Origin of the sequence: Citrobacter sp. Cu231 (assembly GCF_030332265.1) — a bacterium.
GTDB classification, from domain to species: Bacteria; Pseudomonadota; Gammaproteobacteria; order Enterobacterales; family Enterobacteriaceae; genus Citrobacter; species Citrobacter meridianamericanus.
Genome location: NZ_JAOWIE010000029.1, coordinates 346,028 through 403,698 on the forward strand (window position 1 = coordinate 346,028; position 57,671 = coordinate 403,698).

49 protein-coding genes, 1 tRNA gene, 3 pseudogenes and 1 riboswitch (2 of these 54 running past the window's edge) are annotated in these 57,671 nt (G+C 50.8%); of the genes and pseudogenes, 31 read left to right on the plus strand and 22 right to left on the minus strand.

Annotated features, from left to right (window positions below; all coding sequences use genetic code 11):
* The 3 genes in view from cpdA to nudF are tightly spaced (at most 24 nt apart) and all read right to left on the minus strand, a layout consistent with a single transcriptional unit that may run on beyond the window.
* Positions 1-742 carry the 5' portion of a 3',5'-cyclic-AMP phosphodiesterase gene (gene cpdA / locus OGY15_RS04695; RefSeq protein ID WP_187253262.1) on the minus strand. Its footprint begins 86 nt before the window's first position, so 742 of the gene's 828 nt are visible here — the first part of the coding sequence; the start codon lies at positions 740-742; its stop codon lies beyond the left edge, outside the window.
* A 24-nt stretch (positions 743-766) separates the two neighbouring features.
* Positions 767-1,189, minus strand: coding sequence for a DUF1249 family protein (locus tag OGY15_RS04700; RefSeq protein WP_151217734.1), 423 nt, complete (start codon positions 1,187-1,189; stop codon positions 767-769).
* On the minus strand, positions 1,186-1,818 hold the full coding sequence (gene nudF, locus OGY15_RS04705; protein ID WP_151217735.1) for an ADP-ribose diphosphatase: 633 nt from the start codon (positions 1,816-1,818) through the stop codon (positions 1,186-1,188). The genes OGY15_RS04700 and nudF overlap by 4 nt, the downstream gene beginning before the upstream one ends.
* Positions 1,819-2,023: 205 nt before the next feature.
* On the opposite strand from nudF, the gene tolC reads away from it, so the two are divergent.
* The 3 genes from tolC (at position 2,024) to OGY15_RS04720 (ending at position 5,506) form a co-directional block, all read left to right on the plus strand.
* A complete protein-coding gene (gene tolC / locus OGY15_RS04710) occupies positions 2,024-3,505 on the plus strand; it encodes an outer membrane channel protein TolC (protein ID WP_151217736.1) in 1,482 nt (493 codons plus the stop codon).
* Between the two features lie 157 nt (positions 3,506-3,662).
* Entirely contained in the window at positions 3,663-4,340 is a 678-nt protein-coding gene (locus OGY15_RS04715; RefSeq protein WP_003024591.1) for a DUF1190 family protein, read from the plus strand.
* Between the two features lie 5 nt (positions 4,341-4,345).
* Positions 4,346-5,506, plus strand: a complete 1,161-nt coding sequence (locus OGY15_RS04720) for a glutathionylspermidine synthase family protein (RefSeq protein WP_151217737.1) — start codon at positions 4,346-4,348, stop codon at positions 5,504-5,506.
* A gap of 43 nt (positions 5,507-5,549) precedes the next feature.
* Here the strand turns inward: OGY15_RS04720 and ygiD are convergent, their stop codons facing one another.
* Complete coding sequence (ygiD, locus tag OGY15_RS04725; RefSeq protein WP_151217738.1) at positions 5,550-6,338, minus strand: 4,5-DOPA-extradiol-dioxygenase; 789 nt, start codon at positions 6,336-6,338, stop codon at positions 5,550-5,552.
* A gap of 147 nt (positions 6,339-6,485) precedes the next feature.
* Here ygiD and zupT point away from each other — a divergent pair, with 147 nt between their 5' ends.
* The 7 genes and pseudogenes from zupT (at position 6,486) to OGY15_RS04765 (ending at position 15,017) form a co-directional block, all read left to right on the plus strand.
* Positions 6,486-7,259 (plus strand): zinc transporter ZupT, encoded by a 774-nt coding sequence (gene zupT, locus OGY15_RS04730; protein WP_151217739.1) that lies wholly within the window; start codon positions 6,486-6,488, stop codon positions 7,257-7,259.
* A gap of 639 nt (positions 7,260-7,898) precedes the next feature.
* A pseudogene (assT, locus tag OGY15_RS04740) lies at positions 7,899-9,514 on the plus strand (arylsulfate sulfotransferase AssT); the annotation flags it as partial.
* 14 nt (positions 9,515-9,528) lie between these two features.
* Positions 9,529-9,687, plus strand: a pseudogene (locus OGY15_RS04745) (protein-disulfide oxidoreductase DsbI); the annotation flags it as partial.
* A gap of 436 nt (positions 9,688-10,123) precedes the next feature.
* Positions 10,124-10,687, plus strand: coding sequence for a fimbrial protein (locus OGY15_RS04750; protein ID WP_151217740.1), 564 nt, complete (start codon positions 10,124-10,126; stop codon positions 10,685-10,687).
* A gap of 67 nt (positions 10,688-10,754) precedes the next feature.
* Entirely contained in the window at positions 10,755-13,202 is a 2,448-nt protein-coding gene (locus tag OGY15_RS04755; RefSeq protein ID WP_286538543.1) for a fimbria/pilus outer membrane usher protein, read from the plus strand.
* A gap of 13 nt (positions 13,203-13,215) precedes the next feature.
* Positions 13,216-13,947, plus strand: a complete 732-nt coding sequence (locus OGY15_RS04760) for a fimbrial biogenesis chaperone (RefSeq protein WP_278238324.1) — start codon at positions 13,216-13,218, stop codon at positions 13,945-13,947.
* Positions 13,944-15,017 carry a fimbrial protein gene (locus tag OGY15_RS04765; protein ID WP_187259018.1) on the plus strand — a complete coding sequence of 358 codons (1,074 nt, stop codon included), beginning with the start codon at positions 13,944-13,946 and terminating at the stop codon, positions 15,015-15,017. The genes OGY15_RS04760 and OGY15_RS04765 overlap by 4 nt, the downstream gene beginning before the upstream one ends.
* Before the next feature lie 60 nt (positions 15,018-15,077).
* Here OGY15_RS04765 and ribB read toward each other — a convergent pair whose 3' ends face one another.
* On the minus strand, positions 15,078-15,731 hold the full coding sequence (ribB, locus tag OGY15_RS04770) for a 3,4-dihydroxy-2-butanone-4-phosphate synthase (protein ID WP_286538548.1): 654 nt from the start codon (positions 15,729-15,731) through the stop codon (positions 15,078-15,080).
* Positions 15,732-15,836: 105 nt separating this feature from the next.
* Positions 15,837-15,986, minus strand: a riboswitch (FMN riboswitch).
* 132 nt (positions 15,987-16,118) lie between these two features.
* Here ribB and ubiK point away from each other — a divergent pair.
* On the plus strand, positions 16,119-16,415 hold the full coding sequence (gene ubiK, locus OGY15_RS04775) for a ubiquinone biosynthesis accessory factor UbiK (protein WP_151217743.1): 297 nt from the start codon (positions 16,119-16,121) through the stop codon (positions 16,413-16,415).
* Between the two features lie 32 nt (positions 16,416-16,447).
* Here ubiK and glgS read toward each other — a convergent pair whose 3' ends face one another.
* Positions 16,448-16,654 (minus strand): cell surface composition regulator GlgS, encoded by a 207-nt coding sequence (gene glgS / locus OGY15_RS04780; protein ID WP_086523459.1) that lies wholly within the window; start codon positions 16,652-16,654, stop codon positions 16,448-16,450.
* A gap of 261 nt (positions 16,655-16,915) precedes the next feature.
* On the opposite strand from glgS, the gene OGY15_RS04785 reads away from it, so the two are divergent.
* Complete coding sequence (locus OGY15_RS04785; protein ID WP_151224363.1) at positions 16,916-17,545, plus strand: OB-fold-containig protein; 630 nt, start codon at positions 16,916-16,918, stop codon at positions 17,543-17,545.
* A gap of 24 nt (positions 17,546-17,569) precedes the next feature.
* Entirely contained in the window at positions 17,570-19,231 is a 1,662-nt protein-coding gene (locus OGY15_RS04790; RefSeq protein WP_151217745.1) for a flotillin family protein, read from the plus strand.
* 48 nt (positions 19,232-19,279) lie between these two features.
* Here OGY15_RS04790 and hldE read toward each other — a convergent pair whose 3' ends face one another.
* Genes hldE through OGY15_RS04805 form a run of 3 tightly spaced genes read right to left on the minus strand, consistent with a single transcriptional unit; the run spans position 19,280 to position 24,954 of the window.
* Positions 19,280-20,713 (minus strand): bifunctional D-glycero-beta-D-manno-heptose-7-phosphate kinase/D-glycero-beta-D-manno-heptose 1-phosphate adenylyltransferase HldE, encoded by a 1,434-nt coding sequence (gene hldE, locus OGY15_RS04795; protein ID WP_286538552.1) that lies wholly within the window; start codon positions 20,711-20,713, stop codon positions 19,280-19,282.
* A 59-nt stretch (positions 20,714-20,772) separates the two neighbouring features.
* Entirely contained in the window at positions 20,773-23,613 is a 2,841-nt protein-coding gene (glnE, locus tag OGY15_RS04800; RefSeq protein WP_286538554.1) for a bifunctional [glutamate--ammonia ligase]-adenylyl-L-tyrosine phosphorylase/[glutamate--ammonia-ligase] adenylyltransferase, read from the minus strand.
* Positions 23,614-23,652: 39 nt separating this feature from the next.
* Entirely contained in the window at positions 23,653-24,954 is a 1,302-nt protein-coding gene (locus OGY15_RS04805) for a CYTH domain-containing protein (protein ID WP_151224366.1), read from the minus strand.
* Positions 24,955-25,195: 241 nt separating this feature from the next.
* On the opposite strand from OGY15_RS04805, the gene OGY15_RS04810 reads away from it, so the two are divergent.
* Together OGY15_RS04810 and OGY15_RS04815 are read left to right on the plus strand one after the other, a co-directional pair.
* A complete protein-coding gene (locus OGY15_RS04810) occupies positions 25,196-25,816 on the plus strand; it encodes a TIGR04211 family SH3 domain-containing protein (RefSeq protein WP_048232822.1) in 621 nt (206 codons plus the stop codon).
* A gap of 61 nt (positions 25,817-25,877) precedes the next feature.
* On the plus strand, positions 25,878-27,119 hold the full coding sequence (locus OGY15_RS04815; RefSeq protein WP_252838744.1) for a multifunctional CCA addition/repair protein: 1,242 nt from the start codon (positions 25,878-25,880) through the stop codon (positions 27,117-27,119).
* A 59-nt stretch (positions 27,120-27,178) separates the two neighbouring features.
* Here the strand turns inward: OGY15_RS04815 and bacA are convergent, their stop codons facing one another.
* Complete coding sequence (gene bacA / locus OGY15_RS04820; RefSeq protein WP_151224367.1) at positions 27,179-27,997, minus strand: undecaprenyl-diphosphate phosphatase; 819 nt, start codon at positions 27,995-27,997, stop codon at positions 27,179-27,181.
* A gap of 86 nt (positions 27,998-28,083) precedes the next feature.
* Positions 28,084-28,452 carry a bifunctional dihydroneopterin aldolase/7,8-dihydroneopterin epimerase gene (folB, locus tag OGY15_RS04825; RefSeq protein ID WP_286538559.1) on the minus strand — a complete coding sequence of 123 codons (369 nt, stop codon included), beginning with the start codon at positions 28,450-28,452 and terminating at the stop codon, positions 28,084-28,086.
* Between the two features lie 106 nt (positions 28,453-28,558).
* Between folB and plsY the strand changes: the two genes are divergently transcribed.
* Positions 28,559-29,176, plus strand: coding sequence for a glycerol-3-phosphate 1-O-acyltransferase PlsY (gene plsY, locus OGY15_RS04830; RefSeq protein WP_151217751.1), 618 nt, complete (start codon positions 28,559-28,561; stop codon positions 29,174-29,176).
* 31 nt (positions 29,177-29,207) lie between these two features.
* Here the strand turns inward: plsY and ttdR are convergent, their stop codons facing one another.
* Positions 29,208-30,149 (minus strand): L-tartrate utilization transcriptional activator TtdR, encoded by a 942-nt coding sequence (ttdR, locus tag OGY15_RS04835; protein ID WP_210905387.1) that lies wholly within the window; start codon positions 30,147-30,149, stop codon positions 29,208-29,210.
* 212 nt (positions 30,150-30,361) lie between these two features.
* On the opposite strand from ttdR, the gene ttdA reads away from it, so the two are divergent.
* The 10 genes from ttdA to ureG all read left to right on the plus strand — a co-directional run bounded on the left by ttdA (position 30,362) and on the right by ureG (position 38,437).
* Complete coding sequence (gene ttdA, locus OGY15_RS04840) at positions 30,362-31,270, plus strand: L(+)-tartrate dehydratase subunit alpha (protein ID WP_016150995.1); 909 nt, start codon at positions 30,362-30,364, stop codon at positions 31,268-31,270.
* A complete protein-coding gene (ttdB, locus tag OGY15_RS04845) occupies positions 31,267-31,872 on the plus strand; it encodes a L(+)-tartrate dehydratase subunit beta (RefSeq protein WP_187253270.1) in 606 nt (201 codons plus the stop codon). Before ttdA ends, ttdB begins: the two co-directional genes overlap by 4 nt.
* A gap of 48 nt (positions 31,873-31,920) precedes the next feature.
* Complete coding sequence (locus OGY15_RS04850; protein WP_151224372.1) at positions 31,921-33,384, plus strand: anion permease; 1,464 nt, start codon at positions 31,921-31,923, stop codon at positions 33,382-33,384.
* A gap of 123 nt (positions 33,385-33,507) precedes the next feature.
* Complete coding sequence (locus OGY15_RS04855; protein ID WP_210905456.1) at positions 33,508-34,332, plus strand: urease accessory protein UreD; 825 nt, start codon at positions 33,508-33,510, stop codon at positions 34,330-34,332.
* Between the two features lie 10 nt (positions 34,333-34,342).
* Positions 34,343-34,645: an urease subunit gamma gene (locus tag OGY15_RS04860; RefSeq protein ID WP_003024678.1), complete on the plus strand. Its 303-nt coding sequence runs from the start codon at positions 34,343-34,345 to the stop codon at positions 34,643-34,645.
* Between the two features lie 9 nt (positions 34,646-34,654).
* A complete protein-coding gene (locus OGY15_RS04865) occupies positions 34,655-34,975 on the plus strand; it encodes an urease subunit beta (protein ID WP_210905389.1) in 321 nt (106 codons plus the stop codon).
* Positions 34,968-36,671 carry an urease subunit alpha gene (ureC, locus tag OGY15_RS04870; RefSeq protein ID WP_286538565.1) on the plus strand — a complete coding sequence of 568 codons (1,704 nt, stop codon included), beginning with the start codon at positions 34,968-34,970 and terminating at the stop codon, positions 36,669-36,671. The genes OGY15_RS04865 and ureC overlap by 8 nt, the downstream gene beginning before the upstream one ends.
* Before the next feature lie 9 nt (positions 36,672-36,680).
* Entirely contained in the window at positions 36,681-37,139 is a 459-nt protein-coding gene (gene ureE, locus OGY15_RS04875; protein ID WP_187259029.1) for an urease accessory protein UreE, read from the plus strand.
* Positions 37,139-37,810: an urease accessory protein UreF gene (locus tag OGY15_RS04880; RefSeq protein ID WP_187253275.1), complete on the plus strand. Its 672-nt coding sequence runs from the start codon at positions 37,139-37,141 to the stop codon at positions 37,808-37,810. Before ureE ends, OGY15_RS04880 begins: the two co-directional genes overlap by 1 nt.
* A 9-nt stretch (positions 37,811-37,819) precedes the next feature.
* Entirely contained in the window at positions 37,820-38,437 is a 618-nt protein-coding gene (gene ureG / locus OGY15_RS04885; RefSeq protein ID WP_115601438.1) for an urease accessory protein UreG, read from the plus strand.
* A 71-nt stretch (positions 38,438-38,508) separates the two neighbouring features.
* Here the strand turns inward: ureG and tsaD are convergent, their stop codons facing one another.
* The gene (gene tsaD / locus OGY15_RS04890) at positions 38,509-39,522 is read right to left on the minus strand and encodes a tRNA (adenosine(37)-N6)-threonylcarbamoyltransferase complex transferase subunit TsaD (RefSeq protein ID WP_286538572.1); all 1,014 of its coding nucleotides are present in this window, start codon (positions 39,520-39,522) and stop codon (positions 38,509-38,511) included.
* 236 nt (positions 39,523-39,758) lie between these two features.
* Here tsaD and rpsU point away from each other — a divergent pair, with 236 nt between their 5' ends.
* The 3 genes from rpsU to rpoD all read left to right on the plus strand — a co-directional run bounded on the left by rpsU (position 39,759) and on the right by rpoD (position 43,945).
* A complete protein-coding gene (gene rpsU / locus OGY15_RS04895; protein WP_001144069.1) occupies positions 39,759-39,974 on the plus strand; it encodes a 30S ribosomal protein S21 in 216 nt (71 codons plus the stop codon).
* 234 nt (positions 39,975-40,208) lie between these two features.
* On the plus strand, positions 40,209-41,951 hold the full coding sequence (gene dnaG / locus OGY15_RS04900; RefSeq protein ID WP_151217759.1) for a DNA primase: 1,743 nt from the start codon (positions 40,209-40,211) through the stop codon (positions 41,949-41,951).
* Positions 41,952-42,100: 149 nt separating this feature from the next.
* Positions 42,101-43,945, plus strand: coding sequence for an RNA polymerase sigma factor RpoD (gene rpoD / locus OGY15_RS04905; RefSeq protein WP_151217760.1), 1,845 nt, complete (start codon positions 42,101-42,103; stop codon positions 43,943-43,945).
* Between the two features lie 45 nt (positions 43,946-43,990).
* Here the strand turns inward: rpoD and mug are convergent, their stop codons facing one another.
* Positions 43,991-44,497, minus strand: a complete 507-nt coding sequence (gene mug, locus OGY15_RS04910) for a G/U mismatch-specific DNA glycosylase (protein WP_187259032.1) — start codon at positions 44,495-44,497, stop codon at positions 43,991-43,993.
* Between the two features lie 125 nt (positions 44,498-44,622).
* Between mug and OGY15_RS04915 the strand changes: the two genes are divergently transcribed.
* Positions 44,623-44,698, plus strand: a tRNA-Ile gene (locus tag OGY15_RS04915).
* 115 nt (positions 44,699-44,813) lie between these two features.
* Here OGY15_RS04915 and OGY15_RS04920 read toward each other — a convergent pair.
* Positions 44,814-45,020 (minus strand): annotated as a pseudogene (locus OGY15_RS04920) (hypothetical protein); the annotation flags it as partial.
* A 758-nt stretch (positions 45,021-45,778) separates the two neighbouring features.
* On the opposite strand from OGY15_RS04920, the gene OGY15_RS04925 reads away from it, so the two are divergent.
* Positions 45,779-47,230, plus strand: a complete 1,452-nt coding sequence (locus OGY15_RS04925) for a metal-dependent hydrolase family protein (protein ID WP_151217782.1) — start codon at positions 45,779-45,781, stop codon at positions 47,228-47,230.
* Between the two features lie 334 nt (positions 47,231-47,564).
* Here OGY15_RS04925 and OGY15_RS04930 read toward each other — a convergent pair whose 3' ends face one another.
* The 7 genes from OGY15_RS04930 to OGY15_RS04960 form a co-directional block, all read right to left on the minus strand.
* Positions 47,565-49,085: an EAL domain-containing protein gene (locus OGY15_RS04930; protein WP_286538577.1), complete on the minus strand. Its 1,521-nt coding sequence runs from the start codon at positions 49,083-49,085 to the stop codon at positions 47,565-47,567.
* Positions 49,086-49,289: 204 nt separating this feature from the next.
* Entirely contained in the window at positions 49,290-50,303 is a 1,014-nt protein-coding gene (locus tag OGY15_RS04935; protein ID WP_151217784.1) for a fimbrial protein, read from the minus strand.
* Between the two features lie 17 nt (positions 50,304-50,320).
* Complete coding sequence (locus OGY15_RS04940) at positions 50,321-52,822, minus strand: fimbria/pilus outer membrane usher protein (protein ID WP_286538583.1); 2,502 nt, start codon at positions 52,820-52,822, stop codon at positions 50,321-50,323.
* 11 nt (positions 52,823-52,833) lie between these two features.
* Positions 52,834-53,511 carry a fimbrial biogenesis chaperone gene (locus OGY15_RS04945; RefSeq protein WP_151224376.1) on the minus strand — a complete coding sequence of 226 codons (678 nt, stop codon included), beginning with the start codon at positions 53,509-53,511 and terminating at the stop codon, positions 52,834-52,836.
* 45 nt (positions 53,512-53,556) lie between these two features.
* Positions 53,557-54,075 (minus strand): fimbrial protein, encoded by a 519-nt coding sequence (locus OGY15_RS04950; RefSeq protein ID WP_151217786.1) that lies wholly within the window; start codon positions 54,073-54,075, stop codon positions 53,557-53,559.
* Positions 54,076-54,179: 104 nt separating this feature from the next.
* Complete coding sequence (locus OGY15_RS04955; protein WP_151217787.1) at positions 54,180-54,698, minus strand: response regulator transcription factor; 519 nt, start codon at positions 54,696-54,698, stop codon at positions 54,180-54,182.
* A 457-nt stretch (positions 54,699-55,155) separates the two neighbouring features.
* Positions 55,156-57,671 carry the 3' portion of a response regulator gene (locus OGY15_RS04960; RefSeq protein WP_286538588.1) on the minus strand. 667 nt of this gene lie beyond the right edge of the window, so the window shows 2,516 of its 3,183 coding nt (coding positions 668-3,183); its start codon lies beyond the right edge, outside the window; it ends in the stop codon at positions 55,156-55,158.

The following is a 57,671-nucleotide window of genomic DNA, read 5'->3' on the forward strand; positions in this document are numbered from 1 at the left end:
GCTCCAACGTCCGCCAGCCGGGGCTGATGGTATCTAACGTGAAGTTGGAACAATGCGGCTTAAACTGCACGCAGGTCGACGGCGTCGCCATCAGACGGCGTCCGTTCCAGTCCAGGTCCAGTTCCTGATGAATATGCCCGCACAGCAGATATTTCACGCGCGGATAGTTCACCAGTACGTTATCCAGCTCCGCGGCATTGCGCAGGCTATGCTGATCGAGCCAGCTGCAGCCCGCGGGCAGAGGATGGTGATGCAGAAGCAGCAAGGTATTGCGCTCAGGCGCATCGGCAAGTTTACGTTCCAACCATTCGAGCTGAAATTCGCTTAATTCACCGTGGGGAACGCCGAACACCTGGCTGTCGAGCAATAATATTTGCCACTGTTCGCCGATGAAAACGCGCTTGGCCGGAGAAATGCCCGCGTCCTGAAGCGCGCTGTACATTGCCGGCTGAAAATCATGATTACCCGGTAACCAAACGCAGGGCGCACGAAAGCTTGCGATGCCCTCAGCAAAATGCTGATAAGCCGCAGCGGATTGATCCTGCGCCAAATCCCCCGTCGCGACGATCAGATCGTACTCAGGCGACTCTGCATGTATGGCATCCAGTACGGATTGATAGCTGTCCCAGGTGTTCACACCCAGCAGCGTTTCATGCTTTTCGGCAAACAGGTGAGTGTCTGTAATTTGTAAGATCCTGACTCTGGCCTCACCAGCCAAAGGAAGGGTTAACAGGCTTTCCAAATGGTGTCCTTAGGTTTCACGACGCTAATAAACCGGAATCGCCATCGCTCCATGTGCTAAACAGTACCGTAACCAGTCGGCCAGAAACTGATTAATTTGATGCTTTTCGTCGCGTTGATGCAACTTTTTATTTGGATAATCATACCGCGCTTTGAAGCGAAAGATCTGCTGACTTGAACACACTTCAGCCACCCTCGCGTCATGATACAGGCGCACGGTTAATGACGGCAGGCTCCAGTAAGTGACAGCCGGTGCCGTTTGTTCGATCGTGACAAGCGTAGTGTATCGGGTCGATTCCACGATCGTTAACCGATATTGTGCGTTTGCTACCTGATAGCTCACTGTTTCACCGGCTGCGTCATTACGCGGCAGCAGGCGGCGCAATTGCGAATAATTGGTTTCGCACAGGCGCATCATTTCAGGGAAGTCAGGTGTGTAACGCTTCATTTTTTCCACTCAGTTTTTAACTCTTGATAGTGCAGCTGTAACCATTGCAAGGCGATGACAGAAGCCGCGTTGTCGATTCTCCCCTCTTCTACCCATTGATAAGCCTGCTCCCGGCTCACCACATGAACACGAATATCTTCGTTTTCATCAGCCAGACCATGAATTCCGCTCGCGGTCGTGGCGTCCACTTCGCCAACTAAAATAGACAGGCGCTCACTGGTACCACCTGGGCTTGCCAGATAGCTCAGAACGGGTTTCGTGCGTTTAACTTCCAGCCCGGCTTCTTCCATCGCTTCACGACGGGCCACATCCTCAACGGTTTCGCCCTCTTCGATCATGCCGGCCACCATTTCCAGTAGCCACGGGCTTTCGCTGGTATCAAACGCCGCGATACGGATCTGCTCGACCAGTACAACTTCGTCCCGCTCAGGGTCAAAGGGTAGCAAGACTGCCGCGTGTCCGCGCTCAAAAATTTCGCGCTTTACTTCACCGCTCATACCGCCGTTAAACAGGCGATGACGGAACCGATAAAGATCCAGTGAAAAAAAACCGCGGTATAGCGTTTCTCGTGCAATAATTTCTACATCATTTTTAGTGAAAGTCATTGGCAAGTTGTCTGGTTTACGCATTGTTCTGTCCTGAAACCAATAGTGATTAAAATGTGAATTTCAAGGTAGTTTGACTGATGTTTGAACGCCCTTGTGTTAAATTGATGCAAATTAACGCCGTATGGCACGTAACGCCAACTTTTTGCAGTGGCAGATTCTGCTAGAATCAGCAAATATTTTTATAATTTGATCAGCGCTAAATACTGCTTCACAACAAGGAATGCAAATGAAGAAATTGCTCCCCATCCTTATCGGCCTGAGCCTGTCGGGGTTCAGTACTTTGAGCCAGGCAGAAAACCTGATGCAGGTTTATCAGCAAGCACGCCTGAGCAACCCGGAATTGCGTAAATCGGCCGCCGATCGCGATGCTGCATTCGAAAAAATTAACGAAGCGCGTAGCCCATTACTGCCGCAACTGGGTTTAGGTGCCGATTACACCTACAGCAATGGCTACCGTGATGCAAACGGCGTCAACTCCAACGCTACCAGCGCGTCATTACAATTGACTCAGACGCTGTTCGACATGTCTAAATGGCGTGCCCTGACGCTGCAAGAAAAATCAGCGGGCATCCAGGACGTGACGTACCAGACCGATCAGCAAACGCTGATCCTGAATACCGCCACCGCTTATTTTAACGTACTGAACGCGATTGACGTGCTGTCGTACACCCAGGCACAGAAAGATGCGGTTTATCGTCAGTTAGATCAGACCACTCAGCGTTTTAACGTTGGCCTGGTCGCCATCACTGACGTACAAAACGCCCGCTCACAATACGATACCGTATTAGCGAATGAAGTGACTGCACGTAACAATCTGGATAACGCGGTAGAACAGCTGCGTCAGGTGACCGGTAACTACTACCCGGAACTTGCTTCGCTGAACGTTGATGGCTTTAAAACCAACAAACCGCAGGCGGTGAATGCGCTACTGAAAGAAGCGGAAAACCGCAACCTGACCTTATTGCAGGCACGTTTGAGCCAGGATCTGGCGCGCGAACAGATTCGTCAGGCGCAGGACGGTCATTTACCAACGCTGGATTTAACCGCCTCTACCGGCGTGTCTGACACCTCTTATAGTGGATCTAAAACCCGTGGTGCAACCGGCTCCCAGTATGACGACAGCAACATGGGTCAGAACAAAATCGGCCTGAGCTTCTCGCTGCCACTGTACCAGGGCGGAATGGTTAACTCGCAGGTGAAACAAGCGCAGTACAACTTTGTTGGCGCGAGTGAACAACTGGAAAGCGCGCACCGTAGCGTGGTGCAGACCGTTCGTTCTTCATTCAACAACATTAATGCCTCCATTAGTAGCATTAACGCGTACAAACAAGCGGTTGTCTCTGCCCAAAGCTCATTGGATGCGATGGAAGCCGGTTATTCCGTAGGTACACGTACCATTGTAGATGTGTTGGATGCCACCACCACGCTGTACAACGCCAAACAACAATTGGCTAATGCGCGTTATACCTATCTTATCAACCAGCTAAACGTCAAATCTGCGCTCGGTACGCTGAACGAGCAGGATCTGGTGGCGCTGAACAATACGCTGGGTAAACCGGTTTCCACAACGCCGGATACCGTGGCACCGCAAAATCCTCAACAAGATGCCGCCGTGAATGACTATAACGGCACTGGCAATCTGCCTGCGGCTCAGCCGACGGCTGCACGTTCAACCAGCAGCAACGGTAACAACCCGTTCCGTAATTGATGCTGAAGACGGGGCTTCGGCCCCGTCTGAACGTAAGGCAACGTAAAGATCCGCCTCTTCCTGCGCATTCTCGCCTCTTCCCGCTTCAATTTCGACCAGTCATCCTCTATCCTGAGCATTATTTACTGTGTTTACCACTGGGTCCTGGAAGACAAAAATGAAACGGACAAAATCGATACATCACGCCTCGTTCCGCAAAAGCTGGAGCGCGCGCCACCTGACTCCTGTCGCCCTGGCAGTTACCGCAGTGTTTATGCTCGCGGGCTGTGAAAAGAGTGACGAAACGGTTTCGCTTTATCAAAATGCGGACGACTGCTCTGCGGCTAATCCGGGTAAAAGCGCTGAATGTACCACCGCGTTTAACAACGCGCTGAAAGAAGCCGAACGCACCGCGCCAAAATACGCCACTCGCGAAGACTGTATTGCTGAATTCGGCGAAGGCCAGTGCCAGCAGGCACCTGCGCAAGCAGGCATGGCGCCGACCGGTGAAGGCCAGGCTCAGGCGCAGAACCAAAGCAGCGGCAGCTTCTGGATGCCGCTGATGGCCGGCTACATGATGGGCCGACTGATGGGCGGCGGAATGGGCGCTCAGCAACCGCTGTTCAGCTCGAAAAACCCAGCCAGCCCTGCATACGGCAAATATACTGACGCCAGCGGCAAAAACTACGGTGCAGCAACGCCGGGTCGCACCATGACCGTACCCAAAACTGCCATGGCGCCGAAACCAGCCACCACCTCTACCGTAACCCGCGGCGGATTTGGTGAATCAGTCGCTAAACAAAGCACCATGCAGCGTAGCGCAAGCGGTACTACCACACGTTCAATGGGTGGCTGATCGTCATGGAAAGAGTCAGTATTGTCGAGCGCCCGGACTGGCGCGATAAGGCCACCGAATACGGTTTCAACTTTCACACCATGTACGGCGAGCCGTACTGGTGTGAAGACGCATACTATAAGCTGACGCTTGCTCAGGTCGAAAAGCTGGAAGAGGTCACCGCTGAGCTGCATCAGATGTGCCTCAAGGTGGTTGAAAAGGTCATTGCCAGCGACGAGCTGATGACCAAATTTCGCATTCCGAAGCATACCTGGGGCTTTGTCCGTCAGTCCTGGCTGACACAGCAACCGTCGCTCTATTCCCGCCTCGATCTGGCGTGGGATGGAACCGGTGAACCTAAGCTTTTAGAAAACAACGCCGATACGCCCACCTCGCTGTACGAAGCTGCATTTTTCCAATGGATTTGGCTGGAAGATCAGCTCAATGCAGGCAATTTGCCGGAAGGCAGCGATCAGTTCAACAGTCTGCAGGAAAAGCTGATCGAGCGCTTCACCGCACTGCGTGAGCAATATGGTTTTCAGTTGCTACATCTGACCTGTTGTCGCGATACCGTTGAAGATCGCGGAACGATCCAGTATCTGCAGGATTGCGCTGCCGAAGCAGAAATCGCCACTGAATTCCTTTATGTTGAAGATATTGGTCTTGGTGAAAAAGGTCAGTTCACGGATTTAGAGGATCAGGTGATTGCCAACCTGTTTAAGCTCTATCCGTGGGAATTTATGCTGCGCGAGATGTTCTCCACTAAGCTGGAAGATGCCGGCGTCCGCTGGCTGGAACCGGCCTGGAAGAGCATTATCTCCAACAAAGCGTTGTTACCGCTGCTGTGGGAAATGTTCCCGAACCATCCGAATCTTCTGCCGGCGTACTTCGCCGAAGACGACTATCCGCAGATGGAGAAATTCGTCGTGAAACCGATCTTCTCGCGTGAAGGCGCTAACGTGTCGATCGTTGAGAACGGTAAAACGATCGAAGCGGTGGAAGGTCCGTACGGTGAAGAGGGAATGATCGTGCAGCAGTTCCATCAGCTACCGAAGTTCGGCGACAGCTACATGCTGATCGGCAGTTGGCTAATCAACGATCAACCTGCAGGTATCGGCATTCGCGAAGACCGCGCGCTGATCACACAGGATCTTTCCCGTTTCTATCCGCATATTTTTGTCGAGTAATTCGCTGTGCCCGGTATCGCTAATGCTTACCGGGCCTACGTTTTTATCCCACCTGCACTGACAACATACTCAGGCTACCCATCTCAATCCCATCAACAGGAATAGTCACTGGCTCTTTGCCATCCCACGCGCCGAGTACATACAGCAGCGGCAGATAGTGGTCCGCCGTTGGATTCGACAGCGATCCACCTTCATGATCGAGATAGTTCACCAGCGGGTGCTGTTCAACCGGTCCCTGCCATGTCAGGTTTGCCTTAACATAATCGTTGAATGAGGTCGCCCACGGATACGGTGTATTCTCGCCGTGCCAGCGTGCTGTGCGTAGGTTATGCACCACGTTACCGCTGGCCACCAGCATAATACCTTCATCGCGCAGCGCTGCCAGCTTACGACCCATTTCGAAATGCCAGGCCGCCGGTTTTGTACTATCAATGCTTAACTGCACCATCGGGATGTCGGCATTCGGGTACATCTTGATCAGCACGCCCCATGAACCGTGGTCAAAACCCCACGCCTCTTTGTCTAACGCGACGGGCACAGGAGCAAGTAAATCAACCAGGTGCTGCGCAAGTTCTGGCGAGCCCGGTGCCGGGTAATGTGTGTCATACAGCGCCTGCGGAAAACCACCGAAATCGTGGATCGTTTTAGGTGCTTCCATCGCGGTTACACCAGTGCCGCGCGTAAACCAGTGCGCTGAGACTACCACGATGGCTTTCGGACGTGGCAACGTTTCCCCCAGTTGCTGCCAGGCACGGGTATAAACGTTATCTTCCAGAACATTCATCGGGCTGCCGTGGCCCAAAAACAATGCTGGCATACGAGTTGAAGACATGATGATATCCTTACTGAGGGAGTCATTTTGATACCATCACAATACGCTTATTCGGTTGATGAAGAACTCAGATAACCATGATGAAGATCATCAGTTATTTTGACGATCTGGCCCGAAAGGTAGATTGATAAGGAGTTTGATTTGTCGATGTCAGTACCTTTACTTCTGACTTTACTGGCAGGTGCCGCTACGTTTATTGGCGCATTTCTCGGTGTGTTAGGGCAAAAGCCCTCCAACCGCGTTCTCGCCTTTTCTTTAGGCTTCGCCGCCGGGATAATGTTACTGATCTCCCTGATGGAGATGCTACCCGCCGCTCTGGCTGCTGAAGGCATGTCGCCAGTTTTGGGCTACGGGATGTTTATCTTTGGCTTGCTGGGCTATTTTGGCCTGGATCGTCTATTGCCACACGCCCACCCTCAGGATCTGGTACAGAAAACAAAGCAACCTCTACCCAGCTCCATTAAACGTACCGCTATTTTACTTACGCTCGGCATTAGCCTGCACAATTTCCCGGAAGGGATTGCGACTTTTGTTACCGCCAGCAGCAACCTCGAACTGGGGTTTGGCATTGCGCTTGCTGTCGCATTACATAATATACCTGAAGGTTTAGCCGTTGCCGGGCCCGTTTATGCCGCCACGGGTTCAAAACGTACCGCGATATTCTGGGCCGGGATCTCGGGAATGGCGGAAATACTGGGCGGCGTGCTGGCGTGGTTAATTCTTGGTAGTCTGATTTCACCGGTGGTAATGGCGGCAATAATGGCGGCGGTCGCCGGAATCATGGTGGCGCTGTCAGTCGATGAATTGATGCCACTGGCAAAAGAGATCGACCCAAATAATAATCCCAGCTATGGGGTCCTGTGCGGAATGTCGGTGATGGGGTTAAGTCTCGTCATCCTCCAGTCCATGGGAATCGGATAATCCAGAGGGCGGATGCCACCCTGCTATTTTACAGCATCCGCTCATCCATAGCAGAACGTGAAGGACTATTCCTGTTCCTTAATCACGCTGTTATCTTCTCCAGAACGACGGAAGAGTTTGTTTCGTGCCTCAAGCAATGCGTCTCTGTCCTGTCGGAATGCCCGACAATAACGCTTCATATGGCAATAATAACCCAATGCAACGAGTGCAATTAATACGATCCAATACCAGGCAATAAACATTCTTTTACCCTTAACATTTAACATCATTAAACATTTAACGTTAAAATTTTACATAAGCTTATTCTGACATACCCCTATAGTGGCATATTTCAGAAACAAATATATGATTTCGATCATATAAACCAGCAGCTATGCCAATAGCGAAAACAGTTATAAAAAATAAAACTCTGTCGACGAGATCACACTAAGCAATAATAAACATTGTCCTTAAAATACCTCACTCATACTATCCAGAAAACAATAAAAATTAGATCTTGTAAAATAATACACTTCATCAATATTTATATACCCACAATAAAAGTGACATCAGTAGTACCTTTTTCATTTTTAGCCATACCTTAAAAACATAATATATTCATTGAGGTTATTTTTATAGGTAATATAAGGAGATATATCCATGTTTAGGCAATATCGAAAAACACTTCTCGCAGGCACTCTGGCACTGACGTTTGGATTAACAGTTGGAAATTCCTTTGCCGCGGGTTTTCAATCCGCCAACCCGCAGGGAATCTGGGCGCAATAGTCGTTGATCTTTATGGAAACGCCCCACTTACCGCACTGGTTGAATTAGACAGTCACGTTATTTCAGATGTTAAAGTCACCGTTCATGGCAAAGGCGAGAAAGGAGTTCCTGTTACTTATACTGTTGGCAAAGAATCATTAGCAACCTATGACGGCGTGCCTATTTTTGGTCTTTATCAAAAGTTTGCTAATAAGGTCACCGTTGAATATAAAGAAAATGGCAAAGCCATGAAGGATGATTATGTAGTGCAAACGTCCGCCATCGTTAATCACTACATGGATAATCGTTCTGTTTCCGATTTACAGCAAACGAAAGTTATTAAGGTAGCGCCTGGTTTTGAAGATCGTCTCTATCTGGTGAATACCCATATCTTCAAGGCACAAGGGGCGGAATTCCACTGGCATGGCGAAAAAGATAAAAATGCCGGCATTCTGGATGCGGGTCCTGCGGGCGGGCATTACCCTTTGACATTGCCCCCTTCACCTTTATCGTCGATACGGAAGGTGAATATCGTTGGTGGCTGGATCAAGATACCTTTTACAATGGCCATGACATGGATATCAATAAGCGCGGTTACTTGATGGGTATCCGGGAAACGCCGCGCGGCACCTTCACAGCCGTTCAGGGTCAGCATTGGTACGAATTCGATATGATGGGGCAGATTCTGGCCGATCATAAGCTACCGCGCGGCTTCCTCGACGCGTCGCATGAATCGCTCGAAACAATCAACGACACCATGTTGCTTCGCGCGGGCAAACGCGATTATCGCAAAGAAGATGGCATCCATGTGCAAACTATCCGCGATCAGATAATTGAAGTAGACAAGTCAGGTCGTGTGGTTGACGTATGGGATCTGACAAAAATACTCGATCCGATGCGTGATGCGCTTCTGGGCGCACTGGACGCAAGCGCGGTAGCGTCAACGTTGACCTCGCTCATGCCGGTCAACAGGCGAAACTGGAGCCAGATACTCCTTACGGTGACGCCCTCGGAGTGGGTGCGGGTCGTAACTGGCGCACGTTAACTCCATTGCCTATGATGCCAAAGATGACTCCATTATTATCTCTTCCCGCCATCAGGGCGTCGTCAAAATCGGTCGTGATAAACAGGTGAAATGGATCCTCGCTCCGTCGAAAGGCTGGAATAAGGCGCTGGCAAGCAAGCTGTTAAAACCGATTGATAGTAAAGGCAATGCGCTAAAATGTGACGAAAACGGCAAGTGTGAAAACACCGATTTCGATTTTACTTATACACAGCACACCGCATGGCTCTCGAGCAAAGGAACATTAACCATCTTTGACAACGGCGATGGTCGTGGGCTCGAACAACCGGCATTGCCGACGATGAAATACTCTCGTTTCGTCGAATATAAAGTTGACGAGAAAAAAGGTACCGTTCAGCAAATCTGGGAATACGGCAAAGAGCGCAGTTACGATTTCTATAGTCCCATCACCTCGGTTATCGAATATCAGAAAGACCGTGACACTATGGTACGCAAACGTGATTTATCGATCTATACCAACAGTCTGAAGGCTGGTATCTGCTTCCACCGTGGCATTTTATGAACATGGCACAGGCTTGCTTACTGGCCTTTGGCCTATGTTTGCTGCTGTTGGTGATAATGAGCTGTGTCTGGGCTTTAAAAATGACCAGAATCAAATAATTAGAATGCTAATACTAAAGCAGAGGTCTGCATCCAGACTTCTGCTTTTCTCACATTAGCTATACAATTCAATTGGTATTACCCCTTTCGAATTAAAAACATTCCAAATTTATCTTCTCTTAACATCAATGATAATTTTTCCATATTGATATATTCTGATTTTAAGAAAAATAGTGCATTCAGCTCACAGTTTTAAAGAAATATCTTTCTGCTTCTGGTACAAGAAAACATAATAAAACCTCACACATTCCGATTTTTAGCACTAAAGCAAATATAATATTAAATTTATATATATTTAAATTTAATTAGTGGCGGGGCAAATTCTGAATTCAGTGCAAGCACGAACATCCAGGGAATACCTGATGATATAATTTTAAAAAAGGCGGCGTGCTTTGACTTGTATATCAAGGATATTTTCACCACTAAAGGAATGTATATGAAATCAGTAAATAAGGCGTTATTGGCTCTTACTATTGCCACATTAACCTCCAGCTATGCCTTCGCCGATGTTGACGGCGGTAGCGGCAAAATCACCTTCACCGGTACCGTTATCAACGCGCCATGCGCTATTCAACCTGACGATATTGATAAGCAGGTCGAATTGGGTGAAGTGCCTGCCTCCTACATTAATACTAACGGGCATTCTGATGCGGTAGATTCAAGCCTGCATTTGATCAATTGCAATCTGCCAAACTCGAACAATGGCAGCGACGTACCCGTGAGTAAAGTCGAAGTCACCTTCAACAGCGACAGCGTTACAACGGAAGACACCAGCCTGTTGAGCAATACCTTCGCCAGCGGCGCGCAGAATGTTGGCGTACGTCTGTTGGACAAATCAAGTACAAATATTACTCTGGGAACAGCCAAAAGCATTGATTTAATCTCCACCTCCGCAACCCAAATCCTTCCCTTTATGGCCTATATGCAAAAAATTGGCTCAACGGATGTCACCGTAGGTGCTGTCGCCGCAACGGCAACCTACAGACTGACTTATAAGTAGTCACGCAATGGTGGCCGGATGGCCACCATTTAACACTTGTAACGCTTGGGTATAGGTAAGGATTGCCATGAATACCTGCAAGATTGCGGCCTGCGGATGTGGGTTGCTGTTGTCATTTTCAGCTATGGCCGTCGAATTCAACCTGAACGTGCTGGATAAATCCATGCGTAACAGTGTTGATCTCTCGCTATTAAAAGATGATTCCGCAATAGCGCCAGGGAGCTACTTTGTTACCGTCGCTGTGAATAAAAACCAAATATCATCAGGCCGCCAGTTGACCTGGAAAAAACATGGTGAGAGCGTTGCCGTCTGTATTCCTTCTGACCTCGCCAGGCAACTGGGGTTGAAAGAAAAGATTTTAAATTCACTGCCAGTACACCACGATTGCATAGATTTTGCCGAATACAACGATATTGCCTTCAACTTAGATATGGCAAATCAACGCCTGGATATCAGTGTCCCCCAGGTTTTATTGGCATGGAAGTCAGAAAGCTGGATGCCCCCCTCAAGCTGGGATCATGGTGTGAACGGTCTGCTGTTCGACTACAACCTATTCGCCAGCACCTATCGCCCCGACACAGGTGGAAGCACAGAAAATCTAAACTCCTATGGCACCGCGGGCCTGAACATGGGTGCCTGGCGCTTACGCAGCGATTATCAGGTCAGCCAAAATCGCAGCGACGAAAATATCCAAACGACGCGAAGTATTTCGCGTACCTATCTTTTTCGCCCCCTCCCTACAATAGGAGCGAAACTCACGCTGGGCGAGACAGATTTAAGCTCCAATATCTTTGATGGCTTTTCCTATAATGGCGCATCTCTGGCCAGCGACGACCGTATGCTGCCGTGGGAATTACGTGGTTATGCCCCACAAATCAGCGGCATCGCGCAAACCAATGCCACAGTCACCGTTAGCCATTCCGGTCGCGTAATTTATCAAACCAAAGTTGCCCCTGGTCCCTTTGTTATTACCGATCTCAATCAATCGGTACAGGGAACGCTGGACGTGAAAATCACCGAAGAAGACGGCCGAACCAATACATTTCAGGTTTCTGCAGCCTCCACACCTTTCCTGACCCGCGAAGGGCAAGTTCGCTACAAAATCGCCGCGGGTCGTGCACGCCCGGACATCTCGCATCACGTGATTGATGACTCCTTCGTGAGTAGCGAAGCTTCATGGGGAATGCTGTCGAACACATCTCTCTATGGCGGGATCCTCGCTGCGGGCAACGATTATCGCTCAGCGGCAGTGGGTATTGGACAAAACATGCTTTGGCTGGGCGCGCTCTCATTTGACGTTACGCACTCCCGCAGTACTTTCGAGGACGGTCATGAAGAAAGTGGTCTCAGCTATCGTCTGAACTACAGTAAACGTTTTGATGCAACGAACAGCCAGATCTCACTCGCCGCCTACCGTTTTTCCGAACGTGAATTTCATAGTTATGCCAACTTTGTCGCCCATCAGTACAATGAAGCTGATACTCAGGACGAAAAGCAGACCGTAAGCATCGCCTTCAATCAGCCAATTGATCCTCTGCGGATGAATCTCTACGTCAGCGCACTGCGTCAGCAATGGTGGGATGGCGACAGCTCCACTACCGCATCGGTTACCGCCGGGTTTAATTTCGATATTGGCGACTGGAAAGGTTTATCACTGTCAACATCCTTCAGCACAACGCACTACGAGGAGAGTGATAACGATAAGCAAGTTTACGTTTCGCTCTCCGCTCCCTTCGACTTTGGTCGACGGTTGAATTATGACATGCGTAACAGTAGCAATACGACTAACACGCTCTCATGGAATGATTCATCCGATCCGCATAATACCTGGGGCGTATCCGCAGGAACCGCAACCGACAGGCCACATAACGGCGCGCAGTTCAGAGGCAACTACCAGCATGTCACCCCCGCTGGCGAACTACAGTTCTCCGGAAGCTACGCGGCCAGCGACTATACTTCCGCCAGCGCAAGCTGGAGCGGTTCAATGACCGCAACAGGCAGCGGCATCGCGTTGCATCGTCGTAGCTTTGGCAATGAGCCCAGGGTCATGGTCGGGGCCGATGGCGTGGCCGACATTCCTGTACAGGGAGATAGCAACCGCACCAACAGTTTGGGCTATGCGGTGGTGCCAATGGTTTCCAGCTACCAGCCCTCAACCATCGCGGTCAATATGAACGATCTGCCTGACGGCGTGACCGTTGATGAAACGATCACTCGCCAAACCTGGACCGAAGGTGCCATTGGCTACAAAGGGCTGATATCCCGCGCTGGCAAAAATATTACCGTCGGCATCAGAATGGAAAATGGCGACTTCCCGCCGCTCGGCGCGATCGTGCGGCAGATTGAAAGCAATACCGAAGTGGGAATGGTCAGCGAAGATGGCCATGCGTGGCTTGGTGGTGTCGACAGTAGGCAGCAATTTACCGTGCAGTGGGGTGACAAACAGACCTGCACCATCGCATTACCGGACTCGCTGGATATCTCCATGCAAGGTCTGATTTTACCTTGTCATTAATTAAGGATGAAAAATGACATTATTCAAAGGATTAACAATAGTACTACTCGCCTTATCACTCACCTGCCAGGCGGCAATTCAGCCCGACAGAACGCGGATAATATTTAACGGCAACGAAAAAGCCAGCAGCCTGAAGCTCGAAAATCAGAGCAAGCAGTTGCCTTATCTGGCTTACTCATGGATTGAAGATGAAAAAGGAAATAAAGATGACACCTTTTTAGTTGCTCTACCACCAATCCAGCGGTTAAATCCCGGCGCAATTTCACAAGTGAGGATCGTTAAGCAGGATAAAGCGCGTTCACTGCCTCAGGATCGGGAATCGTTGTTTTATTTTAATGTCCGGGAAATTCCACCTGAGCCAGAAAATAAAGGTAGCAATGCCGTAGTACAAATGGCATTGCAATCCCGCATGAAATTGTTCTGGCGACCCGCCGCATTAAAGAAAAAACCGGGAGTCGAAGTCGAACATCAGCTTAAAATAAGTCAGCAGGGAAATACGCTGTTGGTCAATAATCCTACCGCCTACTACATTACGTTGGCTTTTTTTGGCAAAGACAGCAAAAGCCAATTGTCGGGCTTTAGCAGTAAGATGATTCCCCCTTTTTCCTCTGCCACATTAAATGCCGGCGGTTATAACGGAAATACATTCGCACTGGGATATATGGATGATTATGGCGGACTGCGCATGCTGAACGTGAAATGCTATGGTCAGTGCGATCTTATCGTGCCGGAGGCCAGAAAATGATCCGCACGCTACGGTTATTTCTGTTGTTAATATTCATCGCTATCCCTTTTCGTTCCGCGCTGGCGGTTCACTGCTATCTGGGAGCCTCCGGTGGTCCTGTTGAAGGTTATACCGCTATCGAGCCGTTTGCAGTCCCTAACAACGCTAAACCCGGGGACAAAATCTGGGAAAGCAACGATATAAAAATCCCCGTCTACTGCGATAACGCAACCTCCGAAAATGCTTATAGCAGCGAAAACGTCTACGCATGGGTCAACCCCTACACCTCAGTCAACGATACCTATTATCAACTGGGCGTCACCTATGAAGGCATTGATTATGACGCCACGCAAGGTGCGGTCAGCATTGATACGCACCAGTGCATTGATAATCAGAAGCTTAAGATCTATACCCCAGCGCAAATCAGAGCCAGTGGTTGGGAGCACTACCTTTGCTCAGGAAACGCGGACGATACGCACTACTCGAGAACGTTTGTGGCCCGTATGCGTCTGTACGTAAAAATCATATCCATGCCTCCCCACGACTACACCAGCAGTATCGGCGATTATATTCTGGTGCAGTTTGATGGCGTTGGCGGTATTAACGTTAGCCCGGATGCTGCCAATCTCAAATATCATGTTACGGGATTAGATCAAATCCGCGTACTGGACTGCAGCGTAAAATTCAACATTTTTCCGGAAAACCAAACCATCGATTTTGGCACCTTTAATAATATGGAAATTAACGCCAAAACCTTGACCAAAAGCTTTTCCATTAAGACAACCAAGAATCAGGGTGCAGAAAGCGGGTGTACCGACACGTTTAAAGTTTCGTCCTCATTTTATACGACAGAAGAATTGGCTGAGGATGATAAATCGTTAAGAATCGGTAATGGTTTGCAGTTAAAAATACGCAATATGGAAGATAATACCTTATCCACCTTTAACGCATACTCTGAATATGCCGAGTTTGACACAGAATTACTGACCAGAGAGAAAAGCTATCAGGCTGAATTAAGTCAGGTCACCGGCGACACCGTGAAGACTGGGCCATTTGAAACAGTAGTTTTATTTAAAATTAACTACAACTAAGCGTAAAAAAGCCGATGGCGTTGCATCGGCTTTTTGCTATTTCACCAGTTCGTCTTACAATTAGCTGGCTTTACGCTCGTGCGCTTGACGATAAGCCACTAAATCTTCGATAGTGACTACAGCCATATTGTGCTTGCCGGCAAACTCAATGCACTGTGGCGCACGCGCCATGGTGCCATCATCATTAGTCAATTCGCACAGCACACCTGCCGGTTTAAACCCTGCCAGCGTCATCAGGTCGATGGTCGCTTCAGTATGACCACCGCGGGTTAACACGCCACCAGCCTGAGCACGCAGCGGGAACACGTGCCCCGGACAGTTCAGGTCGGACGGTTTTGCACCCTCTTTAACTGCCGCGCGAACCGTTGTAACACGGTCTGCAGCGGAAACGCCGGTGGTCACGCCTTCAGCGGCTTCAATGGTCACGGTAAAGCCGGTACCATAAGCACTGGTGTTATTTTCAACCATCATTGGCAGATCGAGCTGTTTACGGCGGTCTTCGGTGATGCACAGGCAAACAATACCGCTTCCGTGACGGATGGTCAGCGCCATCTGTTCAACGGTCATGGTCTCTGCCGGGAAAATCATATCGCCTTCGTTTTCACGATCTTCGTCGTCAAGCACCATCACACCGCGTCCTTCACGCAGCGCAGACAGCGCATGTTCAACACGTTCGAAAGGCGTACCAAAAGAGGAAAGTAGCGTCTGATTCATGGTAAAAAAACCTCACTAAAATTATGGTTACCAGAATCAGGGCAGTCTTAGGAGTACCGTCTAAGCGGCAAAAAATAACGTGAGCGGGTCCATGCCCGACTGGATCGTTACTCTCTCCCATCCGGACTTTAACCGTCGGCCCCGGAATTACACCGGATCTGCTGACCTTTGAGTTTGCACTCAAAGCGCTCGCGGGCTTTCAACATCAGTTGATTTACCGCCGGTGGGGAATTTCGCCCCGCCCTGAGAATAAGCGCGTTAACTATAACGCTATTGATTACCTTCATCAACGCCTTTGCTCGGCTTAGCTTCACACAATTCTGGTTTATGCTTGTGCCAGTTCGCACTACAATATGCAGCAACACGTACCAGTTCAGGGAAACCACAATGATTGACCCGAAAAAAATTGAGCAGATTGCTCGTCAGGTTCATGAGTCGATGCCGAAAGGGATCCGCGAGTTTGGCGAAGACGTTGAGAAGAAAATTCGTCAAACGCTTCAGTCACAGCTGACCCGTCTGGATCTGGTAAGCCGTGAAGAGTTTGATGTACAGACTCAGGTTTTGCTGCGTACCCGTGAAAAGCTGGCGCTGCTTGAGCAACGTCTGACCGAGCTGGAATCGCGTGAAACAACGGCAGAAACTAAGCCTGCCCCCGCGATCCCGTCAGTCGATCCGCAAGAGTAAAAACGACAACGGGCCGCAAGGCCCGTTTTCTGTTAGTGTTCCAGTTCCAGCTTCCTGGCCTCCGTCGCCTGCTGGCAGTACAGCGCATAGCGTTTGCAAAACCAGCTACGGTGTTCTTCATCCATATTCCCAGTTATCGCCTGGATATCAACGGGATGGCCCTCAGCCTGCATCCTGGCAAAACTGCGGGCCAGGAAATCGAAATTGTTCATTGAATACATACTACTGTTCATGAGCATACCCTCCAGTTATTGAATATCTGCTAAGGCCATATGCTTTTTCTGATTTCAGTATTTCCCTGGATGCGAAGTTATTCTGCACATATTGTGCGCAAAAAAACCACCAGCTTCACAGTTTCCTACGAAATCTAAGAGGGGGGATGTGCCTCTTTTCGGATTCAAGACAAGGAGAACGCATGTTATTGTAACGTCATGTAAAAGTAAGAGGTAAAACCATTACTTTTGACACTATCAGGGAACGCGGTCGCAGGAGGAAGAAAGTTGGTTTTATTCACGGATTATAACGCCCCCTACCTGTTTGCTATTTCATTTGTCCTGCTGATTGGCTTACTGGAAGTCATCTCTCTTATTTTCGGGCATTTCCTTTCGGGTGCGCTTGATGCGCATCTTGAACATTACGATGCCCTGACTTCCGGCAATATCGGCCAGGCGCTGCACTATTTGAATATCGGACGTATTCCCGCACTTATCGTGCTGTGTTTACTCGCAGGGTTCTTCGGACTCTTCGGCATCCTTCTTCAACATGGTTCGATCACGCTATGGCAAGTACCGCTCAGCAACCTACTGCTTGCTCCGGTGAGTTTTATTCTTGCCGTCTTTGCCGTGCATTACAGCGGAAAAATCATTGCTCCCTGGCTGCCGCGGGATGAAACCACCGCCCTCGCAGAAGATGAGTTTATCGGCTGCATGGCGATTATTACCGGACATTCCGCAAGTGCAGGAACCCCCTGCGAAGGCAAATTTACCGATAAGTTCGGGCAGACTCACTATGTGCTGCTGGAGCCTGAAGCAGGCCAAGAATTCAAAAAAGGAGACAAGGTGCTGATTATCTGCCGACTCTCCGCAACGCGTTACCTGGCCGAGCTAAACCCCTGGCCAAATGTTTTGTAATTTTTACTTTAAGGGAATAACACAATGGATGATGTTTTTGGCATGTTACCTTCATGGATGTTTACCGCCATTGTGGCGGTGGTCGTCTTATTAATTATCGGGATTATCTTTGCCCGCCTGTATCGCCGCGCGTCTGCTGAACAGGCGTTTGTACGTACCGGACTTGGCGGGCAAAAAGTGGTGATGAGCGGCGGCGCAATTGTCATGCCCATCTTCCACGAAATTATTCCTATCAACATGAACACCCTCAAACTTGAGGTGAGCCGTTCGACTGTCGACAGCCTCATCACCAAAGACCGTATGCGCGTGGATGTTGTCGTCGCCTTTTTCGTGCGTGTAAAACCGTCTGTTGAAGGGATTGCTACCGCCGCACAGACGCTGGGACAGCGAACGCTGTCACCAGAGGATTTACGTGTGCTAATAGAAGATAAGTTTGTCGATGCCCTGCGTGCCACTGCGTCGCAGATGACCATGCATGAACTGCAGGATACGCGTGAAAACTTCGTTCAGGGCGTACAAAATACCGTCGCGGAAGACCTGTCCAAAAACGGCCTGGAACTCGAGAGCGTTTCACTCACCAACTTTAACCAGACCGAAAAAGTCCATTTCAACCCGAATAACGCCTTTGATGCCGAGGGTCTGACCAAGCTGACCCAGGAAACAGAACGCCGTCGCCGCGAACGTAACGAAGTCGAGCAGGACGTTGAAGTTGCGGTGCGCGAGAAAAACCGTGATGCGCTGGCGCGCAAGCTGGAGATCGAGCAGCAGGAAGCCTTCATGACGCTTGAGCAGGAGCAGCAGGTGAAGACCCGCACGGCCGAGCAAAACGCCAAAATTGCCGCATTCGAAGCTGAACGTCATCGTGAAGCTGAGCAGACACGCATTCTTGCCGAACGCCAGATTCAGGAAACGGAAATCGAGCGCGAACAGGCGGTGCGATCAAGAAAAGTCGAGGCCGAGCGTGAAGTTCGCATCAAAGAGATCGAACAGCAGCAGGCAACGGAGATCGCCAACCAAACCAAGTCCATCGCCATTGCCGCCAAGTCCGAACAGCAGTCTCAGGCCGAAGCGCGTGCTAACGATGCCCTGGCCGAAGCGGTTCGCGCCCAGCAGAACGTAGAAACCACCCGCCAGACCGCAGAAGCGGATCGAGCCAAACAGGTTGCGCTGATCGCCGCTGCGCAGGATGCAGAAACCCAGGCGGTTGAACTGACCGTCCGGGCAAAAGCCGAAAAAGAAGCCGCAGAATTGCAGGCGGCAGCAATTGTTGAACTGGCCGAAGCGACGCGGAAAAAAGGTCTGGCGGAAGCCGAAGCCCAGCGTGCGCTCAACGATGCCATCAACGTGCTTTCCGACGAACAGACCAGCCTGAAATTTAAGCTGGCTCTGCTGCAGTCTCTGCCAGCGGTTATTGAGAAATCCGTTGAGCCAATGAAGTCTATCGACGGAATCAAGATTATTCAGGTTGATGGCCTGAATCGTGGCGGCGCCGTCGGTGAAGTAAGCGCAGGTAACGTAAGCAGTGGAAATTTGGCTGAGCAGGCATTATCAGCAGCTCTTGCCTATCGTACACAAGCGCCGCTGATTGATTCGCTGTTAAATGAAATTGGCTTATCCGGCGGTTCACTGTCGGCACTGGCCGAGCCGCTGAAATCTGTGGAAAGCAACGCTGTGACTCAGGAATAAACCGTAATAATGCCGGATAGTGTCGCTATCCGGCTATCAGGTCAGAGCTCACTTATCGCTGTCTTTCTGGATCTTCTTGATGATATTGGTCGTTGAGCAGCCATCTTCGAAGTTCAGCACCAGCACTTCACCGCCGTTTGCCCATACCTCTTTGCTACCCGCAATATCTTCCGGCTTATAGTCGCCGCCTTTAACCAGCAGATCCGGCAGGATGCCGGCGATCAGACGCTGCGGTGTATCTTCTTCAAACGAGACCACCCAGTCGACGGATTCCAGCGCGCCCAACACGATCATGCGCTGTTCCAGCGGGTTGACTGGACGCGTTTCGCCTTTCAGACGTTTGGTCGATGCATCGCTGTTTACCGCCACGATCAGGCGATCGCCCAGCTTGCGCGCATTCGCCAGATAAGAAACGTGGCCCGCATGCAGGATGTCGAACACGCCGTTGGTCATCACCACTTTCTCACCACGCTTGCGCGCGCTGGCAACGGCCTGTTTCAGCTCAGATTCGTTCATCACGCCAAAACCAGTATCAGCCCGGCCACGCACAGCGTTTTCGAGTTCAATCGGAGAAACGGTGGAGGTTCCCAGTTTACCGACCACAACACCGGCTGCAGCGTTAGCAAAATAGCACGCCTCTTCCAGTGAATTACCCGCCGCCAGCGTCGCCGCCAGCACACCGATTACCGTATCGCCCGCACCGGTCACGTCATACACTTCCTGCGCCTGCGTCGGCATATGCAGTGGCGATTTGCCCGGTTGCAGCAACGTCATACCCTGTTCTGAACGGGTAACCAGCAGTGCGGAAAGGTCGAAATCAGCAATCAATTTCATGCCGCGCTCAACCAGTTCATCTTCGCTTTTGCATTTACCGACTACCGCTTCAAACTCAGACAGGTTGGGCGTCAGCAGCGTTGCGCCGCGGTAGCGTTCAAAATCGGTCCCTTTCGGATCGATAAGTACCGGCACGCCAGCCTTACGCGCCAGCGCAATCATCTGCTGCACGCTTGCCAGCGCGCCTTTGGCGTAATCGGAGAGCACCAGAGCGCCAATAGAGCCCAGCGCCTGATTAATACGCTCGTGCAGCGGTTGCGGATCCACGCCTTCAAAACCCTCTTCGAAATCCAGGCGAATCAACTGCTGGTTGCGGGAGAGCACGCGCAGTTTGGTGATTGTCGGATGCGTCGGCACGGAAACGAAATCGCATTTTACGTTCACATCCGCCAGTGTTTTGCTCAGCGCCTGCGCCGCGTCGTCAATACCGGTCAAACCCACCAGACGGGAATTTGCACCCAGAGAGGCAATGTTCATCGCCACGTTTGCTGCGCCACCGGGACGTTCTTCGATGGTATCGACCTTCACCACCGGAACCGGCGCTTCAGGTGAAATACGGTTGGTAGGACCGTACCAGTAGCGATCCAGCATCACATCACCGACAACCATGACTCCTGCACGTTCAAACTCTGGCAGCGTTACTTTCATTCCTGTCTCCTGAGAGATTCTCTGAGGGTCTTAAAATTTGCGCGCGATAATAGCACACTTCACTCGGCAACCAGCCACTTCTGCCAGCTGTCATGCACCAGCGTACGTTCAGCGTTGAAGTGTTCCGGCGCTACATGGCCTGGAAGTTCCTGCAACGCAAGATGGTGCAGTTCGTCGCGCAGCGTTGTATAAGCGCGGGTAAGTGCCAGCGCTTCCTGCTCATCCATAATGTCGTTTTGTGCCAGTAATTCCAGAATGCGCACGTTATCCGACCAGCGCGTCAGCTTCGGTTTTTCATGCGCATAGCGCAGCACTAAATATTGCGTAATAAACTCAATGTCGGTAATGCCACCTTCGTCAGCTTTAATATCAAAGCGATCGCGATGCTTATTGCCCAAATGGGCGCGCATTTTCTCACGCATTTCACGCACGTCGGTCTGCAAGGTTTTTCCATCACGGACGAGGGTCATGATATCGCGACGAATCGCATCAAACTGAGAGGTCAACTGCGGGTCGCCGTATACCACGCGAGCACGCACCAGCGCCTGATGCTCCCACGTCCACGCTTCGTTGCGTTGGTAATCGGCGAAAGCGTCGATTGATGTCACCAGCATTCCCGCCGCGCCGGATGGACGCAGCCGCGCATCCACTTCGTACAAAATACCAGACGAGGTGCGGGTGCTGAAAAGGTGCATAATGCGCTGCGACAAACGCAGATAGAACTGTCGCCCGTCAATCTCACGCTCACCGTCCGTCATTACGTCCATCGGACAATCATGCAGGAAGATCAAATCAAGATCCGAACTGTAGCCCAGTTCCCAGCCGCCCAGTTTGCCATAGCCAACGACGGCAAAACCGCGCCCCTCACGCTCGTCAAGATGGGTAGGTTGCCCGTAGCGGGCGACCATTTGCGTCCACGCCTGCTGGACTACCGCATCGATCATGGCTTCCGCCAGCCAGGTTAAGTGGTCGCTCACCTTCATCACTGGCAGCGTACCGGCAATATCAGCCGCGGCAATTCGCAAAAGCTGCGTTTGCTTAAACTGTCGCAGCGCTTCCAGTTGCTGTTCTTCGTCATCTTCCGGTACGCGCAGCAAATACTGGCGCAGCTCATCACGGTAAGCATCCGTCGCGGTGGGTTGATACAGGGTGTTCGGATCCAGCAGTTCATCGAGCAACAGCGGATACCGCGCCAGCTGGCTGGCAATCATCGGCGAGGCGGCACAGAGTGAAATCAGGTGCTTAAGCGCTCCCGGGAATTCGCTCAGCAGCTCCAGATAGGTGGTGCGGGTCACAATGCCGACCAGCAGCGGAGTGATGCGCGACAGCGGTATTGAGGCGTCGTCACGCGTACAGACATCGCTCAACAGATGCGGCATTAAATGATCCAGCACCTGGCGTCCACGTGGGCCAATAGTGCGTTTATCCAGCTCTTTGCGGAAATCAGCAATCAGAGACAGCACGCGCCGGCGATCGTCATCTGCCAGATGCGTCAGCACCGGCGTGGTATCATCTTCCTGTAATGCGTCCTGCCACAGTTCGCGCCACTGCTCAGAGAGCGATTCTTCCTGGGTTTCAGCTTCGTCATCGCCAATCAGCTCGTTGAATACCCGGCGCACATTGTCCATATGATTGACCAGCACATCGGTTAACTGCTGCCAGTCATCAACGTTCATCCCCCACGCCAGTCGCGCGCGATTCAGTTCATCGCCCGGCAGCGTCTGGGTCTGCTCATCATTGATACTTTGCAGCAGATTTTCCAGGCGGCGCAAATAGAGATAGGCTGCGCGCAGTTGTTCCGCGTCGGTATCAGACAGCAGATGCAATTCATTGATGGCGCTGAGCGTCGGTAACAGCGATCGGGATTGCAGAGACGGCTCGCGCCCACCGCGAATAAGCTGGAATACCTGCACGATAAATTCGATTTCACGAATACCGCCCGCCCCCAGCTTAATGTTGTCTTTCAGGCCTCGGCGGCGCACTTCACGGGCAATCATCCCTTTCATGTTTCGCAGAGACTGGATCACGCTGAAATCAATATAGCGGCGGAAGACAAATGGCCGCAGCATCGCGCGAAGTTCACTGACGTAGGTACCGTCGGAATCGCCCATAATGCGGGCTTTGACCATCGCATAACGTTCCCAGTCGCGCCCTTGTTCCTGGTAATAATCTTCAAGCGCAGAGAAACTCAGCACCAGCGGGCCGCTGTCGCCAAACGGGCGTAAACGCATGTCCACCCGATAGACAAAACCATCCATTGTGGGCTGATCCAACACCTTGATGAGCCGCTGCCCCATGCGAGTAAAGAACTGCGCGTTCTCCAGCTCGCGACGCCCGCCCTGCGTACTGCCGTGCTCCGGCCAGGCAAAAATCAGGTCAATATCAGAGGAAAAATTCAGCTCGCCGCCGCCGAGTTTTCCCATACCTAAAATCAGCAGCGGCTGCGCAACACCTTCAGGATTACAGGGCGTTCCCCACTCGCGACAGCAGGCGGCGTATAACCAGTCACGCGCGGCGACGATCAACGTTTCAGCCAGATGACTTAGCTGCTGCAAAATACTCTCTTCGGTCACCAGCGACAGTGTCTGCGCCCAGGCGATACGCACCATGATACGACGGCGAAACAAGCGCAGCTCACGCATCAGCGTGTTTTCGTCGCTGACATCGACCAATGCTTGCTGTAACCACTCGGCATAATGTTGCCATTCATCCGCCTGAGGTGGCGTACTTTCCAGCTCAGACAGCCATTCGGGATGGGCAATCATGCTGTCGCGGACAAAATCACTGAATGTAAGCACTGACTTCGCCTGCACGCTAAGCGAGGACTCAGAGATTGCTGCTGGCAGCCGCTCAACAACGGTCGGCCAGTACTGCTGTAACGGTGAAGAGAGCTGCTTCATGTATGGGACATCCTTTGCGTATTGAGGCCTCAACCCTAATTATCGTTTTCCGCTGTGCAGCCAGAACGGTTCCAGCGCGATCGCCTCGTTGCGGAAGTGTTCAATTTCAATATATTGGTTGGCCGCAATGGCGTGACGTAAGCCCTGCCAGTTGGCGATCCATTCCGATGCGACATTTTCGTCGTAGTATCCCGCCAGCATCAGCATGCTATCAATATTGCGCGTCAGGCGCGGCAGCTGATCGACGTACTTATCGCCCAACGGCTGAGCGAAAGTGGTTTTCAGTTCAGCGGCATGGCGTGAGAGATGCGTATCCGAGAAACGCTTAAAGGAGTCGGCAATTTTACCCTGCGCCTTCGCATCAAGGAACGGCTGCCACCCTTTGGTCACCAGCCATTCGGTTAACGCCAGTTTGGCCATCGCCGTTTGGGTGCTGTAAACCGCCGAAACGGCAGACACATCAGACGCGATGATCGCTTCCGACTGGGTCAACAAATCACGTAAGTGAGCGCTCGCTTTTCGTGGCACGCAGCCACCAAACAGCATCAGAATGTGGCGTACCAGCCCCATTGCAGCCAAAACCTCGGCTTTCGCCCCTTTGACGCCGCGTACCCACAGCTCTTCATGGTACTGCCACTGTGATAATGCCAGCTCCAGCGCCGCTTCCATCCCCTGCTCAATACTCGCCTTCGCCGGAACCTGCAAAATGCGCGTCGGTTTGAGTTCACGCGGCGCATTCCCCTGAGCCAGATGATAGCCGCGCGCCGCTTTGCTCAGGCTGCCCTGGCGTAGACCGGCTTGCGAAACCAGCTGGTTTGCCAGCTTCAGTACCGCCCGGGTATCGCCGCTTAGCAGCTCAAGTTCAAGCTCACAGAGAGGTTCAGCACATTCGCCCGCTTTTACTTCCCCGAGATCGAGGGCGATTTCAATACGGCTGCCGTCAACATCCAGGCACCATTTCTCACGATAAAAATCGGTGCTGAACAGTGGTTGCACCTGAGAGGCAAGTTCAGCAGGCAGTTCGCCATCTGGCCAGACTTCCGTTGGGAACAAGGCGAGATCCAGCTCAGGCACGCTCAGCGCAACGTTAAATTCCGGTCGCTGATGCAGGCCGCCCGTCACGCGTCCGGCAATTTTCATGGTCATTTCGTAATGACCGTTTTCACCGCGAATACGCAGCCCCATATCGTGATTACGCAACCACGCATCCGGCGTTTCGTAGTAAATATTCAGCAACTGGCTGGGCGCATGATGCTCTCCCCCCAGCGTATTCAGACATTCACGCAGCGCATCTACAGCGTCACTATTGACGATAAATTTTAATTCGATTTCCTGGGCCATGGTCTTGTACTTATGGGTTATGTCACAGTTGAGAAAACTGACTGCGAACTAAGTTCGTTCTTTATGGTCAGTAGATAGTATTTTGCGCCAAATTGCCATGCAACGAGCAATTTGACGGGCGTAAAAGTTTCGGGTGGTGGCAAAAAGGACACAGATGATTCCGATTGATGTCGAATGCTTTGCGTAGAGACACTGATGCCACTACTATCGTTCCACTTTCTATGACAATAACGACAGCCTGATGCCAAAATTACGCCTGATTGGATTAACTTTACTCGCACTTAGCGCCACTGCAGTCTCTCATGCCGAAGAAAAGCGCTATGTCTCTGACGAACTGAACACCTGGGTCCGCAGCGGTCCGGGAGATAATTATCGCCTCGTGGGTACGGTTAACGCCGGCGAGGAAGTCACGCTATTACAGACCGATGCCAACACCAACTACGCCCAGGTGAAAGACAGCACCGGACGTACCGCCTGGATCCCACTGAAAGAGCTGAACAGTACGCCGAGCCTGCGTACCCGCGTTCCCGACCTGGAAAACCAGGTTAAGACCTTGACCGATAAGCTCAATAATATCGATACCACATGGAATCAGCGTACCGCCGACATGCAGCAAAAGGTAGCACAAAGCGACAGCGTGATTGACGGGCTGAAACAAGAAAACCAGAAGCTGAAGAACGAACTTATCGTGGCGCAAAAGAAGGTGAGCGCAGCCAACCTTCAGCTTGATGACAAGCAGCGTACTATCATCATGCAATGGTTTATGTATGGCGGCGGCGTGCTGGGTCTTGGTCTGCTGCTCGGTCTGGTTCTGCCACACATGATCCCAAGCCGTAAACGCAAAGATCGCTGGATGAACTGAATCGCCTTCTCCGCCACACTGACATATGATTAAGGAATGTTTTTTTCAAAAGGAAAGTGGCGTGAAGATTTATCTGGTCGGTGGTGCAGTTCGGGATGCGTTATTAGGGCTACCGATTAAAGATAAAGATTGGGTCGTAGTCGGCGCCACGCCGCAAGGAATGCTCAACGCGGGTTACCAGCAGGTAGGTCGCGATTTTCCCGTGTTTCTGCACCCGCAAACCCGGGAAGAGTATGCGCTGGCACGTACTGAACGTAAATCAGGCTCAGGATATACCGGATTCACCTGCTACGCCGCGCCAGATGTGACGCTGGAGGCCGATCTTCAGCGTCGCGACCTGACCATCAACGCAATGGCCCGCGATGACGACGGGGAGATTATCGACCCGTATAATGGACTCGACGATCTGGAAAACCGCCTGCTGCGCCATGTTTCCCCTGCTTTTAGCGAAGATCCGCTACGCGTGTTGCGCGTGGCGCGCTTTGCTGCCCGTTATGCACACCTCGGCTTTCGTATTGCCGACGAAACCATGACGCTGATGCGCGAGATGAACGCCGCTGGCGAGCTGGAACACCTGACGCCAGAGCGCGTGTGGAAAGAAACGGAAGGCGCCTTAACCACCCGTAATCCACACGTTTTTTTTCAGGTCCTGCGCGACTGTGGCGCACTGCGCGTTCTGTTTCCTGAAGTGGATGCCCTGTTCGGCGTCCCTGCGCCCGCGCAATGGCACCCGGAAATTGATACCGGCATTCACACGCTGATGACGCTGTCGATGGCAGCCATGTTAAGCCCGGAGGTCGACGTGCGTTTCGCCACGCTGTGCCACGATCTTGGCAAAGCTTTAACGCCTAAAGCGCTATGGCCGCGCCATCACGGCCACGGTCCGGCGGGCGTTAAGCTGGTCGAGCAACTGTGTCAGCGCCTGCGCGTGCCGAATGACATCCGTGATTTAGCCAAACTGGTGGCCGAGTTCCACGACCTGATTCATACCTTCCCGATCCTGCAGCCGAAAACCATCGTTAAGCTGTTTGATTCCATCGATGCCTGGCGTAAACCGCAGCGCGTGGAGCAAATCGCCCTGACCAGCGAGGCCGACGTGCGTGGGCGAACCGGTTTTGAAGCGGCGGATTACCCGCAAGGCAGGTTGTTGCGCGAGGCCTGGCAGGTTGCGCAGGCGGTACCCACGAAAGATGTCGTGGAAGCGGGATTCAAAGGTCAGGCAATTCGTGAAGAACTGACCCGACGTCGCATCGCAGCGGTGGCTAACTGGAAGGAGAAGCGGTGTCCTAAACCCACCGCCTGAACGGATATCACCCCAGGCCGGATAAGGCGGAACGCCGCCATCCGGCACCAGGTTAGTCATCAGAAGAACACGACGTAAACGGCAGCGGCCACAATAAAGCGGTAAATCGCAAACGGAATGAACGAAATGCGCTTAATCAGCTGCAGGAAGGTTTTGATCGCGACCAGCGCCACAATAAATGCCGTCACGAAGCCAACTGCAAACATCGGTATATCTGATGCGCTGAGGAACGACCAGCTTTTGTAAAGATCCAGCGCCGTGGCGCCCATCATCATCGGTACCGCCAGCAGGAATGAAAACTCAGAAGCCGCGTAACGGCTCACCCCCATCAGCATACCGCCAGAAATCGTCGCACCGGAACGAGAAAAGCCCGGCCACAGCGCCAGACACTGAAAACAGCCAATCATAAACGCCTGGCGATAGGTCATATCATCCAGACCCGGCGCGCGCGGCTCTTTCGGCTTCAGGCATTCTGCGGCAATCAGCAGCACGCCCCCAACCACCAGCGCATACATCACGTTGATCGGGTTAAACAGCGACTTGATGGTGTCGTGGAACACCAGCCCCAGTACAACGGCCGGAATCATCCCCAACAGGATATGTCCCAGCGTCAGCCGACCTTTGCCTGTCCCTTCATGTGGGTCCTTGCCGAAGTGAATGCCGATCAGGCCAAACAAACGTCGCCAGAACATCACCACCACTGCCAGAATAGACCCCAACTGGATCACCACCTCGAATGTTTTTGCGGTATCACCCTCAAAACCCAACAGGTGGCCAACAATAATCATATGGCCGGTACTGGAAACGGGTAAAAATTCCGTCAATCCTTCGACCACACCCAAAATTGCCGCCACCAGCAGCGAGTGCATATCACTCATTAATAAACCCCTAGATAGAGAAACCACGGCAAAAAAGAGCCGACGAAAGGACTCTTTTATACCCGTTTGATTTAGAAATTATTAAATTAATTATTTTCTTTCAGATTATTGCCACGCTCAATGACGACCCCGACGTTTGCCGCACGGGCTACCGCACCAGGTTTACTGAGTTTGATCCGCACCCATGGTGAATTAAAGCGGCTAAGTAGCATATCCGCCACCTCTTCCGCCACACGTTCTACCAGCGCAAAACGCCCACATTCCACATGGTTAACAACCGTTTGTGCAATATCAGCATAGCTCAGGCAATCAGCCACATCATCGCTTTTAGCCGCTTTGCGGTTATCCCACGCCATTTCGATATCGAACACCAACTGCTGTTCAATCGTTTGTTCCCAGTCGTAAACACCGATAGTGGTGATTACGGAAAGTTGCTCTATAAATACAATATCCATCACGACCTGCCTGCTTTTTGGCTAACCCGGATACCACTTCCGGCGAAATATGCGTATTATCCACAGAAGTAGCGTTTTACACGACATTTTCAAAACGGAACAGCTTATGAGTGCAATCGCGCCTGGAATGATTATCTTCGCGTACCTCTGTGGCTCAATTTCCAGTGCTATTCTGGTATGCCGCCTTGCTGGATTGCCGGACCCGCGGGACAGTGGTTCTGGGAATCCGGGCGCGACGAATGTATTGCGAATCGGTGGCAAGGGAGCCGCCGTCGCGGTGCTGATTTTCGACGTCCTGAAAGGTATGTTACCCGTCTGGGGTGCCTATGCGCTAGGCATCAGCCCCTTCTGGCTGGGATTGATCGCAATCGCCGCCTGTCTGGGACACATTTGGCCGGTATTCTTCGGTTTTAAAGGTGGGAAAGGCGTTGCCACCGCCTTTGGCGCAATTGCGCCGATTGGCTGGGATTTAACCGGCGTGATGGCCGGAACCTGGCTGCTAACCGTCCTGTTAAGCGGCTATTCGTCGTTAGGCGCTATTGTCAGCGCACTGATTGCCCCTTTTTACGTCTGGTGGTTCAATCCCCAATTCACTTTCCCGGTGTCCATGTTGTCGTGCTTAATTCTGCTTCGTCACCATGACAACATTCAGCGCCTGTGGCGTCGTCAGGAACCGAAGATCTGGACCAAGTTGAAGAAAAAACGCGAAAAAGACCCCGAGTGATTTTATTGTCGGATAGTGACGCGTCGGCGTCTTATCCGGCCTCGGGGATGTGATACCCTTCCACCGGCTTACCTAATCGACGCTGACACCACGTCGCCAGAAACTCCACGCACACGCGAAGCTTCACGCTGCGATACAGCGGCTCCTGATAAACCGCCCAGATATTGGCGCTTTGCGCATAGTCCGGCAGCACCCGCACCAGTTCCCCGCTAGCCAGAAATGGCTGCAGGTCCCATTCGGAACGCAACATAATCCCTTTTCCCTGCAGCGCCCACTGCAGCACAATCTCACCACTGTTAGAAGAAAGATGTCCCGCCACCTTAACCGACTTTTTCTCCTGACCGTTATCCAGTTCCCACACCCCGTGAGTCATATCCCGTTCTTTGGTGACCAGGCAATCATGTCGAATTAATTCTGGTAACGTCGTCGGCTCACCGTATTTCTGTAAATACGTCGGTGCCGCGCATAATATCCTTTTGTTTTTCGTTAACAAATGCGCAATATAATAATCAGGAATCTCATCATTGATGCGAATATCCAAATCGATATTATCCTGCGCCAAATCAATTTGCCGATCGTAAAGTTCGAAATGTACCTGTAATTCAGGATAGCTGTGCATCAATTCTGTAATTGCCGGTGCAATATAACTGCGCCCAAAACCAAAGCTACAGCCGATACGAATCATCCCTGCCGGACGCGTTTTGAGTTGCGTAACGTCATCGACCAAATGCTGATAGCTTGCGAGGATCGCCTGCGCGTGTTCATAGCAACGTTGACCACTCTCCGTTAGCGCCACGCCGCGTGCCGAGCGGCTTAGCAACGTAGCCCCTAGCGTAGACTCAAGGATCTGAATGCGCTTCGTCACAAACGCAGGCGTCTGGCCCAGCGTCGCGGCGGCGGCGCTAAAGCTGCCGCTATGAACAATTTCAACCAGCACCTGCAGGTCTTTCGCCAGGGGATACGTGTTCAGCATGATCGGTAATCCGTAATGTGATTAACCGCAGTGTAATTCTCTCATGCGTATTAAACCCTGCTCTGCCGCAATTTTTATTGCCTTATCTGGACATCATTCACGAACTGTTAATTGGATATTCACAGTGCCAAATAATATAAATCCACATTTTTAGTGTTAATTTGTGGCGGAGAGTTTATTTCCAGATAAATAAAAGAACTGGAGTTAATAAGATGAGCAATCAAAATAACCAACATGCGATAACTACGCTGACGAACATTGTCGCCGACTTTACCGCCATGATTTCTACCCGCATGCCTGACGACGTTGTGGATAAATTAAAGCAACTGCGTGAAGGCGAAACCTCGCCGATGGGTAAAATCATCTACCACACCATGTTTGACAACATGCAGAAGGCAATCGACCTGAATCGTCCAGCCTGCCAGGACACCGGTGAGATCATGTTTTTTGTGAAGGTTGGTTCCCGTTTTCCGCTCCTCGGCGAACTGCAAAGCATTCTGAAACAGGCCGTTGAAGACGCTACGGTAAAAGCGCCGCTGCGCCATAACGCGGTTGAGATTTTTGACGAAGTGAATACCGGAAAAAATACCGGTACGGGCGTGCCGTGGGTCACCTGGGACATCATCCCTGATAATGATGACGCGGAAATCGAAGTCTACATGGCAGGCGGCGGCTGTACGCTGCCAGGGCGCTCAAAAGTGTTAATGCCTTCTGAAGGCTATGAAGGCGTGGTGAAATTTGTCTTCGAAAATATCTCCACGCTGGCTGTTAACGCCTGTCCGCCGGTATTGGTAGGTGTGGGTATAGCCACCTCTGTAGAAACCGCTGCCGTGCTTTCTCGTAAAGCGGTGCTACGCCCTATCGGATCACGCCATCCAAACCCAAAAGCGGCTGAGCTGGAACTGCGTCTGGAAGAAGGGCTTAACCGTCTGGGCATTGGGCCGCAAGGGTTGACCGGGAATAGCTCGGTGATGGGCGTACATATCGAATCCGCCGCGCGCCACCCGTCGACTATCGGCGTTGCCGTCTCTACCGGCTGCTGGGCGCACCGTCGCGGCACGCTGTTGGTTCATGCCGACCTCTCCTTCGAAAACTTGTCTCACACCCGGAGCGCGTTATGAAAAAGATCCTCACAACCCCGATCAAAGCCGAAGATCTGGCAGACATTCGCGTTGGCGATGTCATTTACCTGAGCGGCACGCTGGTGACCTGCCGTGACGTTTGCCACCGCCGCCTGATCGAATTGAAGCGCCCGATTCCTTATGACCTGAACGGCAAAGCCATTTTCCATGCGGGCCCGATCGTCCGTAAGAACGGTGATAAATGGGAGATGGTCTCCGTTGGCCCAACTACCAGCATGCGTATGGAAGCGTTTGAGAAAGACTTTATCGAGCAGACGGGCGTCAAGCTGGTGGTCGGCAAGGGCGGCATGGGACCGCTGACGGAAGAAGGCTGTAAGCAGTTCAAAGCGCTGCACGTCATCTTCCCCGCAGGCTGTGCGGTCGTGGCGGCAACTCAGGTTGAAGAAATTGAAGAGGTACACTGGACCGAACTCGGCATGCCGGAATCTCTGTGGGTATGCCGGGTAAAAGAGTTTGGCCCGCTGATCGTTTCCATCGATACCCACGGCAATAACCTGATTGCCGAAAACAAAAAGCTGTTCGCTGAACGTCGCGATCCTATCGTCGATGAAATCTGCGAGCACGTGCACTACATCAAATAACCCTCCCGGAGGGGCGTAACGCCTCTCCCTCTTCGCAGGGGTACAACAATGGCACCTTTAGCTGGTTGGTGGCGATACCTGGCTCCGCTGGTGGTCATCGCCATTATTGCTGTTCTTCCCGTCCCCACCGGTCTTGAGAGTCATACATGGCTCTATTTTGCCGTCTTTACCGGTGTGATTGTCGGGCTTATTCTGGAACCTGTACCGGGCGCGGTAGTGGCGATGATTGGCATTTCGATCATCGCCGTCCTTTCACCGTGGCTGCTGTTCAGCCCGGAGCAACTCGCGCAGGACGGTTTTAAATTTACCGCCAAATCACTGTCGTGGGCGGTATCTGGCTTTTCAAACTCGGTTATCTGGCTGATCTTCGCGGCCTTTATGTTTGGTACCGGCTATGAGAAAACCGGACTCGGTCGGCGTATCGCGCTGATGCTGGTGAAAAAGATGGGGCACCGGACGCTGTTTCTCGGCTATGCGGTGATGTTCTCTGAGCTTATCCTCGCCCCCGTCACACCTTCCAACTCCGCACGCGGAGCCGGAATAATCTACCCGATTATCCGCAACCTGCCGCCGCTGTATAACTCACAGCCCAATAGTACCAGTTCACGCTCCATTGGCTCATACATCATGTGGATGGGCATTGTCGCCGACTGCGTCACCAGCGCCATTTTCTTAACGGCGATGGCACCGAACCTGCTGTTGATCGGCCTGATGAAAGGTGCGTCCCACACGGCGCTGAGCTGGGGCGACTGGTTCTTAGGCATGCTGCCGCTGAGCATTTTGCTGGTGTTGACCGTGCCGTGGTTGGCGTATGTGTTGTACCCACCGGTACTGAAATCCGGCGATCAGGTTCCACGCTGGGCGGATACAGAGCTAAAAGCGATGGGACCGCTCTGCGCTCGCGAGAAAAAGATGCTGGTGCTGATGGTCGGCGCGCTGGTACTGTGGATCTTCGGCGGCGATTTTATTGACGCCGCGATGGTCGGATACAGCGTAGTGGCCTTGATGCTGGTTTTGCGCATCATCAGTTGGGATGACATCGTCAGTAATAAAGCCGCGTGGAACGTCTTTTTCTGGCTGGCCTCGCTGATCACGCTCGCCACCGGACTGAACAACACCGGCTTTATCTCCTGGTTTGGCAAACTGCTGGCGGGAGGACTGAGCGGCTATTCGCCGATGATGGTGATGGTGGCGCTCATCGTGGTGTTCTACCTGCTACGCTACTTCTTTGCCAGCGCCACGGCGTATACCTCTGCCCTGGCGCCAATGATGATTGCCGCCGCGCTGGCGATGCCGGAAATCCCATTACCGGTCTTCTGCCTGATGGTTGGTGCCGCCATTGGTCTGGGCAGCATTCTGACCCCTTACGCCACCGGTCCTAGCCCTATCTACTACGGCAGCGGCTATTTGCCGACGGTGGATTACTGGCGGCTCGGCGCTATTTTTGGCCTGATTTTTCTCGTTCTGCTGGTGATCACCGGTCTGGTCTGGATGCCCCTCGTTTTACTGTAAAACCCTGGTGGGGCGGCGTATTGTCGCCCCTTAATCCATAAGCTTCTCATATGATCGATTTCCCGATGCGCTGAGGCATACTTTTTTGTATGCAAACACCCTCATGCTGATAAGAGAAACGCTCTGGACACGGTTGCGCACGAGACACTCACAAGGGGCTGGCAGGCCGAACTGGATCTGCATTTTACCCGCACTGGGCACAAAACGGTGCTCGCCTCGGCGCGTCATCATGGTCCATTGACGGTTCAGCGTCCGTTTTACCCGGAAGAGGACGTCTGTCACCTCTATTTGCTTCATCCACCGGCGGGGATCGTTGGCGGAGATGAGCTTCATATTGCCGTCACACTCGACGAAAACAGCCATGCGTTAATCACCCAGCCCGGCGCGGGCAAGTTTTATCGCAGTCGTGGGCCACAAGCGTTGCTGCACCAGCATTTCACGCTCGCTTCGAATGCCACGCTGGAGTGGCTGCCGCAGGATACGATCCTCTTTCCCGGCGCCAACGCTGTTATTCAGTCCGTCTTTCACATCGCATCAGAGAGTCGCTTGCTGGCCTGGGATCTACTGTGTCTCGGGCGACCGGTTATGCAAGAAATCTTCAGCCACGGCGTGCTGCAAAACCGTCTGGAAGTGTGGCGGGATGGCCAGCCGCTGCTGATAGAACGCTTGCAGTTGCAGGAGGGAGACCTGAGTGGCGTTGCGCATCATCCCTGGGTCGGCACGTTGCTGTGTTATCCGGCCAGCGAACACATGCTGGAGGGCACGCGCGAACGGCTTACATCACTTGGCGATTACGCCGGAGCAACGCTTAATGACTCGCTGCTGACAATCCGCTTTCTTGCCGACGACAACCTGATTGTACAGCGCGTTATGCGTGACATCTGGCAATTCCTGCGCCCGCTGCTGACACATAAAACGCCTGTACTACCGCGAATCTGGCAAACCTAAGAGAACCCTTATGGAACTGACTCCCAGAGAAAAAGATAAGTTGTTGCTGTTTACCGCCGCACTGGTAGCGGAACGTCGTCTGGCCCGAGGGCTGAAGCTGAACTACCCGGAATCGGTGGCGCTGATTAGCGCTTTCATCATGGAAGGCGCGCGCGACGGGCAAACCGTGGCCGCACTGATGGAAGACGGACGTCACGTGCTGCGTCGCGATCAGGTGATGGAAGGCGTACCGGAAATGATCCCGGATATTCAGGTTGAAGCCACGTTTCCGGACGGCTCGAAGCTGGTCACCGTCCACAACCCGATCGTCTAAGGAGCGGTAATGATCCCAGGTGAATATCAAATCGCAAAAGGCAATATCGCGCTCAACCAAGGGCGGGAGACCTGCACGATCGTGGTGGAAAATCATGGCGACAGACCCATCCAGGTGGGATCGCACTATCACTTTTCTGAAGTGAACCCGGCACTGCGCTTTGACAGGCTGGCCGCACGCGGCTTTCGTCTGAACATTGCGGCGGGCACGGCGGTACGTTTTGAGCCGGGACAAAAACGCGAAGTCGAACTGGTGCGCGTCGCTGGCGCACAAAGGATCGTCGGGTTTCGCAGCGAAGTGATGGGCGCGCTGGAGGCAGATAATGAGTGAAATTTCCCGGCAGGCGTACGCCGACATGTTTGGCCCAACCACCGGCGATAAGGTGCGACTGGCGGATACTGACCTGTGGATCGAGGTGGAAAAAGACTTCACCACCTACGGCGAAGAGGTCAAATTCGGCGGCGGCAAAGTGATCCGCGACGGTATGGGTCAGGGACAAATGTGCGCGCAAGCGTGTGTGGATCTGGTAATAACCAACGCGTTGATCGTCGATCACTGGGGGATCGTGAAAGCGGATATCGGCATCAAAGCTGGCAGGATCTTCGCCATCGGCAAAGCGGGCAACCCTGATATTCAGCCCAACGTCACGATCCCGATAGGTGTGGGAACTGAAGTCATCGCCGGGGAGGGTAAGATCGTCACCGCGGGCGGCGTGGATACGCATATTCACTGGATCTGCCCGCAGCAGGCGCAAGAAGCGCTGGTTTCCGGCGTGACGACGATGGTAGGCGGCGGCACCGGACCGGCCGCCGGAACTCACGCCACCACCTGTACGCCGGGTCCGTGGTACATCGCGCGCATGCTGCAGGCGGCAGACGCGTTGCCGGTTAATATTGGTTTGCTGGGCAAGGGTAACGGCTCAAACCCTGACGCCCTGCGCGAGCAAATCACGGCCGGTGCCATTGGCCTGAAGATCCATGAAGACTGGGGCGCCACGCCCGCCGCCATCGACTGCGCGCTGACCGTGGCCGACGAAATGGACATCCAGGTAGCGTTGCACAGCGACACGCTCAATGAGTCCGGTTTCGTGGAAGATACGCTGGCGGCGATTGGCGATCGTACCATTCATACCTTCCATACCGAAGGCGCGGGCGGCGGTCATGCGCCGGATATCATCACCGCCTGCGCACATCCGAATATTTTGCCCTCCTCCACCAACCCGACGCTGCCTTATACCGTCAACACCATCGACGAGCATCTCGACATGCTGATGGTTTGCCACCATCTCGATCCAGATATCGCCGAAGACGTGGCCTTTGCCGAATCACGCATTCGCCGGGAAACGATCGCTGCCGAAGATGTGCTGCATGACATTGGCGCGTTTTCCCTGACCTCGTCCGATTCACAGGCAATGGGGCGCGTGGGCGAAGTGATCCTGCGCACCTGGCAGGTGGCACACCGTATGAAGGCGCAGCGTGGCCCACTGGCTGAAGAAACCGGCGACAACGACAACCTGCGCGTTAAACGCTACGTCGCCAAATACACCATCAATCCGGCGCTAACCCACGGTATCGCCCATGAAGTCGGCTCCGTTGAACCTGGCAAACTGGCTGATCTGGTGCTGTGGTCACCGGCATTCTTTGGCGTAAAACCGGCGACGATCGTTAAAGGCGGGATGATCGCCTGTGCGCCGATGGGCGACATCAATGCCTCGATTCCCACCCCGCAGCCGGTGCATTACCGCATGATGTTTGGCGCACTTGGTGCAGCGCGGCATCACACCCGGTTGACCTTTATTTCGCAGGCCGCTGACGCGCAAAACATCCCGCAGCATCTCAACCTGCAAAGCGCCATCGCCGTCGTCAAAGGGTGCAGAACGGTGAAAAAGGCCGACATGATCCACAACGACCTGCAACCCAATATCACTGTCGATGCTCAGACCTACGAGGTGCGTATTGATGGCGAACTGATTACCAGCGAACCGGCAAACGTTTTGCCGATGGCGCAACGCTATTTTCTGTTTTGAGGAGTGACGATGATCTACCTGACCCAACGCCTTGACCACGCCCACCGCGTCACCGCAAGCGTCACGCTACCCATTGATATGCGCGTAAAAAGTCGCGCCAGAGTAGCGCTGAACGACGGTCGCGAAGCCGGGCTGATGCTACCGCGCGGTTTGCTGTTACGCGGTGGCGACCTGCTGGCCACCGAAGATGGCAGCGAGGTGATCGAAGTGATCGCCGCGCCGGAGTCGGTTTCCGTGGTGCACTGCGTCGATCCTTTCCTGCTCGCCAAAGCCTGTTATCACCTCGGCAATCGCCACGTTCCGCTGCAAATTCTGCCCGATGAGCTGCGCTACCACCACGATCACGTGCTGGACGCCATGCTGCGCCAGTTCAACCTCGAGGTGACGTTCGCTCAGCTACCGTTTGAACCGGAAGCAGGCGCTTATGCCAGTGAATCCCACGGGCATCATCACGGGCATGCACACTGATGCATAACACCCAACAGCTACGTCTGATGCAGCTCGCCAGCAGCGCGCTCCCGGTGGGGTCGTTTACCTGGTCCCAGGGCCTGGAATGGGCGGTGGAAATCGGCTGGGTGAAAAGCGTCGATGACTTCTCTGACTGGCAAATTCAGCAGATGGAGCAGAACTTTTTTACCGTCGACCTACCGCTGCTGGCGAGGCTGTATCGCGCCTGCGAGCAGGGCGATCTCACCGCAGCGCGCCGCTGGACCGCTTACCTGTTGGCCTGCCGGGAAACCCGCGAACTGCGGGATGAAGAACGCTGTCGGGGCGCAGCGTTTACGCGACTGGTCACCGATTGGGAAGCAGATTGCTCGCGGGAGTGGCGAACGCTCTTTGTCGACAGCCAGCTTTGCGGCATGGCCTGGCTGGGTGTGCGCTGGAAAATCCCCCTGACCGAACTGGCGTTAAGCCTCGGCTACAGCTGGATTGAGAGCGCAGTGATGGCTGGCGTCAAACTGGTTCCCTTTGGTCAACAGGCAGCCCAGCGTTTGATTATTGCGCTATGCGATCGCTATGCGCAGGGCCTGGCACAGGCGCTGGCGTGTCCTGATGCCAGTCTCGGCTCCGCAACGCCGCTGGCTGCAATCGCATCTGCCCGGCATGAAACGCAATATTCCCGATTATTCCGCTCCTGAGGAGAAAAAATGAGTAACAGCAAGCATCCCCTGCGCGTGGGCGTTGGCGGCCCGGTCGGTTCGGGCAAAACGGCGCTGCTGGAAGCGTTATGTAAAGCCATGCGCAGCAGCTATCAACTGGCAGTAGTCACCAACGATATCTACACCAAAGAAGATCAGCGCATTCTCACCGAAGCGGGCGCACTGGAGCCAGACAGGATCGTCGGTGTGGAAACCGGCGGCTGCCCGCATACCGCTATCCGCGAAGATGCATCGATGAATCTGGCTGCCGTAGAGGCATTAAGCGAGAAATTCGGCAATCTGGATCTGATTTTTGTAGAAAGCGGCGGCGATAACCTGAGCGCCACCTTCAGTCCGGAATTAGCAGATCTGACGATCTATGTGATCGACGTTGCCGAAGGCGAGAAGATCCCACGCAAAGGTGGTCCGGGGATCACTAAATCCGATTTTCTGGTGATCAATAAAACCGATTTGGCCCCATACGTCGGTGCCTCGCTGGAGGTGATGGAACGCGATACCTTGCGTATGCGCGGCGAGCGTCCGTGGACGTTCAGTAATTTAAAATCCGGAGAGGGTCTGGAAAAAATTATCGCGTTTCTTGAAGAGAAAGGGATGCTGCGGATGTAGTGCAGTTTATCACCGGGGGGCAGCCCACGGTTTTGTCTGCCCGGTAAGCGAAGCCGCCACCGGGCAAAAAATCACGCCGCCGGTAATTCCGCCAGCGGCCAGCGTGGACGCAGGGTCACGCCAAGATCTGCCGTTGCGCCCGCTTTAAAACGCACCATGCCCGCGTAGGCGATCATCGCCCCGTTATCAGTACAAAATTCCGGACGCGCGTAAAATACTTCACCACGACGTTTTTGCATCATCTCGGCCAATTTTGCGCGTAGCGTACGGTTTGCGCTCACGCCCCCTGCCATCACCAGACGTTTAAAACCGGTTTGATCCAGCGCGCGTTTGCACTTGATCATCAGCGTATCAACTACCGCATCTTCAAACGCACGAGCGATATCTGCGCGCGTCTGATCGTCATTTTCGTTATTACGAATGGTATTCGCGGCAAAGGTTTTCAGGCCGGAGAAGCTGAAATCCAGCCCCGGACGGTCGGTCATCGGGCGCGGAAAGACAAAACGTTTTTCAACGCCTTGCGAGGCAAGCTTTGACAGCATTGGGCCGCCTGGATAATCCAGCCCCAGTAGCTTGGCCGTTTTATCGAACGCTTCGCCAGCGGCATCATCAATTGATTCGCCCAGCAATTCATACTGACCGATACCGGTGACGCTAATCAGTTGCGTGTGCCCGCCGGAAACCAGCAGTGCGACGAACGGAAAAGCAGGAGGATTATCTTCCAGCATCGGTGCCAGCAGATGCCCTTCCATATGATGTACAGGAATTGCCGGCACGCCCCAGGCGAACGCCAGGGAGCGTCCTACGGTAGCGCCGACCAACAGCGCGCCAACCAGACCAGGACCTGCGGTATACGCCACCGCATCAATCTCTTTTGCCGTCAGTCCCGCCTCTTTCAGCGCGGCCTGGATCAGTGGTACGGTTTTACGTACGTGATCGCGCGAGGCCAGTTCTGGCACTACGCCGCCGTAGTCAGCGTGTAATTTCACCTGACTATACAATTGGTTGGCTAAAAGACCTTTTTCATCGTCGTAAATGGCGATGCCGGTTTCATCGCAGGATGTTTCAATACCCAGTACACGCATGACTTGTTTTACCTCGCTTTATTACCGCGCAGTGTAGGACCAATGCGGGTTGATGTAAAACTTTGTTCGCCCCAGGTGTTTCGCTCGTGTATACTCCTTGTCCTTATAAAAGTCCCTTTCAAAATCGCGTCGGTGCTTTACAAAGCAGCAGCAATTGCAGTAAAATTCCGCACCATTTTGAAATAAGCTGGCGTTGATGCCAGCGGCAAACCGAATTTATTAAAGGTGAGAGTTACATGCCGGTAATTAAAGTACGTGAAAACGAGCCGTTCGACGTAGCACTGCGTCGCTTCAAGCGTTCATGCGAAAAAGCAGGTGTTCTGGCGGAAGTTCGTCGTCGTGAGTTCTATGAAAAACCGACTACCGAACGTAAGCGCGCTAAAGCTTCTGCTGTGAAACGTCACGCGAAGAAACTGGCTCGCGAAAACGCACGCCGTACTCGTCTGTACTAATCTATTGAGAGCCAAAGCTCTCAATTCAGACTGAGTTGTAGTTGTAAGGCCGTGCTTCCGGAAGGAATGCGCGGCTTGTTTTCGTTTATACATCAGCAATTACACAAAATCATTCACACTGTATCAAGGCGGCAAGCGAGTGAATCCCCGGAGCTTACTTAAGTAAGTGACAGGGGTGAGCGAGTGCAGTCAACGCAGAGACAGTTTGAAGGATGAAGTGTAATAACGGGGCATATGGCTGGACGAATCCCACGTGTATTTATCAATGACCTGCTGGCAAGAACCGACATCGTCGATCTCATCGACGCGCGGGTAAAGCTGAAAAAGCAGGGCAAAAATTATCACGCGTGCTGTCCGTTCCATAACGAAAAAACCCCCTCTTTCACTGTAAACGGTGAAAAACAGTTTTATCACTGCTTTGGGTGTGGCGCGCATGGCAACGCCGTCGACTTTCTCATGAACTATGACAAGCTCGAGTTTGTGGAAACCGTCGAAGAACTGGCCGCAATGCACAACCTTGAAGTGCCTTATGAAGCCGGAACAGGTCTTAGCCAGATAGAGCGTCACCAGCGTCAGAATCTCTATCAGCTAATGGAAGGGTTAAATGATTTTTATCAGCAATCCTTCGCCCAACCCATCGCCGAGCCAGCACGCCAGTATCTGGAGCAACGCGGTCTGAGTGCCGAGATTGTCCAGCAGTTTGCTATTGGTTTTGCGCCGCCGGGATGGGATAACGCCTTAAAACGTTTCGGCGGAAATGTCGACAACAGGAAGCTGCTGCTCGATGCCGGAATGCTGGTCAATAACGACCAGGGAAGAACCTACGACCGTTTCCGCAATCGCGTGATGTTCCCGATTCGCGATAAACGAGGCCGGGTGATTGGTTTTGGTGGCCGCGTACTCGGTAACGATACGCCAAAATACCTCAACTCCCCGGAAACCGATATTTTCCATAAAGGCCGTCAGTTGTATGGCCTTTATGAAGCCCAGCAGCACAACGCTGAACCACCGCGTCTGCTGGTTGTCGAAGGGTATATGGATGTTGTCGCGCTGGCGCAATACGGTATCAACTACGCCGTCGCCTCGCTGGGTACGTCGACCACGGCGGACCACATTCATATGTTATTCCGTGCGACAAACAACGTGATTTGCTGTTACGACGGTGACCGCGCCGGCCGCGACGCCGCATGGCGTGCGCTGGAAACCGCGATGCCGTACATGACCGACGGTCGTCAGCTACGCTTTATGTTCCTGCCCGAAGGTGAAGATCCGGACACGCTGGTACGTAAAGAGGGTAAAGAGGCCTTTGAAGCACGGATGGAGCACGCACAACCGCTCTCCGTCTTCTTATTTAACAGTCTCTTACCGCAGGTTGATCTCAGTTCACCGGACGGCAGCACGCAGCTCGCCGCGCTGGCCCTGCCGCTGATAAGCCAGGTGCCAGGTGACGCGCACCGGATTCAGCTGCGCCAGACGCTGGGACTGAAGCTGGGCATCTTTGACGATGCGGCGCTTGATCGTTTAATGCCAAAACAGGCAGAAAGTGGCGTGGTACGCCCGCCTCAGCAGATAAAACAGACGCCTATGCGTATACTTATAGGACTACTGGTGCAAAACCCAAATCTGGCACCACTTGTACCACCTATGCATGGGCTGGCTCAGGCAAAGCTACCGGGGCTCAACCTGTTCAGCGAACTGGTCAACCTGTGTGTGGCGCAACCCGGCCTGACAACGGGTCAACTGTTAGAGAATTATCGCGGAGCAAGTGAATACGCAACACTTGAAAAACTCTCAACCTGGAACGATATAAAGGATGAGAATGTTGAAAAAATGTTCACCGACACGCTAAACCGAATTTTTGATTCAATGCTTGAACAGCGACAGGAAGAGTTGATAGCTCGCGATCGCACGCACGGTTTGAGCAGTGAAGAGCGCAGGGAGTTCTGGGAAATCAGACAGGCCCTGGAAAAAAAATGAATTTAACGGCTTAACTGCCGAATACCTATCGGGAAGCCCCCGACAGCCGCACGGAGAGGCAGCGGCAAAATATAAGTATGCCCTCGTTTTGCCGTTGGCGGTTTTACCGCCTAACACCAATCAAACGAATTAAGTGTGGATACCGTCTTATGGAGCAAAACCCGCAGTCACAGCTGAAGCTTCTTGTCCAACGTGGTAAGGAGCAAGGCTATCTGACCTATGCCGAGGTCAATGACCATCTGCCGGAAGATATCGTCGATTCAGATCAAATCGAAGACATCATCCAAATGATCAATGACATGGGTATTCAGGTGATGGAAGAAGCACCTGATGCCGATGATCTGCTGCTTGCTGAAACCTCCAACAGCACCGATGAAGACGCTGAAGAAGCGGCTGCCCAGGTTCTGTCCAGCGTTGAGTCTGAAATAGGTCGTACAACGGACCCGGTCCGTATGTACATGCGTGAAATGGGTACCGTTGAACTGTTAACCCGTGAAGGCGAAATCGACATCGCTAAACGCATCGAAGACGGGATTAACCAGGTTCAATGCTCTGTTGCCGAATACCCGGAAGCCATCACCTACCTGCTTGAGCAATACGATCGCGTAGAAGCTGAAGAAGCACGTCTTTCCGATCTGATCACCGGCTTTGTCGATCCGAACGCGGAAGAAGACATGGCGCCAACGGCGACACACGTCGGTTCTGAACTCTCTCAGGAAGAGATGGACGACGATGAAGACGAAGATGAAGAAGAGGACGACGACAGCAGCGATGATGACAACAGCATCGACCCTGAATTAGCGCGTGAGAAATTCGGTGAACTGCGTACTCAGTACGAAATCACTCGCGACACTATCAAAGCGAAAGGCCGCAGCCATGCAGCCGCGCAGGAAGAAATTCAGAAGCTGTCTGAAGTGTTCAAACAGTTCCGCCTGGTGCCGAAGCAGTTCGACTACCTGGTAAACAGCATGCGCGTCATGATGGACCGCGTGCGTACTCAGGAACGTCTGATCATGAAGCTCTGCGTTGAGCAGTGCAAAATGCCGAAGAAAAACTTCATCACTCTGTTCACTGGCAATGAAACCAGCGAAACCTGGTTCAACGCAGCAATCGCGATGAACAAGCCGTGGTCTGAAAAACTGCACGATGTGGCAGATGACGTTCAGCGCGGCCTGCAGAAACTGCAGCAGATTGAAGAAGAAACTGGCCTGACCATCGAGCAGGTTAAAGATATCAACCGTCGTATGTCCATCGGTGAAGCGAAAGCCCGCCGTGCGAAAAAAGAGATGGTTGAAGCGAACTTACGTCTGGTTATCTCTATCGCCAAGAAATACACCAACCGTGGTCTGCAGTTCCTGGATCTGATTCAGGAAGGCAACATCGGTCTGATGAAAGCGGTTGATAAGTTTGAATACCGTCGTGGTTATAAGTTCTCCACCTATGCAACCTGGTGGATCCGTCAGGCGATCACCCGTTCTATCGCGGATCAGGCGCGTACCATTCGTATCCCGGTGCATATGATTGAGACCATTAACAAGCTCAACCGTATTTCCCGTCAGATGCTGCAAGAGATGGGCCGCGAGCCGACGCCGGAAGAGCTGGCTGAACGCATGCTGATGCCGGAAGACAAGATCCGTAAAGTGCTGAAGATCGCTAAAGAGCCTATCTCCATGGAAACGCCGATCGGCGATGATGAAGATTCGCATCTGGGTGATTTCATCGAGGATACCACCCTCGAGCTGCCGCTGGACTCTGCGACTACCGAGAGCCTGCGTGCCGCAACGCACGACGTTCTGGCTGGCCTGACCGCTCGTGAAGCGAAAGTTCTGCGTATGCGTTTTGGTATCGATATGAACACCGACCACACGCTGGAAGAAGTCGGTAAACAGTTCGACGTTACCCGCGAACGTATCCGTCAGATCGAAGCGAAAGCGCTGCGTAAACTGCGCCACCCGAGCCGCTCTGAAGTACTGCGTAGCTTCCTCGACGATTAATCTCGCCGCTTAAGCATAAACGCCACCGCAAGGTGGCGTTTTTCTTTATAGTCCCCGCCTGAGCAGGGCGTCGTTCACTTCCCGATACGCTTCCACCAGTTTATCCAGCGTGATCCGGCTTAAACCGCTGGGATTCGGCAATACCCATATTTGCGTCGCGCCAATGGTCAACGTCTGTTTCCCCCACTGTGCCCCACGCTGGCTAAGGCCCTGCTCAAATGCCTGCTTACCGAGGATTGCGAGTGCGGCGGGCTGATACTCTTCTATTTTCTCAATGAGCAGACGACCGCCATTGCGCATCTCCAGGAGCTTCACTTCATTGGCTTGTACCGTCGGCCTGTCGACAAATTTCGTCACGCCGCAGCGGAAGTCCAGCAGGTGTTGCGCCTCTTCGGGCTTAAGCTGACGATCGGTAAATCCCGCCTGATGAATGACTTTCCAGAAGCGATTCGCGGGATGCGCAAAGGGAAATCCTGTACCCGCAGAAGAGAGCCCCGGATTGATGCCACAAAATACCACCCGCAGCCCCGGTGCCAGTATGTCCTTAACCATAATTACTCCGAACAATACATCAGAGGAACAAGTATAACGGACTGAAAATACATTGTTTATAAAAACAGCATCCGTACGCTTATGTCTGGATTGCAACGCGGAGTTACTTTATAATCCATCGCCACGGCCCCTTAGCTCAGTGGTTAGAGCAGGCGACTCATAATCGCTTGGTCGCTGGTTCAAGTCCAGCAGGGGCCACCAAATATCAAGGACTTAGATAAGTGATTATCTAAGTCCTTTTTCTTTGGGTCGAATTTTGGTCAGGTAATGAATTAGCGTCCCTGCCGTCTTCATCTCTCTGCAACATCCCCAGATATTAATGTAAGCCATTAATTCCGGTCGCAATATTACAATGCAGCGTATCGCGACTTCGTCGCAGCAAGCCCGTTGCTTGTCGTGCCCACAGGATATCGACCGTGCGAAGATAAGGTGATTGCTCCTGCCAACCAGACCCTCTGTGAGCGAAACGAACCAGTTAGTACTTATCGGCCTGGGTAATCCCGGCATCAATATGTGAACTAACTCCGTCCCGCCAGGCGATTCTGGCCATTCGCCACGTCAACAAATGCATGCAGATTAGCGTTAACCTCTGTCACAACAGTATGATATACAAAAACGATGATCTCGTTTATTGCTCTCACCTGCGACAGGTGTACAGAAATACCCAACAACAGGGAACGTATTCTTTTCAACGATGCAGCAAAAAAGACCGACGCATAAATATCATCATTTTCACTACTCCCATCAGACGGAACTTTACTGGATATAACCCCTGTCATAAATGGTAATATATTTCCCCCATAGCGAAAAAAACATAATTATCAACAATAATATCTAACCTCAAAAAATAACAATACAGATATCACAATCATCCACTGAAAAATGTATGGGCATACAAGAAATGTGTCTCCACTTTTAACAATCACCACAAAACCAGGAATAAAGATGCAATTAAAACGCCAGTAATAAAGCACTCATCGACATCTCGCATTCTTAATACGACAATCATTCTCCCTCATAAGAATTGTCAATGTCATCTTTTAATAACATAGACGCAGCTCAAATAAATCGCATAAAAATTCCATTCAGAATATCCAGCCTGCCGATTAATTAGCAATTAAACCATTTTAATTGTAAAAGCATTATTTTTTAAATTTTAAAAGCAAATAAAACACCTTCGTTAGATTTTTATATTGTATTCAATTACACCTACTTGACTGTTTTTTTTAACACGAAGATTATAAAACCATATTCCCCTACCTTTACCGAGAGATTCAGTTCATGGCACTCAAACGCTTGCTTAAGACAGAGCCTATGCATGATGAAGCCTGTCTGTGTCACAGCCCGGCATTCATCCGAATAAATACCATCCTGACACGTGAGGCTCGCCAGGCCCCACCGGTTTCAGCGCAGACAGTTAAAGAAGCACTTTCTATAAACGATGGTTACCTTCATGATGCGGAACCCACCTCACCCGGAGTTGTCGCGTTTACGAACATACGCCTGTTTGATGGTATTTCTGATTCACTGCGTACCGGGCTTAATATCATCGTTGAAGGAAATAAAATCAAAGCGGTCGTCCCGGCAAGATTACCTCTCCCTCCAGGCATAGAAACCATCAACGGAAATAATGGCGTGTTAATGCCAGGCCTTATTGATGCACACTGGCACGCTATTATGGCTCGCCCTTCAATGATGACTGCCATGACGGCAGATTTTAACTATATCCAGGCCCTGGCTATCGCTGAAGCAAAAGCCACGCTGCTACGCGGGTTTACCACAGTGCGCGACATGGGCGGCCCGGTATTTGGACTCAAACGAGCAATTGACGAACAGATTGCAATTGGGCCCCGTATTTATCCTTCTGGGGCATTTATTAGCCAGAGTGGTGGGCATGGTGATTTTCGAATGTTGAGCGATATTCCTCGAGCACCAAATGAAGCATTAAGTTACAGCGAGCGCGTCGGGATTACTGCTATTGCTGATGGTCAGGATCAGGTCCTGCTACGTGCCAGAGAGCAGCTTATGCGCGGTGCCTCGCAGGTAAAATTAATGGCGGGTGGTGGGGTTGCATCACAGTACGATGGTATTGATGTGACTGAAGGGTCTGTCCCGGAAATAGCGGCTGCCGTTACCGCTGCAGAAAACTGGGGTACCTACGTAACCGTTCATGCTTATACGTCCCGGGCAGTCACAATGGCGATAAGTGGTGGAGTTAAATGTATTGAACACGGGCAAATGGTTGATGAAGATACGGTAAAACTGATGGCAGAGAAGCACATCTGGTGGTGCCTGCAACCCTTTCTTGATGATGAAGATGCGGTCACTATGGCGACGCCCTCGTCGCGAGCTAAACAACTGGTTATGTGTGCAGGTACCGACACAGCCTATCAACTGGCAAAGCAATATAAGATAAAAACCGCATGGGGAACTGATACTCTCTTTGATGCTCATCTGGCTACACGTCAGGGGGCGCAACTCGCCAAACTTACACGCTGGTATAAACCCGTTGAAATCCTGAAGATGGCCACCAGTACCAATGCCGAACTGTGCGCAATGTCGGGACCAAGAAATCCATACCCACACAAACTAGGTGTAATTGAAGAAGATGCGCTGGCGGACCTGATCCTTGTTGATGGTGACCCGCTGACCGATATTCAGCTAATTGCCAACCCAGGGGAGGCTTTCAGACTTATTATGAAGGATGGCGTTATTTACAAGAACACCTTGTAAAAAGGTACAAACTACAAAAGATGGCTCTTTTAGTGTTGTCGGCGTTCCCTTCAGGTTGTGTTTCTGTTTGTACGCCGACATTCTTTAATATTGCAACGCGAAATTTTTACGAATCATCTGAATGTGGTTGAGCATTAACTCAAAAAGTAAGGTAATTTACTATTATCAATATAACTACTATGGTGAAGTGGCATTTCGACTCCAATATCATTTATTGTATCGTTAAGTTCACTTTCATCTATATTTTGATGAATACAGGATATATCATGAAAATGTACAGATAACAATTATAATATCGATTATTGCGAGCACGTATGTTCACACGGAATCTTATTTATTCAACAAAAGCGGTGGAACGCTGCAACCTCTCAAAGAAAACTGCAGCCTCAATAGGCCTCGAAAAGAAGTAACCTTGTAAAAAGCTGACCCCCATCGCGACCAATTTCTCACGCTGCGAGGCACTTTCCACACCTTCCGCAATGGTCAGGCACCCCCTGTCTTTAGCAATAGCGATGATATTACGGACGATGGCTTCTTTGCCCTCGTCAGTTTCAATTTCTTGGGTAAAATGTTTATCGATTTTGATGTAGCGCGGACGAAGTTGCATCAACAGCTTATAATTGCAGTGGCCAGTACCAAAATCATCTGCTGAGAGTGTCACCCCCAGCATATCAAGTTGCTGACAAACCTCTCTGACAAACGCGGAATCCTCAACGGCGACTCTTTCGGTAATCTCCAACCCAATATGTAATGCCGTGTTCGCCGTTTTATCCCTGAACAACTGACAGGCATTTAACAAGCTATTGCCCCCAAAATCCGCAGCCGAGACGTTGAAAAATAGCGTCGTTAATGGAAGCGATTTCAAATCCAACAATTCAAAGCTTCGGATTACCGATTGGATGCCCAATTCGGTGATGCGGCTTACCAAACCATTTTTCTCAGCCAGAGGAATAAACCGATCCGGCGAAATATTGCCCCATTTCGGGTGCTGCCACCTCATCAAAATCTCACCTGCAACAATATTGCCGCTACGAGCCTCTACAATCGGTTGGATGAAAGGCTCTAGCTGGTTATTATCGATCGCTTCTCGTAACATAAAGAACATCGATTGACGATGAATAAGGTATTTTAAAAATAATATCGAGAGCCCCCCGGAAATTATAAAAATAAGTAAAATCCTGTCATGTTCACTCTGCCAGAAAGTTAGTAAACTAAGCGGTGCCAAAGGTAACGCACTGACACTATATTTAAATTGCGTCGAGGAATACGTGTCCTGTCCATCAGACAACTGATTTTTGAAAATATTTCCAGTGGCATCAAGCGAAATACCATCCACCGTCATGATGTAAGAATAACTCCCGTGATATTTTTTTAATTCATTTTGAATGTAATAATTATCTACGCCTACCATAACACTATTTTCTCCACGAGACACATGATAGACCAGCAGTGATTTAGAAGGATTGACGGAGCTATCGCTCATTAAAAATAATGATTTAGCGGGGAAGAAATGTGCATCTGATGTAAAACTCACACTGCCAAAAACTGAAGAACAATAAAGGTTTTTCCCCTGTAGTAAATTGATGGTTGTTACATCTGGCAGTGTAGCCACCAGCTTACGTATTTCAGTCTGTACTTTATTGCCACATTGACCATTAAGCAGATCTGTCGCACGATGACCCGCAATGCTTGCATTGCTTATAATACTGTCCAGTTTACTAATAATAGCCTGGAGATAGTTCTGGGTCAGTTTTTTTTGATTTGTTATTAATTGGTGAAAAAGAAAACTTGTGCCTCCGGCACAGAGGAGAAAAAAAAGAGTTATACTAATAATAATGCTATTGCGGTAACGCATATGGCTCCAGATGATTTCATTCAAAATGGAAGTCGTAAATAAATTTATTTAATAAGTAATGAACAACATCCAGCTATCTGTAATTGTCATAGGACAATTAAATCTGTAGGCAAAGACGTAAGTAATAATAAGCCACTGCTTATCTTATGCGAATTTTCGACAGGGTTAGCTTGAGGTACCAACTTTCCTCTGGCGTTAATATCGCTATTGATACGTCATGGTAAATGACAGCACGCCGTTAGCGGTGCCTGTAGTGATCGTATCCCCGGTCTGATAATAGCGCGCCTTGAGCGGCACGCTGAAACTACCGCCAGTTGAGGAAGTTCCAACGGAGATATCGGAACCCAACGCCATCGGCAAATTGTTATAAAGCAGCTGAATCCCCACGCCAGTCGCTGCGTTATTGCCACCGGCAGTATTGATTACTCCTCTGCTAGCATCAAAAATACTCCCTTCCATTTTCACGCTAACTTTTGTTCCGGCATTGCAGGTCATCGGCAGGATGAACGATTGTGTGTAGGTATCGCCGGGCGTGGATCCTTTGCCGCTAAATGCCTTTTTATCTACCTCTTTCATATCAACAGGTATTGATGTCGTGGTTAAATTACAGGCAGGGGTAGTCACCGTGAACGCATTGATACTGACATTCGCTTGAGGTGATTGCCACAGCAACGCGTTATTCAGCAAAACCAGTGCACCTACCGTTCTTGCGGTTATCGTTCCGGACCCCGTTTCCGTTGCCGTTTTATAAAACGTTACTGTCACGGTGCCACTCAATGTCGGGTTGACCATTCCACTGGTGTTCTCACAGAGCTTAGCGGTATTGACATCGCCCCGAATAGTATTACTTCCGGTGACTGAGGCGCTGCCGCCAGCACATATTGTCGTGGAACCCGAGATGGAATAACCAATACCGTCGACATTGGTTTTATACACTCGCCGGCCGTTCACCATCGAATCAAATGTGCCGTTCGCCATGACGCCGAAAACCTGACTAGAGATCAAACCCTGATCCGAATTGAAACAACTAAACGAGTTGATCGTCGGTGTCACAAGCTGTGTCCCGATAACCGCACCTACGGGAAGATTGCGCGAAATCGTAATATTCTGTGGTGAGACAGTAGTTGACGGTGTTGTTGTTGTGCAATCCCAAGCAAGGACCGTACGAGAAAACATCCCCAGCGCAGCGCAAATCAGGATATTTAATATAAGTTTCATTTTTCTTTCACTCCGGTTCAATGACATAGCGCAGTAACGTTGTGCGTTTTGTCAGAGAGCTGTGTTATCTGATAAGTCGCACGGCAGCTTTCGCCAGCCCAGCGAACCTCAACGGTACCTTTTTCTGGTGCGCCGTTTAGCCAGACCCGTTTATGATCGTCCACAATGCCGTTCGCCACGTTATTGCGATTTTTAATAATGGCCGTCGCCCCGAACGGGATTTCACTTCCAGTCAATTGCAGCAAAACTTTGTAACCCGTTACAGTAGGATAATCTGCCAGGGCCAAAGCACCTTTTGTTGGTACTACCGTTCGCGTATCATTGAGCACATCGGTATTGTTATTCAGCGTGGCGGTATCAAGCGACAGGCTGTTCTGTCGATATGGTGTAACGTACGGCACCACCGCAAAACCTTTACTGTCGGTGTAAATACCACTATTGTTTGCCACTTTCACTCCGGCAGCGTTATCTGCTTTCACCAGCGCCAGGGTCTCGCCAAGAGGCTGAGTCGCGGCGATGCCGTATGGATGAGCCACTAGCCCGCCCATCGCGCCAACGGAAAACTGGCGGTTATCACGGGAATAGCTGTAGCCCAGCTGATATTCCCCGTGGTTGCCTTTATAATTGGCGGAAGCGCTACCCATCGTGTCGGAACCTTTACTGTTATAGCCTTGCTGCACGTTCCAGCTCAGTTTGTTATCTTCCAGCGCAGTACCGGATAATCCCATCTGTGAAACGCTATCGCCTTTTTTATTGCCGTTAGCAGTAACGGTCATCCAGCTGTTTGGCAAAAAACGTGATAGCGGGATCTGCATCGTAAAAGCGACGATATGATCATTGTCGTTGCGCCATGGCCCCTTTGAGTAGCTGTAGTTCAGGCCGTAATTAATATTGTTAACGCTGGTGTTGTATCCCACGTTAACGCTACGCTCGCTATCGCCTCCCCAGTAATCCTGCTGCCAGGCTGAGAGATTCAGGTTGCCCCAGTCGCTAAGCCGTTGATTCAGTGTTATCTGGGCCTTACTGCGTTTATTTCGCTGATAGCGCCAATTGTCATCAAGCTGCATCTCATCGCTTGTAATACGAAACGGATTCACATCGCCGTTTGCTTCCTGAAAATCGCGAAAGCCCGATGAAGAATAACGATATCCGGTCAAATTCAAAGATGTTCCCGTCGTGGCGAAATCTTTGGCATACTGCGCGCGTAACGACACACCATTTTGCGTCTTTTCAGGTAGCTGCGAACGAGCAAACGTGGTGTCAAAAGAGAACGAACCAATATCCCCAAACCCCTTACCTATACCTAATGCGCCGGACCAGTAATCTTCAGAAACGATCATCCCGCCATACACCGTTGTATCCCAAGGCAAGCCATAGCCTAAGGTGCTTTGCAGGAATATCGGTTCCTTATCCTGGTAGCTTGCCGCGCGATATTTCCCCGCTGCCAGCGCATACTTGAATTGACCTTCGCGCTGCATCACCGGTACCGCAGAAAATGGCTGGATAAACTGATGCACTGAGCCGTCCGCTTCACGAATCGAGACGTCGAGGTCGCCGCTGGCGGCGGTGGGATAAAGATCGTCGATCATAAAAGGTCCCGGGGGAACATATGACTGCCAGATAATATTCCCGCCCTGACGTATGGTCACCTGAGCGTTGCTCTGCGCGATACCGCGAACCACAGGTGCAAAACCGCGGACGCTTTCCGGCAGCATAGAGTCATCTGAATAAAGCTGCACACCACGGAAATTCACGCTGTCGAAGACCCCTGCCTGGGTATAACCATCGCCAGCGCTAAATTGGCTTTTCAGCACCTTAATATCCCGCTCAAGCGAGGTGCTAATTGTGTTCCAGCGGCTTATTCCATTGCTGTTGTTATAAGTTGAATAATTTCGCAGCCGCCAGGGACCTGCATTGATACCGCTACGCAGATTTAAATAACTGTCGTTGTGCGATTCGACATCGCCACGGTTATTCGCAGCTGAAAAGTTGTAATTTACAAACAGCATATTCAACCCGTCATCCCATTGCTCCGGCGATACGGAACCCTGAGGATCTCGCCGCAGATATTCCTGCGGAACCGAGATTTCAAGCCGCATGCCATCGAACTGAAAATGGATTAGACTCCCCGGCAGGAGCTCGCTGATATTGTTGATCGTCGCCAGTTCATCCATATCCATCCAGCCGGGCTGTGCGTTGGGTTTAACCCCCCAGCGCGAAAAATCCTCCCGTTTCAGAGTCGGTGATAAGGCACTTTCATTCCAGATGAATGAGATATCGCGTGTTTCCACATAGCTACCATTAAGATAAATTTCTACATGGTAGACTCCGGGAACCTGCCCGTTGGTTTTGCTAAAACGGGAGATATCAATGTCTCGTGGGATATTCCCGTGAGTTTCAATAAAGTCTGGTGAAAAATAATCCTCAGCCAACCCTGTTTGAACGCGTAAACATAAAAAAACAAGTAAAGATAACTTGGTTAATTTCGCAAAACCTGACACCACATTGACCTGAGACATGGATGATAAACCTAAAAATTAAATGTATGCTCAGCCGTGATGCCTCCGAAATCATTGATCGCACGCCATGATATTTCACCACCAGTTAACGCCGACTGAGATAGCGATAAGGTTTGAAATGGTAAAACCATTGGAGGTTTAGATAATTCTTTTCCATTCACTTTTACATCATAAAGCGACACACTATAAGGTGACGGATTATGCACATTCAGTTTCCCATCAGCGACTGAAAAAATTAGCTGTTGATATGCCAGTGAAGGATCTCCTTTTAGGCCCGCAGGGCGATAAAAAACCTTCATTTTGCTTTTTACTGCTATCAGCAACTCGTTTTTAGCATCCGCCGATGATGACGGTATTGATTTAATATTTAGCCAATATATGCTTTCCCGATCCTGAGGCACAGAATTACCAATTAACATGACGCGAACCGAATTCTGGGTATTGGGATTTAGTTTAAATAAAGGCGGCGTGGTAATAAATGGACTGTCACCATCGTCACTATTTTCATTGTTACTTACCCATGACTGAATTAGATATGGTGTATTGTCCGGGTTTCTCACGCTGATTGCTGATTGACTATCGCCACTATTATAAACAAGTCGCGTGCCACCTATTTCCACACCACTAATTGCCGCCGTAGAGATAAGTAATAAACTCACGGCGATTTTTTTAAATATTTCCTGTAACATGAAGAAATCCTGAGAGAATAACAAGGGCCACAAATGGCCCTACTTTTACTGGTAAGTCACGGTAAATGATGTCGAAGAGTTTGCGGTTCCAGCACCAACAACTCCCGTTGCCATATATTTAGCAAAGTAAGTCAGTGTGTTATTAACATCTTCCAACAGATTCACCCTTGCTGAGGGAGAACCAACCGGAATCAGCGTCGTACTGTCCTGCTCATAGATGGCTACCCCAACGTTAGTTGCAGTTTGCCCGTTGGTCAGCGCCAGAATGGAAGGATTAGCGGTGTTGGTCGTGCCATCAAAGCGAATGCTGGCGCTCGAAATACTGGCCGGGCAGGATTTCAGCACAATGTTAAAACGTTTCGCCGCTGCCGTAGTGCTATTACCTCCGGCAAAGGCTGCGGTTGAAATTGTGCCGAGCTCAACTGGTTGAGCGATAGATGTTGCATCAACCACGCATGCCGTACCCGTGATATTACCGGTAAAGTTAATTACCCCATCAGCAGCATTTGCAACCTGAGAAATGGATAGAGACACAAGAGCAGAAATCAGTGCAATCTTTTTCATATATAAATTCCATATGGTTAGTTAAATTGAAAAAATAAATGTGAAGCTTTAAAAATTAATGTTAACCTTACATTCATAAAACAACAGTTAATAAAATATACTAGTCACTCATATTCATGAGTATTCTGCGTATAGAGCTCAGTGCGCGCGATATTCTGATACAGCACAACACGATTACCTTGCTGTAGTTTAAAAATCAGACTGCGGCGATGTGCATAAAATGTTTTTCTTGTCATTCCTAGTCGCTGGCTAATCTCTTTAACATCCAGCCCTTTTTGCATACAATAGAGCACTTCTTCCTCACGCTGAGAAAGTGAGTATTTCATTCTGTAATTATATTGTGAACTCTTTACCAACAAACAGGAGAGAATTTCATTCAGCCGGCACTTTTTATCAATAAAAACAAAGTCTGACATATGCTTTAAAGCATAGTAGTCAAGAACGTTACTGATAAAAATAATAACTTTTTTCCCCGGAGTTATGTTCTTACGCACCTCTGATATGCATATTGTTTCAATGTCTATGATACAATAATTTTCATCAATTAACTCTGGAGTTAACAATTCACTCATGCCGACAATAAAAAAATAATCATCAGAAAAAATGGAACCTGACAAATCCATAAATTTACCTTCCAGGCATAATCCTCTTTATTATTTAGCGTCAGTAATCCCTCTCATGTTTCATTGTGAGATTTACAGAAATTATATGTTTATAGCAGCACAAAAGTAATGGATTTCGAGCTGGGAATAAAAAACGATCGTTTCTACTATTTTTTCACCTTTCAAAGATAATTAATCCATTAGAAACCATAGATTACAAATAAAAACACCAGTTAAAAATTAAGTTATAGCATTTAAAACTACCATGAAACATAGGCGCAACTTAATGATCTATAGTTGTTTGATAGCCAGAACTTGTAATAACCATCGAATTGGATTTTTCTTAGGGAATATTCTATTGTCACTTAACAAAAGATACTTCACCGGAACAGGGCTAATTTTACCTGGTTAACAGTGGAGCAACATTGGCGAGAGCTTATTATTCTGTCAGCAAGCGCCTACATACGTAGGAAAAGGGCTATTGTTGAAATTTTTCTATGGATTGTTCCAGATTATTGAGCGAGCTTTCGATTCGGTTCAAAGAGTCGAACAGTTCCGCCGCAGTAATAGCATCAGGCAATCGTTCTTCCAGCATTTGAGCAACAGTGATGACTTCATTAATGCCCAGCAATTGGGCAGTACCGTTAAGGCGATGAATATGATATTTCACCGATGGATAGTCCTCGTCAAATGCGGCTGTTCTGGCTGCTTCTAAATCGTGTCGATTTTCCCGTTGCGCATCATGCAGCGCAGCGAGCATAAGCACCCGATTGTTTTGTGCTAGTACCGCCAACCGCTTCTCATCGAACATTAATTCGTTCGTCTGGCTTACTCCGGCTAACAGACGAGTGAGCTGCGCGAGGGTAATTGGCTTAAATAGACAATCGGTCATTCCTGCCGCAAGACAGCGTTCACGCTCATGCTGCTGCGCTGTAGCGGTCAGACCCCAGATAGGAAGATCACTATCAAATCGTCTCACCTCGCGAGTAAGTGCAATACCATCCATCACGGGCATGTTAAGGTCGGTAATCAATAAATCGTAACGATCCTGCTGAAGATAACGTAATGCCTCTTCGCCGTTTTCCGCTTCATCCGCAGCAATTTCCAGGGAGGCTAGCTGACGTTTTAACAGTAGACGACTGGAAGGGTGATCGTCGGCAATTAATACCCGCAGTGTCTTGCCAATAACAGGAGGTGGTGGTGACTCGGTTTCAACGACGTCAGTGAGTGCATCATACGAAATTTGTACTGGCAAATTCAGCGTCACTCTGGTCCCCTGATTAACTTCACTTTGCAAATCTATCGTGCCCCCCATCTGGTTCATCAATGCCTTTGCAATAGCCAATCCTAGCCCTGACCCGTGATGAAGCTCCCCCATTTTCCCCTGACTGAACGGCATAAAAAGCGACTTTTGTTCTTCGCTACTGATACCGGGCCCCGTGTCATTCACGGAAATTACCAGCGCGTGATTCAGTCTCTTCGCTGAGACCTGAACTTCTCCATGACGTGTAAATTTCACCGCATTGCCGATAAGATTCATCAGCACCTGTTCCAACATCTGTGGATCTAGCTGCATGGCTTCTTTTGGCTCCAGATGCGAGTCATAGCCCAGCGCTATCCCTTTCTGCGCGGCAAGCGCGGTAAAAAGTAATACTTTTTCTTTGATCATCGCATCAACATGCACCCACTTCGGCATCACCTCCTGCAAACCGGATTCTATCTTCTCCAGATCGAGGATCTCACCAATCAGTTTCAACAGCGATCGCGAAGCTGTAACTGCATGATCGATAGAAGTTTTATCTTCATGACTGAAGTTTGTCGTTGAGTTTTGTAACAGTTCCAGAAATCCCACAATGGCACTTACTGGGGTGCGAATCTCATGGCTCATATGAGAGAGGAAGGCTCGTTTCTCTTCATTAGCTTTCTGTGCTTTGGTCTTTTCCTTCTCCAGTAAACGCTGCGACTCTTTTCTTCTACGCACCTGCCGTGCCAGGTAGAGCACCCAGAGGAAGGTACTCACGACAAGAAGGGTCGCGAGAGTTGCTACCAGATAGAAGGGTCGGTTATACAACTCCCAGGTATCTATTTGGACGTCCGGCAGACGTACCCATTTACCGACAATCTGTAAAATTTCCTTCTGGGGGATATCATCCAAGGCCTTATCAAGGATCTGCCTTAATTCAGGTTCTGAGCGCGGTACAGCAAAACTGATTGCTGCCGGTTGCACCTCTGGCAACGGGAGCCATGTCAGCCTATCGGGATAATAATGTTCACTGAGATAACGAGCGGTCAGCTGATTAGAAATCGCCGCGTCAACTTTTCCCGTTGCAACAAGATTTAATGCCACACTGGAGTTTTCTACTTCTTGCCAATAGATATCCGGATGACGGGCTTTCATCTGTATCAGTAACGGATGATCGATGCTTATCGCCACGTGCGCTCCTGCCTTTAGCGCTATCGCCTGGGCATCCTCTTTTCTGACAACGGTAACAAACTGGGTGGTAATAAAGGGATGAGTGAAAGAGAGGGTGTCTTGGAGGCTCAAATCAAAGGTGGCTGCCTGTACAATATGCCAGTTGCCCTTTTTCATCTCTGAAAGCATATCTTCACGCGAGTTTACGACAACCGTTTCGTACTGCAGGCCAGTTTGCAGACTAATCAGATTAAGAATATCCCCTACAATCCCCCGAACTTCCTGATTATTGTCGGCCATGGTGTAAGGCGCAAACCACGGATTAATAATTACCCGTAGCGTTTTGTTTGTTTTTAGCCACTGTTTTTCACGAGGCGTCAGATTGAGTGGTTGAAGTAAAAAAGAGAGGTTACCTTTGTCGATCATCGACTGCGCTATTTGTCCATGCTGATTTTCATCGATTGCATTGATGGTGCTATTAATGATGCTCAGTAAACGCTCTTGTCCCGGTAAGAATAAAAAATGGCTCATTTTTTGTGGTGAAGGCCAATATTTAACCGCGCTCAAAGCTAGGCTGAACT

Coding starts and splice junctions, on each gene's coding strand:
- OGY15_RS04715 (WP_003024591.1), top strand. CDS start 3,663: ATGAAACGGACAAAATCGATACATCACGCCTCGTTCCGCAAAAGCTGG.
- nudF (WP_151217735.1), bottom strand. CDS start 1,818: ATGCGTAAACCAGACAACTTGCCAATGACTTTCACTAAAAATGATGTA.
- OGY15_RS04880 (WP_187253275.1), top strand. CDS start 37,139: ATGCATAACACCCAACAGCTACGTCTGATGCAGCTCGCCAGCAGCGCG.
- OGY15_RS04940 (WP_286538583.1), bottom strand. CDS start 52,822: ATGTCTCAGGTCAATGTGGTGTCAGGTTTTGCGAAATTAACCAAGTTA.
- OGY15_RS04765 (WP_187259018.1), top strand. CDS start 13,944: ATGATCCGCACGCTACGGTTATTTCTGTTGTTAATATTCATCGCTATC.
- ubiK (WP_151217743.1), top strand. CDS start 16,119: ATGATTGACCCGAAAAAAATTGAGCAGATTGCTCGTCAGGTTCATGAG.
- OGY15_RS04750 (WP_151217740.1), top strand. CDS start 10,124: ATGAAATCAGTAAATAAGGCGTTATTGGCTCTTACTATTGCCACATTA.
- ureG (WP_115601438.1), top strand. CDS start 37,820: ATGAGTAACAGCAAGCATCCCCTGCGCGTGGGCGTTGGCGGCCCGGTC.
- OGY15_RS04810 (WP_048232822.1), top strand. CDS start 25,196: ATGCCAAAATTACGCCTGATTGGATTAACTTTACTCGCACTTAGCGCC.
- glnE (WP_286538554.1), bottom strand. CDS start 23,613: ATGAAGCAGCTCTCTTCACCGTTACAGCAGTACTGGCCGACCGTTGTT.
- ureC (WP_286538565.1), top strand. CDS start 34,968: ATGAGTGAAATTTCCCGGCAGGCGTACGCCGACATGTTTGGCCCAACC.
- rpsU (WP_001144069.1), top strand. CDS start 39,759: ATGCCGGTAATTAAAGTACGTGAAAACGAGCCGTTCGACGTAGCACTG.
- tolC (WP_151217736.1), top strand. CDS start 2,024: ATGAAGAAATTGCTCCCCATCCTTATCGGCCTGAGCCTGTCGGGGTTC.
- tsaD (WP_286538572.1), bottom strand. CDS start 39,522: ATGCGTGTACTGGGTATTGAAACATCCTGCGATGAAACCGGCATCGCC.
- ureE (WP_187259029.1), top strand. CDS start 36,681: ATGATCTACCTGACCCAACGCCTTGACCACGCCCACCGCGTCACCGCA.
- OGY15_RS04925 (WP_151217782.1), top strand. CDS start 45,779: ATGGCACTCAAACGCTTGCTTAAGACAGAGCCTATGCATGATGAAGCC.
- OGY15_RS04955 (WP_151217787.1), bottom strand. CDS start 54,698: ATGGATTTGTCAGGTTCCATTTTTTCTGATGATTATTTTTTTATTGTC.
- OGY15_RS04865 (WP_210905389.1), top strand. CDS start 34,655: ATGATCCCAGGTGAATATCAAATCGCAAAAGGCAATATCGCGCTCAAC.
- ttdB (WP_187253270.1), top strand. CDS start 31,267: ATGAAAAAGATCCTCACAACCCCGATCAAAGCCGAAGATCTGGCAGAC.
- OGY15_RS04850 (WP_151224372.1), top strand. CDS start 31,921: ATGGCACCTTTAGCTGGTTGGTGGCGATACCTGGCTCCGCTGGTGGTC.
- ygiD (WP_151217738.1), bottom strand. CDS start 6,338: ATGTCTTCAACTCGTATGCCAGCATTGTTTTTGGGCCACGGCAGCCCG.
- OGY15_RS04950 (WP_151217786.1), bottom strand. CDS start 54,075: ATGAAAAAGATTGCACTGATTTCTGCTCTTGTGTCTCTATCCATTTCT.
- OGY15_RS04755 (WP_286538543.1), top strand. CDS start 10,755: ATGAATACCTGCAAGATTGCGGCCTGCGGATGTGGGTTGCTGTTGTCA.
- ttdR (WP_210905387.1), bottom strand. CDS start 30,149: ATGCTGAACACGTATCCCCTGGCGAAAGACCTGCAGGTGCTGGTTGAA.
- plsY (WP_151217751.1), top strand. CDS start 28,559: ATGAGTGCAATCGCGCCTGGAATGATTATCTTCGCGTACCTCTGTGGC.
- ttdA (WP_016150995.1), top strand. CDS start 30,362: ATGAGCAATCAAAATAACCAACATGCGATAACTACGCTGACGAACATT.
- zupT (WP_151217739.1), top strand. CDS start 6,486: ATGTCAGTACCTTTACTTCTGACTTTACTGGCAGGTGCCGCTACGTTT.
- OGY15_RS04720 (WP_151217737.1), top strand. CDS start 4,346: ATGGAAAGAGTCAGTATTGTCGAGCGCCCGGACTGGCGCGATAAGGCC.
- OGY15_RS04700 (WP_151217734.1), bottom strand. CDS start 1,189: ATGAAGCGTTACACACCTGACTTCCCTGAAATGATGCGCCTGTGCGAA.
- glgS (WP_086523459.1), bottom strand. CDS start 16,654: ATGCTCATGAACAGTAGTATGTATTCAATGAACAATTTCGATTTCCTG.
- hldE (WP_286538552.1), bottom strand. CDS start 20,713: ATGAAAGTAACGCTGCCAGAGTTTGAACGTGCAGGAGTCATGGTTGTC.
- OGY15_RS04860 (WP_003024678.1), top strand. CDS start 34,343: ATGGAACTGACTCCCAGAGAAAAAGATAAGTTGTTGCTGTTTACCGCC.
- OGY15_RS04935 (WP_151217784.1), bottom strand. CDS start 50,303: ATGAAACTTATATTAAATATCCTGATTTGCGCTGCGCTGGGGATGTTT.
- bacA (WP_151224367.1), bottom strand. CDS start 27,997: ATGAGTGATATGCACTCGCTGCTGGTGGCGGCAATTTTGGGTGTGGTC.
- OGY15_RS04945 (WP_151224376.1), bottom strand. CDS start 53,511: ATGTTACAGGAAATATTTAAAAAAATCGCCGTGAGTTTATTACTTATC.
- OGY15_RS04930 (WP_286538577.1), bottom strand. CDS start 49,085: ATGCGTTACCGCAATAGCATTATTATTAGTATAACTCTTTTTTTTCTC.
- OGY15_RS04790 (WP_151217745.1), top strand. CDS start 17,570: ATGGATGATGTTTTTGGCATGTTACCTTCATGGATGTTTACCGCCATT.
- folB (WP_286538559.1), bottom strand. CDS start 28,452: ATGGATATTGTATTTATAGAGCAACTTTCCGTAATCACCACTATCGGT.
- dnaG (WP_151217759.1), top strand. CDS start 40,209: ATGGCTGGACGAATCCCACGTGTATTTATCAATGACCTGCTGGCAAGA.
- OGY15_RS04805 (WP_151224366.1), bottom strand. CDS start 24,954: ATGGCCCAGGAAATCGAATTAAAATTTATCGTCAATAGTGACGCTGTA.
- ribB (WP_286538548.1), bottom strand. CDS start 15,731: ATGAATCAGACGCTACTTTCCTCTTTTGGTACGCCTTTCGAACGTGTT.
- mug (WP_187259032.1), bottom strand. CDS start 44,497: ATGGTTAAGGACATACTGGCACCGGGGCTGCGGGTGGTATTTTGTGGC.
- rpoD (WP_151217760.1), top strand. CDS start 42,101: ATGGAGCAAAACCCGCAGTCACAGCTGAAGCTTCTTGTCCAACGTGGT.
- OGY15_RS04760 (WP_278238324.1), top strand. CDS start 13,216: ATGACATTATTCAAAGGATTAACAATAGTACTACTCGCCTTATCACTC.